Origin of the sequence: Flavobacterium sp. NPDC079362, from assembly GCF_050267765.1 — a bacterium.
Classification (GTDB): domain Bacteria; phylum Bacteroidota; class Bacteroidia; order Flavobacteriales; family Flavobacteriaceae; genus Flavobacterium; species Flavobacterium azizsancarii.
In genome coordinates this window covers 200,947-258,617 of the sequence record NZ_JBNNFM010000004.1, presented here as the reverse complement: position 1 = coordinate 258,617, position 57,671 = coordinate 200,947, and the positions used below count along the sequence as shown (strand labels likewise).

The window sequence follows — 57,671 nt, the reverse complement described above, 5'->3', positions numbered from 1 at the left end:
GGCAGAAAAAAACTTTCTTTTGATATCTATACTTCGGCGCCGGTTGGTACAAAAATCTCGATGCAACTCGAGAATAGTCTGGTAACTACAGCAACTAATTTCCCTTCAGGAAGACATAGCGGTTACAAAGCCACGACAACGGTTCAGAACAAATGGGAAACGATTGAATTTGAATTCGAAAAAGTAATAGATGCCAATACAAGTGCATTGTCAATCAATAATGTAGTATTTCTTTTTGAATCCAATTCAAATACCGGCACTACCTATTATTTTGATAATCTGCTTACAAAAGCCGCTCCTGAAAAAGCAATTATTGCGACAGATGTTCTTCAGAATTATGATGGTATCAATAAAATTATCAAAGGAACAACAACCGGTGTATATTCTGTTGTAGCGAATCCTGGAGCAAATTCGGTAAACTCGTCTGCAAATGTGGCGAAGTATGTTCGTAATGTTACAGAACAATATGATGTACTTTTCTTTAATACACAAGGCAATATCGAAGACGCAGGTTTACTGAAAAATCAGACCAATAAAATCATGATTGATCTTTATACTACAGCGCCAATTGGTACGGTTGTAAGTCTGAATTTAGAGAATAGTGCAACATCGCTTCCGGCTAATTTCCCCACAGGAAGAAATAGTAATTATGTTGCTATCACAACCAAACAGAATCAGTGGGAAACCCTGACTTTCTATTACAATTCAAGTCCTGATGAAGGAACATCTAATCTTGCGGTAAACCAAATGGTGATCTTAGCCAATTCAGGTTCATACACAAACGATACCTATTATTTTGATAATATCAGAATTGGTTCAACTAAATTACCGGATACTTTCACGCCCGGAGTAGTTTACGAAGATTATCAAACCGTTCATAATATCACATTCAGAGATGCCATTGGAACTTATACAGCAAATACGCCAAATCCAAGTGCGAGCGGAATTAATACATCTTCGAACGTTGGAAAATATGTTAGAAAAGCGACAGAGTTGTATGATAATTTTTCATTCAATACAACTTTAAGCAATATTGGAGATTTTAAAAGCGGAACGAAAAAATTCGCTATGGATGTTTACACCTCTGCTCCTGTGGGATCTGTAATTTCATGGCAGGCAGAAAGCAGTGCTTCGGTTCCTTCAAATTATCCAGTGGGGAGACATAGTATTTATCAGGGAGTTGTAAAACAAAGCAATACGTGGCATACGATTACTTTTACTTATGCAAGTGCACCTGATGCTTCAACATTAGATACTGAAGTCAACCGTTTTGTGTTCTTGTTTGAACCGGGAACCAATTCAGGAAACACGTATTATTTTGATAATATCAGAGCGGTAAATTTAGTTTCTACAGAAAATCCTCCTGCTACTTTACCGGCGCCGTGGGTTAGTAATGATTTAGGTGCTGTAACGCCAGCAGGAGCAGCGACTCATGCCAGCGGAACTTTCACTATTAAAGGATCAGGAACAGATATCTGGGAATCAAGCGATCAATTTCAATTTGTGAACCAACCTATTACGGGTGATGCTGAAATTATTGCCAAAGTAAATTCATTAACGAATACAAACACTTATGCTAAAGCCGGAGTAATGTTCCGTGAAACCCTTACGCCAACTTCTAAACATGCGATGACTGATATTACAGCAGCAGCAGGAGTAGAATTTCTATCCAGAGATGCGATTTCAGGAATCACAACGGCTCAGACCGCTACAGGAACAACGCCAAAATGGCTTCGTGTAACAAGAGCAGGAAATGTATTTACGTCTTATTCATCTGATAACGGAACAACCTGGACACCAATTGGTACACCAAGAACAATTGCTATGGCAAGTACTATTTATGTGGGAATGGCGGTAACGTCTCATGCAAACGGAACTTTGGCAACGGGAGTTTTTAGCGATGTTATTGTTCGCAATATTACACCTCCAACGAACAATGTCAATTTAGCTTTAGCAAAACCAACTGTAGCTTCTACAGAGGAGAATGCTACTTTTTCTTCGGCGAAAGCCACAGACGGAGATGCCGGAACAAGATGGGCAAGTGGTTTTGTAAATGCCAGCGAATGGATTTATGTTGATTTAGGAAGTAACTACAATATCAATCGTGTGGTGCTGAAATGGGAAGCTGCTTTTGCAACCCAATACAAAGTACAAATTTCATCTGATTTGAATTTTACCGAAAGCAAAACCGTAAATACACAAACGGCAAGCGACGGAGGAACAGATGATTTGACTCTAAGCGGAACAGGAAGATACATTAGAATTTTATGTACAGCAAAAGCTTTGGCTCCATACGGATATTCTTTATTCGAGATCGAAGCTTACGGATTTGCTTCTACAGCCAAAATGGCTGCGGTTGCTACCGAGGAAACAGAAGCAACAACTACTGCTTTTGCGATGTATCCTAATCCGGCAAACAACTATGTTCAATTGGCAATACCTGAACAATTAGACAATAAAGTCGTAACCATTTATGATGATTCAGGAACATTGAAAATAGAGAAAAAACTGAATTCTGATACTAAAGGAGAATTTATAGATGTGAGTAAACTTAGAAAAGGAATTTACATCCTAAACTTTAAATCAGATCAAAAAAGCTGGTCTAAAAAATTGATTAAGCAATAAACTAAAATTTCCGGTTGGGTGTAATGATCCTTAATAGTTACACCCAACTTTTTATAAAGTAACCCGTTAGGTATAATTCTTTTTAGCAAATAGAAACATAAATTTTGTTTACTAAAAAAAGGTATTTCATTTTATAAAAAAAATGCATCAGTATCTATGCAAAAGAAATGTTTTTCCTTTTTGTATACTTTTTTTGATCCATAGAATCTATGTTTCTATGTGTTTAAATATATTTTCTGAATTATACGCTGCGAGTTATTACTTAATATTTTCTCATTTCTTACTAATGAATTAAAAACAAGTTTATTAACCCAAACAATTTTAAACAATGAGAAACTTTAAATTACAAAAAAGATTTTTTACTGCACTGCTTCTGGCATTGCTCTGCAATTTTATGTATGGGCAGGGACCTATACCATTTACCATTAGCAATACTTCAACATTTAATGATAACGAATTGTATGTCGCCATAGTGGGGATTGATTACAATACTGGAAACCACGTTTGGGTAAATGCCAAAACAAGTCAGGTTTTGCCAATGAGTGCTTCTTATAATACCATTACAGGACCTACAATTGGGGGAAATACCGGACCGGGACAAAACTCAAAATATGCCAATTGTTTTACTAAATTAAGCGAGATTCCAAATAAAACTTTTACGCTGCCGCAAATTGCAGGCTGTAGGGTTTTTATCGCCAAAGGGCAGCAATTGTATTTCTACTTTTTTGGTGCAAGCGGCGCACCTTCTGGATATACATCACCAAATCCGCTTAATGCAACAGATCCGAATCAGGGAATTTTATATGAAATCATCGAATTGACGAACAATCAATACGGTTTTTTTGGAAATCCTTCGAGAGTCGATTCGTATAAATACCCAATGGGATTAGAATTATTTGGTGCTAATGGTTACCAGAAACGTGTGGGTGAATTAAAAAAACACGCAGATATTGTGGCGGCTTTCAAAGCCAATGTTCCAGCGGAATTTCAGGGTTGTGTCAATAACACAACGGGTGAGATTACTGCACCATCAAAAACTCCCGCTTTCGCTGATGGAACCGGTGGAACTTCTATTGGTGCTCAGGCTAATTATCTAAAATCTTATATTGATGCCATTTGGAACAAATATAAAAACGAAGATTTAATATTTTATGCCGGAGATGCAGGTGTTTTCAAAGGAAGGGTTATTGGAGAACAATTGGAAATGGTAGGACAATCAGGTGGTTTTGTTGGTCGTACAGGAAGAGTTCAAAACAGACCTTCGACTCAGGAAGCGCTTGAAGGAAAAGGGGTTCTGGACAGAAGATTGGTCGATGGAGATTTAGATCTTGTAATTCAGGCACAATTAACAGCTGCCATTAACCGTCATGTTGTTAATACGACAACTCCTAATCCGGGACAACAAAACTGGTACGATGCATCGAAATTTTATCAGGTGAACCCAACCAATCATTATTCTAAATTCTGGCATTTACCGGGAATAAGTGTTGATAATCTCGCCTACGGATTTGCTTATGATGATGTGGCAGATCAGTCGCCGTCGCTTCATACAACGCAGCCTACGAAAGTAATTGCGACTTTTGGAGGATATGCAGGTTCAGTACCATCAGTTCCTGCTACGACAGATGTAATTACGGTGTATAAAGATTGTAATTATACCGGATTTTCAGGTGGATTGACTATTGGAGACTATAATCTGGCGCGTTTAAATTCTTTGGGAGTTTTAAATGATGATATTTCTTCACTTAAAGTCACTCAGGGATTTCAGGCGATTTTGTATCAGGATGATAATTTTACAGGAGCTTCAACCGTAATTAATTCTGACAATGCTTGTTTGAATACCACCTGGAATGATAAAGTAACTTCTGTTCGTATAATCGCAAACGGAACGGCTACTTTAGGAAATCAGACTTTTTATCTTCAAAACAGAAACAGTAATCTGTACATGGATGTCTGGAACGCTAATTTATCGAATGGTGCCGCTATTAATCAGGGCGCTCTGAATTCAGGCAATAATCAGAAATTTACCTTCACACATTTAGGCGACGGATTGTATAAAATTATAGCCAATCATAGCGGACAATCTTTAGATGTAAATAATTTTAATAAAGCCAATGGTGCGCGTGTCGAGCAATATCCGTACAATGCAACCACCAACCAACAATTTGTATTGGTTGCTACAGGCGATGGATTTTATAAAATTGTCGCCAGACACAGCGGTAGAATTGTTGAGGTTGCAGGAGCAAGTACAGCTTCCGGAGCTGTTGTACAACAATGGGACAACAACAATCAAACTTGTGGACAATGGAAACTGATTCCGGCTACAAGTTCGCAGACTTCGGTTTTAATTCAGGCAGAAGATTATTCTTCCATGAGCGGTATTCAGGTGGAAGCTACAACAGATACAGGAGGCGGTTCTAACGTAGCCTATACTGATACAGGCGATTGGCTGGCGTATAATAATATCAATTTCCCATCAACAGGTTCTTACTTAATAGAATATCGTGTAGCAAGTGCTGTCGCAGGTGGTAAATTATCATCTGATTTAAACGGAGGAACTATTGTTTTAGGTAGTGTTGATATTCCAAATACCGGAGGATGGCAAAACTGGCAAACAGTATCTCAAACGGTAAACGTAAATGCAGGAACGTACAACTTTGGAATTTACATTCAGAATACGGGAATGAACATCAACTGGATAAAAATCACAAAAGCGGGTGCTGGTTTAACAGCTAAAATGGCTTCAGCTCCTTTAGCGGAAGAAGAAACAATTGGTACGGCTTTAACTATATATCCAAGTCCGGTAGAAAATACACTTTACATCACAACTGATGTATCGGGAGGAAATGTAAGCATTGTAGATTCTCAGACTGGTACTGTATTTTCAGGGAGAAAAGTAAATAATAACAGTTTAGATGTTTCGTATTTGCGACGAGGTGTTTATTTGATAGTTTTTGAAAAAGACGGTCAAAAAACAGTGAAACGTTTTATCAAGAAATAGTTTTAAATGAAATAAAAGACTCAGGATGATAAATTCGAAATTTCAAACTCTAAATTCAAACTATGACTTTACTTGTTGAAGTTACAAATCTGAAGTTTAAAAAAATTGAAATTTATCATCTTGCGTCTTTTCTTTTTCCAATTAAATACAATTTTTATTAACCTTTAAACAAAAACCTATGAAAAACAATTACAAAACAATGCCACTAAAGTGGATGATCATTTTAGTATTGGGAATTTTCAATTTGTCAATGGCCCAGAAGAAAGTGATCGCTTATATTCCCAATTGGGTAGATCTCAATGCATTTTCGAGTAGTGTTCAGTATAGCAAATTAACCCATATAAATATTGCTTTCGAAAATCCTGATGCAAACGGATATCTGTCTTTTAATTCCGGATCTAATACGATTATCAATGCGGCACATGCACAGAACGTAAAAGTTTTTGTTTCTCTTGGTGGAGGATCAGTTTCTGAAGGAGGAGCAATTCGTGACAATTATTTCAATCTGATTAAAAGTGCCAACAGAACGGCTTTTATCCAAAAAATATACGATTACGTAGTTGCCCATAATTTTGATGGTGTCGACATGGATCTTGAAGGACCTGCAATTAATAGTGATTACGGAGCATTTGTGATAGCACTTGCAGCCAAATTACACGCGAATGGAAAACAAATTACAGCAGCACTTTCAGAAGGATATGGTGGTGCAAATGTACCGTCTTCTACTTTTGCTGCTTTCGACTGGATTAATATTATGGCATATGATGCAACAGGTCCCTGGGCTCCCGGAAGTCCGGGACAACATTCCCCATATAGTATGGCCGTAAATCAGTTTAATTACTGGACGGGAAGAGGATTGCCGGCAAGTAAAGCAATCATTGGACTTCCGTTTTACGGATATGGTTTTGGAGCTTCTGCCAATCAGGGAATTTCTTATGCTAATATCGTAGCGCAATATCCGGGAGCAGAAAATCTGGATCAGGTAGGAAACACGATTTATTATAACGGAATTCCAACGATCAAACAAAAAACAACTTTTGCAATTCAGAACGCAGGAGGAGTTATGATTTGGGAATTATCACAAGATGCTGTTGGCGCTAAATCATTACTGACAGCCGTAAACCAGGTAATTACAGGAAGTCAGCCGCCAACAGGTACGGGAACTTTAATACAAGCAGAAAACTATTCTTCGATGAGTGGTATTCAAACTGAACCAACAACAGATACTGGTGGAGGATTAAATGTAGGTTACGCAGATACAGGAGACTGGATGGCATATTCAAATGTCAATTTTCCAACTTCAGGTTCTTATGTAATCGAATATAGAGTGGCAAGTGCCGTAACTGGTGCCAGAATCTCATCAGATCTAAATGCAGGAACGATTCAGTTAGGTACTGTAAATATTCCGAATACGGGAGGTTGGCAAAACTGGCAAACGGTATCTCAAACCGTAAATGTAAATGCGGGAACGTATAATTTTGGAATATTTATACAAAGTTCAGGAGTTAATATCAACTGGTTCCGAATCACAAAATCAGAAACAGCTTTGGCAGCAAAGTCAGCTTCTCCAGAATTATCAGCTGAAGGAATTGCAAATTTGAATGTTTATCCAAATCCAACACAAGAAGCACTTTTCTTTAGTATAGAAGTCTCCGGAGCAAACGTAAACATTATTAATTCTGAAGGAGGCGCCACGGTTTCATCACAAACGGTGAATAATAATAGTGTGGATGTTTCAGGTCTAAAAAGCGGAATTTACTTGGTTTTAGTAGAGAAAGACGGAATTAAAACCGTGAGACGTTTTATTAAAAAATAGTTTGAGTATAATTTAACCGCAAGGTTCGCAAAGTTTTTATACTATATTATGTTCAGAAACAAAAAGTTCGCAAAGCTGGTTGAATATAAAGCTTTGCGAACTTTACTTTTATTACAGCTACTGAATAAAAAAAATTAGCGCACTTTGCGGTTAAATCGACTTCTCGTTTAAATAAACTTACCGATTAAATTTCGCTTATTGCCATAAATATTTATCATTCCGTAACAATACGATAAAGGTTTTTCAGCTTTTAATTCCTAAAATTGCAGATTCTTTGATGTTTAGAAATCCCATTTGCAAAAGCTGAGCCATGACTTTAAAAATTACTTCTCCTTATAAAATTTCTTTAACCCTTCTGTTTTTTATTTTGTTGAATATTACTATTTCCGCACAAAAACAAAGAAATCTCGAAGGAACCCAAGTTGTTTTTTTATCCGATGTTCATTTGCAGGATTTATTCGGAACCTTTTCTGATAATGATTATAAAGGTATTTTGAATCCAAAAACAGGTAAATATGTTTTGATGAGAACGATGGCTTCTCAATTGCATTCGACCCGAATCTTCAATGAGAATTATTTTGCATTTATAGCCGCTTTAGAAGATATCGCCAGACGAAAGATAAAATACGTGGCACTTCCCGGAGATTATACAGATGATGGTCAGCCAATACATGTAAAAGGATTAGAGAAAATCTTAGATCAATATAGAAAAAAATACAATATTGAGTTTTTTATCACGACAGGAAATCACGATCCCGTTGGACCTTTTGCACAGGAATCCGGTAAAGAAGATTTTTTAGGAAAAGACGGAAAAAGTCAGCCTATTTATAGCAAAGACGGTTTATATACGCCTAATTTAACCATCGAACAGCCCGTTGTTGTGACCGCCGATATTGCTAAAATGGGTTATTTGGGAATTACAGACAATTTGAAAAATTTTGGTTTTTATCCAAACAAAAAATACAAATTCTGGGCAACGCCATTTTCTAGGTTTACTGCTGAGAATTATACTTTCGAAAAAGCGTCGAAAGCTGCTTTATTATCCAATAGAGTTTATAGTGTAGCACCTGGATTTGAAGTTCCGGATGTGAGTTATGTTGTTGAACCTGTTGAAGGACTTTGGTTAATGGCAATTGATGGCAATGTTTATATTCCGAAGAAAAATGATGGAGATCCTAAAGATTCTAAAAGTTACGCTGAAGCGAGTACAGGATATAATAATGTACTTTCGAATAAAAAACACCTAATAAAATGGGTAGAAGAAATTTCGGGGCAAGCCAAAATGCAAGGTAAAACGTTGATCGCTTTCAGTCATTTTCCGATGATTGATTTTAATGACGACGCTTCCGCGGAAATAAAAGAATTATTGGGGCCAAATAAATGGCAATTGAACCGCGTTCCGGTCGAAGAAGTAGCACAGGTTTTTGCAGATGCGGGATTAAAGATTCACTTTGGAGGGCACATGCATATTAATGATACAGGAGTTCGTACCACATCAAAAGGAAATACTTTAGTAAATATTCAAACGCCATCTTTGGCAGCCTATATTCCCGCATATAAATTATTGACGATCAAAAAAAATAATCTGGTCGATATTCAGACTATTACAATTGATGAGGTTCCGAGATACGATGAACTTTTTGATTTATACAAAACGGAGTATCAATTCTTAGAAAGTCAGAACACAAAAGACATTTGGAATATTGATATTTTGAAAACTAAAAACTATCACGATTTTACTGATTTTCATTTGAAGGAGCTGGTTCGATTGCGTTTTCTGAAAGATGATTGGCCTGTAAGTTTTAAGAATTTTATCCTGAATGTTTCCGGAGAAGATTTGTTGGTTCTGGCAAATATTCAATCAGATAAAGATTTTGATGTTATCTTGAGAAACAAAGAAAACTTCAAAAAAGAATGGGCGGAAGCAGAAAGTAAGGCCGATCAATTTCTAGCTAAAAATGATCTGAAAAAGCAAGATTTCAATTGGACTGGTTATGATCTTCTGGTCGATTTTTACCGTTTCAGAAGCGCCGATGAATTGGCTTTAGTTGATGTTGGAATCGCAAGAGCCAAACAATATAAAGTGCTATCGCAATTATTTTTTGAGAATCATAAAGATGATGCATCAAAAGAAAAAGTATTGCAAAACCAAATGCGATTGTTTCTGATCATCTTCAATAAATTCATGCACGAAGTTCCGGCGGATCATTTTAGTGTAAATTTGAAAACGGGGGAGATTAAGAGCGAAAAATAGTTTCAGGTTTATTTTGTTTCAGGTTTCAAGTTTAAAATGAGTTTAAGGTAGACGTAGATTTTACCGCAAAGGGCGCTAAGATTTTGCGCAAAGTTCGCAAAGATTTGATTTGGTTCGCTTTGCTTTGAGATCGGAAAGGGATTGTGGTTATGAAGTACGCGGATGATACGGATTTGCTAAATCGAAAACGCTGATTTAAAAGGATTTATCTGTTAAAAACGCAAAGTTCGCAAAGCTATATTAACGATTAGCTTTGCGAACTTTGCGTTTTCTATGCATTAAAATGAGATGAAAAATCTTTGCGCACCTTGCGGTTAAATTTTATTCATTCCAACCTGAAAACTGGGACTGATACTGAAAACTTATTCAACTCCATTCACAGGATTAACTCTCACATAACTGCCATCATCGTATTTTATCTGGTAAGGAGAATTAAAAAGAGTACTTGGTAAATAATAATCTGTTGTAATTACCTGAGCGCCGGATTTTTTAGCAGCTTCAAAATGTGTGTAATCATTGGCGCGAGCTTCTTTAGTATCAGAATCTGCACGGGTTCTTATGATGTATCCTTTTTTAACCAAGTTTGCGATTTCAGGATCTTCAGAGTTGTTGCGGAATAGAGTGGCTGCTTCAGGTTTTCCGGGATCAGCATTGATAAAAACAGCACGTCCTTTTAAGGAAGGATGATTCAGGGCATATAAATCTCTTTTTTCCCCATTATTATCTAAGATAAATAAAAATTTACCTTTTCCTTTTTTCAATGTTGGCCAATTGTTATGTAATACAGCTTCTTCTAAGGTTTTGTATTTTCCACGAACCATATCCGGCGTGATTAGTTTATTCCCTAAACCTTTACGAAGTTCCTTGTCTAAAGCATCAAACAATTGAGGCGTAAATTTCTCAGCTTTTGTACCTAAATAACTATCATCATCTTTTGGTTCCAGCGTAATAAAAACCGGAATGTGATCCGGATTTGCGTCAGACCATTTTTTTAATTCGGCAAGACAACTTTGTAAAGTGTAAGATGAAGTTCTAAAATCAATATCGATCATATGAAAAACTTTAAAACCAGGTTTTTTCATCTCTCCATTTGGATCATAAGGTTCGTCAGATTTTGCAATGTCCAATCCTTTTGGATGTGCATATCTTCCGCCTTTAGTATCTCCCTGAACATCAATTTCAAGATTTCTTAAACCTTTATTCAATTGTTCTGTAAGCGGAATATGGGTGTATTGCAACCCCTTTAGTGAACGCGAAGTATCTTTTGCCTGAATGAGATTGTAGAGATCCGTTTCGATATTCTGGCGGTAACTATTATGGGATCCGATTACTTGCAGTTGATTGATTTTTAGATGGTCATTTTGTATCTGACTGTTGCAATGTATTGTGCCGGCAATAAATAAGGTAAACAGAATTTGTTTCATGATTTTGAGAGTGTAATTTTTATTAATACTGAGGACGCAGCATAAGAAAATTACCTTTTTAGTCACCGTGTGGACGGAAGCATTATAAAATCTGAACACGAATTTTAATACCTAAACCTTGTTTGCGAAATTAATTTCAGGAGCGAATTAGTGACAATTAGTGCAATTCGTGTTATGTTTTATACTTATATCCAAACGGTATTTTAGCGGAAACTAAATTAGGAGTTGTGTTTGATTTTTATGTTATTAAAAAAGCAAGAAATCGCAACCTGATTGTGATCATTGCCCGAAAATAGTAGTATTTCTATATCAAAATAATTCTTTATTTAATTTAAAGATAACCTTCAGACAAAAAAGTTTGGTATAACATTTTATTATTTTACATCACCAAACAGTTCCAAAATAAGCTATGAAAAACCCTGAAATTTTTGAAAAAACGTATATTGATTACTGGAAAAAGCTCAATGCCTTTTCGTATACGATGACTCAGGATAAAGACTTGGCGCAGAACATTGTTCAGGATGTCTTTATTGATTTATGGGAACGAAAAGACGATTTGAATATTAATGCCATCGAACCTTACTTGTTCAGAGCAGTAAAAAACCAGGTCTTCAAACATTACCAAAATAACAGGTTCGATAAGACGATTCTGGAAGATAAATTCGAAGATTATATTATTGATAATATCAGTTCGATTGATCCTGAATTAATGGATGTGCTTTATTCCTTATTAGATCAACTTCCGGAGAAACGAAAAGAAGTTTTACTGATGTACAAATTTCAGGATATGTCAATTGATCAGATTGCAGAGGAACTTGGAATTTCGAAACAAACTGTTAAAAATCAAATTTCTTCGGCCTTAAAACAATTGCGCGAAGGCCTGAAAGACCTTGCCTGGCTTGCTCCATTCATTATTTTGCATCAAAAGTTTTAAGATAACTTTGTGTTAACGGTTTCATAATATTTCCCGATAGTACGATTTTACATTTCTGGTACTTACTTGTAATAAGAAGTATTATGATAAAAAGAATCAAGCATAGTTTAGAATATCTTGTCGATAAAAGCAGTCGAAATAAAACATCTGAAGCAGAAGAAAATTTACTGAATAGTTTTGCTTTAAACGAATATCAAAATTCAGATTGGGATGAAACTTCGATGGGAAATTCGAATCAGGTTTCTCAAAACATATATGAAAATATTCAACTTAGAATAGGGAAGAAGAAAAGCTTCAATCCTTATTTAAAATATATGGCAGCTGCCAGCATTCTTTTTCTTGTTGGTTTAGGAATTTTTTATAAGCCAAACGTTACGGCCGAAAAGCAATTATCATTTAAAACGTCAGATATCCCCAAATCTATCGAATTAAGTGACGGCTCGAAAATTTATCTGGCAGCAAATTCATTATTTCAGTATCCTGAAAAATTTCAAGGCGAAGAAAGAAAAGTTTCACTACTAAAAGGAAATGCATTTTTTGAAGTTGCCAAAGACAAAAAGCATCCTTTTATAATTAGTTCCGGCGAAATCAAAACGAGAGTGGTGGGAACTTCATTTCACATTCAGCTTTCAAAATCAAAATGCGAGGTTATAGTTGTAACCGGAAAAGTCAATGTTTCAGGAAAAGGACAAAGTGTCGATTTAGTTCCAAATGAAGAAGCTTTGTTTACAGCACAAAAACTAAGTAAGCAAATGGCTGATAAATCATTTTTGGTCAATTGGTACAATACAGACGTGACGCTGAATCAAACTACATTAAAGCAGGTTATCACGATTTTACAATATAAATACGGAGTTTCATTTCAGTACAATAATGAACACGTATTAGCAACGCCGTTAACGGTATTCATCAAGAAGGACGCATCATTAGAGAATGTTTTAGAACAAATTAATTACATCACAAACCTAAAATTCAAAGTTTATGGCGAAATAGTAAAAGTAAATTAAAAACAAAAAAAGCAGTTGCTGAGAACAACTGCCATTTATAATTAAGTATCGTAAAAAAACCAATAACTTAAATCATGTATTTTAAACTTACCTATTTAAATCTAAGGAGAATCGTCTTTTTAGTACTAGCGTTACTGGCCGTGCAAAGTGGTTACAGTAAAACTAATTTCCCTGAAGAATCAAATGTAAAAAATAAAATAGAAAAAGCAACACTTGTTTCTATTTTTTCAAAACTGAGCGCCCAAACGGATTATAAATTCAGTTACGGACAGGCTATTATTGCTGATAATGCCACTTACACAGTAAATTACACAAATGAATCTATTGCTTTAATTTTAAGTGATCTTTCTAAAAAAGCTAATTTCAATTATAATATAAACGGCAAATTAGTTTTAATTCAAAAAACAATAGCCCCTAAAACAATTGGTAATAATGCAGTTGAAAGAATCAAGATAAAGGGAAAAATTGTTGACGAAAATAAAGTGCCAATTCCTGGTGCCAACGTTATGGAAACAAGTTCTTCTAATTCAGTTGTTTCTGATTTCGACGGAATATTTGAAATTACGGTTGGCGAAGGAAAAACAATCGAGGTTTCGTATGTAGGTTATAAAACAAAGACAGTTTCAATTCAAAAAGGTTTTATGACCATTCAGTTAGAGCCAAATACGGCGGAACTAAATGAGGTTTTGGTTGTAGGTTATGGTAAGCAATCTAAAAAAGATGTTACTGGAGCTGTTACACAACTTGAAGCAGCAAATTTTAAGCAAGGAGTTACCATTTCGCCTGATAATTTATTACAGGGAAAAGTGGCCGGAGTTCGTGTAGTAAGTACAAGTGGAGAACCGGGAGCAGGAGTAAACGTTACGATTCGTGGAGTTGGATCGATCAGAAGCGGAAGCACACCTTTGTTTGTTGTAGATGGTGTTCCGTTGGCAAATGATGATGTGAGCCCTTCAGGAAGTAATGTTGGTTTTGGATCTTCATCTGCAAAAAATCCTTTGAACTTTTTGAACAGCAGTGATATCGAATCGATTACCGTTCTTAAAGATGCGTCTGCAGCAGCAATTTACGGTGCAAGAGGATCTAACGGAGTTGTTTTGGTAACGACTAAAAAAGGATCTAAAGGCGAGGGAACTTTGACATTTGATACCTATACAGGACTTTCGACTGTAGCTAATAAACTGGATGTTTTAAGTGCAAGTCAATATAGAGGCGCTATTAAAGAACCTGCTTTTGATCATGGCGGAAACACTGATTGGCAGGACGTAATTTACAGAACGGCAGTTACAAAAAACAACGCACTGTCTTTCTCTAAGCAAACAGAGTCAGGAAATTATTATGCTTCTGTGGCTCAAATGGATCAGGAAGGTATTATCCGAAATAGTAATTTCAAACGTATGTCGGGTAGAATTAATGCTGCCGAATCTTTTCTGGATAACAAACGTTTGAAAGTAAAAGTGAATCTTACGGCTAGTGAAACCAAAGATGATGGTGTTCCTACTAGTGATGACGGTGGTTCAAACGGTCAGTTGATTGTACATACTTTAATGGCAAATCCAACACGATCAGTTTATGATGCTAACGGAAAGTTTACCAACTTTAATATGAACGCACATTATAATCCTGCTTATTTATTGAGCATCTATGAGGATCAAACACGTACGTTGAGAGTTTTAGGAAATCTTGAGGCTTCGTTAAGAATTGTTGATGGATTAGAATATAAACTAAACATTGGTATCGATCGTTCTACGGCTGAAAGAAACACAACAATTTATCCAAACGTAACCGATTTAAATCCAAAAGGAAAATACGTTCAGAATAATTTAGATTCTAAGAACTCTTTGATCGAGCACTATTTAACGTATAACCTGGCTTTGGATAAACAGAAATTCGAAGTTTTGGGAGGTTTCTCTTATCAAAAATTTGAAAGATCAGGAACAAGTTTCAGTATTGACGGAATCGCTGCGCAGGGAGCTGGCATTAAGCCATCTATTAATCCTGGTTTTGCTGGAATACAGTCTGGAACTACCGGATATGCTCAGGAAAATGAGTTACAATCTTATTTTGGAAGAATCAACTATACATTCAACAATAAATACCTTCTTACAGCTTCGATGAGAGCAGATGGTTCGACTCGTTTTGGTGATAATAACAAATACGGTTACTTCCCATCAGCTGCGTTAGGATGGAATATTTCCAGAGAAAGTTTCTTAGAAAATGTAGCTGCAATAAACAACTTAAAGTTAAGAGCAAGTTGGGGACAGACTGGAAATCAAGAAGTTCAGAACAAACTTACTAAAGCAAGTTATTCCTTATCAGGTCCGGATGGATATTATTTATATGATGATTTGAATCTTGTAAACGGAGTTTCTGTAACCAGAACAGCAAATCCTGATTTAAAATGGGAAGTAGTTACACAATACAATTTAGGTTTAGATTTTAATTTATGGGGTGATAAGTTGTACGGAACTCTTGATTATTTCAACAAAACAACTACAGATGCGATCTTAAACGTTCCATCAAGTCCTTTGAAACCTACAACGACTGTATGGACGAATATCGATGGAAAAATTGTGAACAAAGGTTTTGAGTTTATGTTAGGCTCAAAGTTAGTAGATACTAAAAACTTTAGCTGGAACATCGATATGAACGGTGCAACATTAAAAAATAAAATCGAAGATTTGCCGGTTTCAGAAATCTTAACAGGAACGATTTCAGGACCTGGACAATCCGGAGTAAATGCTAACATTTACAAAAGCGGGTATGCAGCAGGTTCGTTTTATTTGTTAGAGCATATTGGTTTTGACAGTAAAGGCGGAAATATATTTAAAGATCAAAACGGAGATGGTAAAATCGACAACAGCGACAGAATTATTATCGAAGGAGCATTGCCAACTTTTTACTATGGTTTCAATAGCGATATGAGATACAAGAACTTTACATTCTCATTCTCTATTATTGGTCAAACAGGAGGTTATTTGTTGAATAATACAGGACTTAATGCATTAAACATAAATAACTTGGCATCTGACCGAAATGTAGCTACAGGTTATTATGAGTCTGGAGCAAATGCAGCAAACTCTCCAATTTTATCGACATTATTCTTAGAGAAATCAGATTTTATCAGATTGAATACAGCGCGTATTGGTTATAATTTTGATCTAAAAGGAGTGAACTGGTTAAATGGATTGACTCTTTATATTACAGGCCAAAACTTAATTACAATTACAAACTATACAGGTTACGACCCATTAATCAACAGCCCAAAATCAAGTGGAGGAAACCAATCTATTGGTATTGATTACGCTAGTTACCCAACTTCCAGAACGTTCAGTTTCGGAGCAACTTTAAAATTATAAATAATGAAGACAAAGACATTTTTCAGCATAAAAATCATAACAATATTCTCTTTTATTTTTCTCTTAAACAGCTGTACAGATCTTAATGAAGTTGTGTTGGATGAAAAACTGGGAACTGACGCTACAGATCCTGCCGGTGCCCTTGCTGCGGCTTATGACAGACTTGGAGACGGAACTTTTGTAGATCACGGCGCTATTTTTGCCATGCAGGAATATACTACAGATGAAGCTATTTTACCAACTCGCGGAAGCGACTGGGGAGATGGTGGAAAATGGAGGGACATGCATGAATTTACATGGACTTCAAGTAATGCGATCATAGTGGATAACTGGAATTTATTGACAAACGGAATTACTCGTTCTTTAACTGCAATTAAGTCTGCACAAGAAAGTACTTTTCCTGAAAAGGCATTATTTTTGGCTGAATCAAAAGCGCTTTTAGCTTATTATACATACACGACATTAGATTTGTACGGACAAGCTCCATCCAGAGATCCGTTGAATGTAGATGCGCCTTTGCAAATTTTGAAAGCAGAGACTGAGATCGACAAATTAATTACGGATGTTGAAGCTTTAATACCAAACTTGGCTGATATTGGTACACAAAGAACACACCACGGAAGATTTACCAAACAAGCGGCTTATGCTTTTTTAAGCACAATGTATCTAAATCGTGCTGTTTTTAAAGACCGTTATAATGCTGCATCCAGTTTCAATTTTAATGAACCGGCTGTTACCGGAAGCACAGGAACAGATATGGATCGTGTTATTTATTATACATCACTACTAATCGATTCAGGAAAATATAGTTTAGAAAGTGATTTTTTCAAAAACTTTGCAAGAGACAACGATAATGGTAAAGAACTTATTTTCGCAATTTCTCAAAAAATAGATTATATCCGTAACGGTTCTAACAGTTTTGCTTATGTGTGTATGGAGCGTAACCAGAGAACATCTGCTGCAAACAGAGGGACAAATGCTGCCTGTACAACTCCTGAATTTTACGCAACCTGGGACGGTAATCACGATGATCCAAGATTCGAGCAGCATTATCAATATGCTGATGGTACTTGGTTTATGAATGATGGCACAGATGTAAGTGTTCCTGCAACAGACATTATACCTAAAAGCAGCCCGGCACTGCCTTGGTTCCATTTTAATAGAGGAATTCAGGCCGGACTTCAATACGGACCAATATTATTGCCTTCAGGATCTCTTGAAATGATAGGTAACCGTATCAAAGTTTCTCCATTAGTTATGGAAAAAAGTACGGGTACAAGAATGAATTTTACGCCATCATTGACATTTGCAGATCCAACTAAATCTGTATTTGCTCAAAACGAAATCAATCAGGGAGCTCGTGTTTTTAAATATGAATTTGATCCTGAAGGAGGAAATGGTAACAGTAATGTCGACATTCCGTTGTTCCGTTTAGGAGGAATTTATGCCATGAGAGCTGAGGCCTATTTTAGAAAAGGAAACGGTGGTCTTGCTATGATAGATCTTAATAAACTGCGTACAAGCAGAAAAAGAGAATCATTATTTGGAAGCGCTGCGGGAAAAGCACTTACTTCATTAGACTCACAGCAATTGTATAAAGAATTAGGTTTCGAATTGTACTGGGAATTACAAAGAAGACCACAAAGTATACGTTTTGGAAAATTTGATTTACCAGGAACTGCAAAATCTGCTTCTCAACCCTTTAGAAGAGCATTTCCAATTCCACAAACGGTTATCGATCAAAAGTTTTTCAAACAAAATCAAGGTTACAATTAAAGTTTTGTGTTAGTTTATTTTTTTTTTTACAAAGAGCCTGTTTCGAAAGAGACAGGCTTTTTTTCATGAAGACATCGGAATGCTAGAAATCATTATCGTCAGCTTTACGACTTCTCCCTTTGGTCTAAAAGACAATATTGGGGTTACTTCGCGTTTCAAGAGATTGAAATCCCTTGCTATAAAATCAATCATTCCTCCGGAATTTCACAAAGAGTTCCGGAGGAACGAAACATATTGTAGGGATGGATTTTAATCCATTCTGGAACAATAACGAAGCGACGAAATAAATAGCACAAGACTTCGGTCGAAAAGACAATATTGTGGTTACAATGTAAAACGAAAAAAATATTCTTAGCAATCATAATCGCAAGCTTTGTCATTTCGATCGAAGGGAGAAATCACACAAGAAACTCCGCACAGAATATCGCTATTCCTCGCCAACCTTTGTCGATTATATAATGCGATTTCTCCCTTCGGTCGAAAAGACAATATTGTGGTTACTTCGCGTTTCAAGGGATTGAAATTCCTTGCTACAAAATCAATCATTCCTCCGGAATTTCACAAAGAGTTCCGGAGGAACGAAACATATTGTAGGGATGGATTTTAATCCATTCTGGAACGATTACGAAGCGACGAAATAAATAGCACAAGACTTTGGTCGAAGAGACAATATTGTGGTTACAATGTAAAACGAAAAAAATATTCTTAGCAATCATAATTGCCAGCTTTGTTCTGTTGCATTTTTTGTTTCTTTTTGTATTGAAGATTAGATAGTTATAATGTAAAAATTGGATGAGATATTATAAAATTAGAAAGCCATTCTATAACTAAATTTGAGAGTAATTCTCATATTCTGAAGTGAAAATTATACAGAGTAAAAAGTACACATAACACAATTCAAAAAATAAAATAAAATGATACATCAAATTGATACAACAGACAACATTGTAGCTTTTAGAGCATTAGCAGAAGTAACTAAAGAAGATTTTCTATCTGCCGTTGTTCCGGCTGTAGAACATTTAGTGAAGCAAACCAATGAAATCAACTTTTTGCTGGTGCTCGATACAGACATTAAGAATTTTACCGCTGGCGCATGGTTAGAAGATGCTTTGTTAGGATTAAAACATCTGGGAAAATGGAATAGGGCAGCAATAGTTACAGATTCTGATGAGATAATTACTTTCACAAACGGATTTAGTTATGTAGTTCCTGGAGAATTTAAAGGTTTTAAAAAGCTAGATTTTAATAAAGCCCTCAATTGGGCCGAAGGAAATATACAGGTCAAATAATCCTGTAAGTTTGGCATACGCTTATAGATTGATTTTGATTGAAGTAACTTAATTCAGATGTCGGCTTTAAATTGAGATTGGTTTATATATTACCCCATTTTAATTAAAAAAATCAACATTATGAAAAATTTACTTTTAGCCTTTGCAATGATCCTGTTTGCAGGAACGGCAATGGCGCAGCAAACGTCACAAAAAAAGAGCACTACAAAAATAGTATCAGATCCCACTGCGAATCCTATTCGTATTGATACAGTCAAAAGTAAAGTAGTTGCTAAGAAAAATAGTTCGCATAAAGTGGGAAACGGAAAGAAACAAGAAGCAAATACGACAAAAATAGTATCTGATCCAACCGCTAATCCTGTACGCTTAGATACTGTAAAAAATCCTGGAGCTTCTAAAAAAAGTATAGCACAAAAAGTAGGAACCGGTAAAAAACAACAATCCAATACAACAAAAATAGTATCAGATCCTACAGCAAATCCTGTTCATTTGGATACCGTAAAAAATCCAATTAAAAAATAGTCAGGATATTTTTTTAAGATTCTAAAGGTTGCCGGAAAAAGGCAGCCTTTTTTTTCGTCAGTTTGGGAAATTATTGTCCTATTCAGATCAAAAAAATAGGCCACGAATTCGCGAATCTTTATAGCTGATGATGTAGCATAATTCGTGAATTGGTGGCCAACAAATATTTCTTTTATTCATTAGTATAGAGTTTCAACAAAGATTAGTGATTATATTCAATACCACTACTGTCATTAATTTCTCTTTTTGCTTTTGCAACCTTAGTAAATTGTTTGTAACATGCTGAAGCTAATAATGGTAATGCAAGACCGCCAATAACAGCTGCAGCATTATTTTGTCCAACTTTTTTTAGAACTGCACCTATTAATAATGAGCTTACTCCGGCACATACTAATTGTTTAGCAGAAAGGTTTGGTATTGCGTTGCTTGTTTTTTCAGGCGTTATTCCGTGTAATAATGGATCTATAAAATTTAAATTTTCCATGAGTTTTCAATTTATTTAGTTATACTTTTTATGTAGATAGCTTTTCACCATCAGTTTCGTTTTCAATTTTTTCGATTTCGACTTTTTCTTTTTTAATAGCCTGTCTTAGCAAAGCAAAAAGACTCATATAGACGTTCGCTATAAAAACAAGCGAAAATCCTGCCAGAATGTACCCACGCCAATCATTTAGTAAAAGTTTATAATTACAAAAGATCAAAAAAGCAATTGTGACATAATGGCTAAAACAATATTCGCACGTAAAAAGATAAAAAACCTTTCGGGACAAAAGAGTCCTGTCGTTTTTCGAATGTTTTATGCACCATTCACGAGGTTCCTTAAAAATTTCTTCATGCGTTACAGTCCAGCTAATGCAGGCTATCGGAATAGCCAGAACAAATAACCAGATGATTTGAATTGTGATCTCCATGATAAAAAAGCATTTTCTAAGTCGATTTTAATTTATTCAAATTATAAAAATTAAAATTACTGCAATTCAATCCATTACCATTATATAGTTATACTTTTTTATTATAGAATTCCATATCAAATTCTAATTTACAAAAAATAACCGTTAAGTTCAAATCCTTAACGGTTCTCTAACTAAAATATGTCATAATGTCTAGAAATTTTCCGGATTAGTGCTCGGAAATGGATCGTGAGAAACTTCGTCCAGATCTAAATCGTCATCATCTTCATCTGAATCATCATCATCAAGATCACCATCTTTCTCCAGCGACTCGTCTAAATCTTCCGCATCCTGATCGTTTGTAATTTGATCTTCGCCATTAAGAATTGGTTCTTCGCCGGGATTGTTTTCATTTCGATTATAATCGTTAGTCTGATGATTAACATCATCTATATATTCGTCATGATTTTCATATTTCTTATCCTGATAGTTATTCTCTTTGTCGATAAGAGTATCTAAGTCCTGATTAAAATCACGGTTTTCTCTACCGTAATTTTGGTTACTTTCATTTTCCATAGTTATATACTTTAGAATTAATTACTTTTTTGTAGTCGACGGTTTTTTATCGTCTTTAGGATTGTGTTGCACTTCTCTTTTTGGAGAGGTTTCCTTTTTGTCTATTTTTTTATCCATCGACTTAGCACCTGATGTTTCAGTACTGCTGTTTTTTTGGTCTTTTGCATTCATGATATTTAATTTTTTAATTGTTTGTTATAGTACAAATCTACTTCACAAACGTAAAAAACATATTACATAAAAATAAAATCTAATTATATAGTTAACAGTATTTTATAATGTAATATTTAGACTTAATACTATAATTGTTTCTGATAGAGAAATTCTGTTTTTTACCTGAAACAGGCATTTACTTTTAATAGGTATTATTGTTTAGTTGTTGATTACCAAATATTTAAAAGATGTAAATTTTGTCCATAATCATGTAAATGCTTGGTTGTATAGTAAACTAAATTTGTCTTACTTATTTAGAGCTTGTCCATCTTATAATCACTTAGTAACTACATTAAAGAGAGATTTAAAATAAGCTGTTTTTAAAATTTATTTAAAAAAAAACAAACAACTATTAACATGAAAAATTCAAAAAAACCAAGTCAGGATCATGCGGATGAAAAGCAAAGAGATTTAGAATTTAATAAATCAAATGCCGACAATCAATTCATGACGACAAATCAGGGAGTAAAAATTAATGACAATAATAATTCCCTTAAAGCTGGCGAAAGAGGACCTTCGCTATTAGAAGATTTTATTTTAAGAGAGAAAATAACCCATTTTGACCACGAACGCATTCCGGAAAGAATCGTTCATGCGAGAGGTTCTGCGGCTCATGGATATTTTGAATTGTATGAATCAATGGAAAAATATACTAAAGCAGAATTCCTAAATAATAAAAGTATCAAAACGCCAGTTTTTGTACGTTTTTCTACTGTTGCAGGTTCAAGAGGTTCGACAGATTTAGCGCGTGATGTACGTGGATTTTCTGTTAAATTTTATACGCAGGAAGGAAACTATGATTTAGTAGGGAATAATATGCCGGTGTTTTTTATTCAGGATGCCATGAAATTTCCTGATTTAATACATGCCGTAAAACCGGAACCACATCATGAAATGCCACAAGCAGCATCTGCACACGATACTTTTTGGGATTTTATTTCGCTAATGCCAGAGTCTATGCACATGATTATGTGGGTGATGAGCGACAGAGCGATCCCGAGAAGTTTAAGAATGATGGAAGGTTTTGGAGTTCATACTTTTAGATTTATCAATAAAAATAATGAATCTCATTTTGTGAAATTTCATTGGAAACCTAAATTAGGAACTCATGGAGTAGCTTGGGATGAAGCACAAAAAATATCGGGTAAAAATTCTGATTTTCACAAGCAGGATTTATGGGAAGCAATCGATGGCGGAAATTTTCCTGAGTGGGAATTAGGAGTGCAGATTATTCCGGAAGCTGACGAACATAAATTTGAATTTGATCTTTTGGACCCAACCAAATTAATTCCTGAAGAATTAGTTCCGGTACAAATCATAGGTAAAATGGTGCTGAACAAAAATCCGGATAATTTCTTTGCAGAGACAGAACAGGTTGCCTTTCATCCCGGACATGTTGTTCCCGGAATCGATTTCTCAAATGATCCGTTATTACAAGGGCGATTGTTTTCCTACACAGATACACAATTATCACGATTAGGAAGTCCTAATTTTCATGAAATCCCAATCAACCGTACCATTGCACCAATGCATAATAATCAGCGGGACGGTCATATGCGCCAGGAAATTCCAACCGGACGTGTAAGTTATCATCCAAATTCATTAGGAGGCGGTTGTCCGTTTCAGGCAAAAATAGACGAGGGTGGTTTTAGCAGTTTTAATGAGCGAATCGATGCTCATAAAATCCGCGAAAGAAGCGAAAGTTTCTCTGATCATTTCAGTCAGGCAAAACTTTTTTATAACAGCCAAACGCCAATTGAACAAAATCATATTGGAGATGCTTTGTCTTTTGAATTAGGCAAAGTAGAAACTATTGCAATTAGAACGCGTATGTTAGGATTGTTATCTCAAATTGATAAAAATCTGGCTGCAAAAGTCGGCAAAGCATTAGGATTAAATGTACCGGCAACGCCAGAAAAACCAATTAATCACGGAGTAGGAGCAGATGATGAGGGAAAACAAGAACCTAAAGAAGTAAAACAATCCATTGAGAATTCAGATGCTTTAAGTATGTTGAAAAACCCAACGATATCTAATACAATTGCCACCAGACAAGTTGCTTTTTTATGTGCCGAAGGTGTAAATGCCAATTCGATAAAAACGATGAAAACGGCGTTGAAAGAAGCCGGAGCAAAGGCCGTAATTATTGCACCGCATCTGGGGACAATCGTTTCAGAAGAAGGTTTAGAAATTGCAGTAGATCAAAGTTATCTTATTGCAGCTTCAGTATTATTTGATGCTGTGTTTATTCCTGCCGGAAAAGGAATTCTGACTCTTAAAAACAAGAAAGAAGTAGCTGAGTTTATAAAAGATTCTTACCATCACTGCAAGTTTATTGCTGCCGAGGGTCAGGGAGTTCAGGTACTTCCTCTAAAAGATGATTTGCATAAAGATGCGGGAATTTTAACCAGCGAAAAAACAGGCGATAAGGCTTTGGCAACTTCTTTTATAAAAGCAATGGGAAGACACCGTTTCTGGGAACGTGAAGCAATTATTAAACAACAATAAATTTTGAAATGTATTTTCTAATAAGCAAAAAATGAAAAAATTTATATATCAAAACAGTCTTTCGATTGTGTTTTTGTTACTTTTTATAGGAGCATTTTTAGGTCAGATTTATTTTGGTATCGAAGAATATAATAAAGAGCTTATAGAAAACGGTGGTCATGCGATTACATTGAGTAATTATCTGACCACCGGACATTTCTTTGAAGCTACTTTTGAGAATTGGGAAAGTGAGTTTTTGCAAATGGGTTTGTTAGTTTGGCTAACTATTTTTTTAAGGCAGAAAGGTTCATCAGAATCTAAAGGTTTTGATGGAGAGGAAGAAGTGGATCGCGAACCTTCTCCACAGCGAAAAGATGCGCCATGGCCAGTAAAAAAAGGCGGAATTTTGTTGTCTCTTTATAAAAATTCGCTCACCATAAGTTTATTCCTGCTATTTATCGTTTCTTTTTTTCTTCATTTTTACGGAAGTTTTAAAGATGAAAATACAATGAATGTTTTAAAAGGAGATCCGCAAGTTTCTTTAGCGGACTATTTAGGACAATCTCGTTTTTGGTTCGAATCTTTTCAAAACTGGCAAAGCGAGTTTCTGTCAATTTTTGCAATAATTGTGTTATCAATATTTTTACGACAAAAAGGATCTTCACAATCCAAACCTGTAGATGCGCCACATAGCGAAACAGGAGAATAAAATCAAGTAATTTAATAAATAATAATATGGCTTCTGAAAAGGTAATTGAATGTTGCCAGGCTTTGATAGAAAAAAAACTGACTATAACTTTTGTCGAAAGTGCCTCTGCAGGAAGATTAAGTTATGAGTTTTCGACCGTTATAAATTCAGGTAAAATTTTAATAGGAGGGATGGTTTGTTATCATCATTCTATGAAAGAAGATTTACTGCTGATTCCGCACGGAACCATTAAAAAACATACCGCAGAATCAGCTATGGTTACCAAGTTAATGGCACAGAATTTTCATCGATATGTTCCATCTGAAATATGTGTTGCCTTAACCGGATTAACAACTCCCGGCGGAAGTGAAACAGCAAATAAACCTGTAGGTACGATCTTCGTTCATATTATTTTGCCCAATAAAGAAATAGCGAGACGTTTTAACTTTAAAGGAAAACCGGAAAATATCGTTGAAAAAGCAATTGATGCTACAGCAGAATTGATTCTGGAAGAGATTCAAAAAATTCCATTATAATTAAAAGCCGAAGAGTGTGGTCTCCACGACTTTTAATTTTAGATTATTTTCTACCATAAAGAGAACCATTTCTGATAGACTGTTTATTCAGTTCTCCTTTTTCGAATAAATTTTCTAAAATAGTTATCGCCTCAGCATAAGTTTTATCGAGAATTACAGCATATTCTTTTGGAGTTAAAGTAGGATAAATTTCAAAAAGAGATAACGGATTTTGATCTGTAAATTGATTCTTTTTTGCGTCTGGAAATAAAGCCAATAAGGCGTTTTCATAAAAAGCATAAGGTTTAGAACCATAAACCGTTAACCGATTATTACTCCCATCAGAAAAAAGCAAAGTAGGAAAGCCTCTTACGCCAAGTGTTTTTGCAAAATTCAAATCTTCCTGAAATAGAATCTTCGCATTATTTTCGTAATCAATCTTTAATTTGTTCACATCAAGGCCGGTAAGTTGAGCGGCTTCTGCAATATTTTCCCATTTTGCAATATTTTTCTTTTCCAGATACAGTTTCTCACGAAGAATTCTCATAAATAGGACCGCTTTATCCTTGCTCTGCATTTGCGCTGCTTTCATCGCAATACAAGACGGATAAGAAGAATCAAGAGGATCTTCAATCCACACATTTCCGTCAATTGGCATCTCATAATGCAAACTTGCTTCATCCCAATGATGGGCAACATCTGACGGTTTGCTTATCCCACCACTGTTATAAGACCAATCAGGCAATAAACCACCCATTCGATAATCAATATCAATATATTTACCATATTCTAGTTTTAATTTTCTTAGTTGTGGCTCAATCCCCCAGCATGACGAACAAATAGGATCTGTGTAATAGACTATTTTTACAGATTTATTGTCTGTTTTAATAGAGACACTTTCATTTAATTTTTCATCGCCAGGCATTTCGCATGTTCCGGTGACAGGATCGCATAATAACGGATTAGTTTTGTTTTTGTTCATTTTTGAAGTTATTTGCGATTGACAGCTTAAACCGAAAATCAGAATTAATAATAGTAACAACCTTTTCATAAATAACTGTTTTAAATTTACGCTTAGGTTTTAATTTTTATAATTTTACTGCAAAGTTCGCTCATCTTTAATCATAAGTCAATTAGTCTAAAAAATATGACTACAGAAAATAAATTAGAAAAAGAAAATGAATGTCCTGCAGAGGGACTTCTAAAATTGCTGTCCGGAAAATGGAAACCCCAGATTTTTTTATTGGCAGTAAGCGGACCTTTACGTTTCAACGGACTTTTAAGAGATATTAAAGGGGCTAATAAACAATCTATAGCAGTTGCACTTCGTGAACTTGAGGATTTTGAAATTTTAGATAAAAATATTATCAAACTGAAACCGCTCCACATCGAATATAATTTATCTGAAAAAGGGAAATCGTTGATTCCTGTTTTTAGGCAATTGGAGTTTTTCTCTGAGCAACAAAATATTAAGTGTGAAACTCAAACAGAACATTAAACAATAAAAAATCATGAAAAAACTATTTTTAGTGATGTTATTGCTTTTGCAGATTGCTACAATCTTCGGGCAAAACCAAAATCAAGATCCTTCTTCAAAAAAAATTATTGGAACCTGGTATGTTGATGCAAACCGAAATACAAAATGGATTTTCAGTCAGGATGGAAAAGTTTATAACTATGACAAGGATATTTTTAAGGTAATGTATCGCTATACAATTTCGCACAACTGTGGAAACAGTTCAGATGATACTATTGAATTTATTACTTTAATGGGCAAAGATGGAAATGAATTTTGTTTTAGAATTAATAGTATCAATGAGAATAAAAACGGCATTTTGTCTCTTACTAAAATGGATAATATGGAATCTCTGAAGTTTGTTAACAGCCTAAATAGCGCAAGGATCTGATAGTTCAAAGAAGACTCTGAAATATTAATCTTCCTGTCTTAGCGCCTTAATGGCTAAATTTAAAGGCATTAAACTTTTATTAACAAAAAGTAACTTGTCATTAAATTATATTTGTAAGGCAAAATTAATTTTAGCAATGACGAATATGAAAATCCACGCTTTTAAAATATGTACTTTATTATTCTTTGCTTTTTCGATAGTAGGATACAGTCAAAATGTAAAGTTGCTAAACATTGATCAGCTTAACGAAAGGATAAAAAACGGAAAAGACAGTACTTATGTTGTCAATTTTTGGGCAACGTGGTGTGCACCATGCATTAAGGAATTACCTCATTTTGAAAAACTGGGCGCAGAATATAAATCAGAAAAACTGGCTGTGTTATTAGTCAGTGTTGATTTTAAATCAAAATTAAATTCGGCAGTAATTCCATTTGTGAAGAGAAAAAACATGAAAAGCGAAGTTTTTCTGTTAAACGAAAGCAGTCCTCAGGAATATATTGACCGAATCGACAAAAACTGGTCAGGAAGTATTCCGGCAACACTCTTCATCAAAGGAGATAAAAGAAAATTTGTTGAAACTGAATTTACCTACGAACAATTATTAACTGAATATAAAAAACTATAAATTATGCAAAAGTTCATTACTACAGTCACGGTACTAGTATTTAGTATCTTATTTGCTCAGGCACAAACTGCGACATTAAAAGCAGGGCAAACAGCACCGGATTTCAAATTAAAAAATGTTGATGGTAAAGAAGTATCTTTTGAAAGTTACCCAAAAGCCAAAGGATTTATTGTTGTTTTTACTTGTAACACTTGTCCTTATGCAGTGGCTTACGAACAAAGAATAATTGAGCTAGATAAAAAATTCAAGTCACAAGGATATCCTGTAATTGCGATTAACCCGAATGATCCGGAAGCTTCGAAAGCAGATTCTTTTGATAAAATGCAAAAATTAGCAAAAGATAAAAAATATCCGTTCCCTTACTTATTCGATCAGGGACAAGTAGTAACAGACCAATACGGAGCAAAACATACGCCGCATCTTTATATTGTTTCTAAAACAGCTAAAGGAAATATTGTAGAGTATGTGGGAGCAATCGATAATGATCCTGAAGGAACTAAAACAGAAAAAATAAAATATGCTGAAGATGTGATTGCATCATTAAAAAGCAATCAGAAACCAGCTATTACCGAAACAAAAGAAATTGGTTGTACCGTAAAAAGAAAAGCAAAAGCTTAAGTTGTATTCCTTTTTCAATAGTAAAAAATGCCTCAATATATGAGGCATTTTTTATTATACAATGTTTTGTCATTTCGATCGAAGAGAGAAATCACAGAAGTAACTCGACAAAGATTATCGATTTTCTTTACAGGAATTAATTGTTTTGTCATTTCGATCGAAGAGAGAAATTGTATAAGTAACTCGAGAAAGATTATCGATTTTCTTTACAGAATTTATAATGTGATTTCTCTCTTCGATAATGATTAAGATTATGTTTATGAGCACAGAAAAATTCTCATTCGACTAAATGACAAGATTACGTTTATTCATTACAAACTTTTCAGCTTTTTCATAAAAACAGGAAAAACTTCATTCAGTTCATCAAAAAGCGGGTTTTTACGATGCTTTAATTTCACTTCACTAAATAGTTTTAATCCAAGTGCAAATTGAGTTGCATCATTAGGATCTTCAAAAATATTTTTATCTTTTATTTTTTCTATAATACTGAAAACTTCGTCATGATTGTCAAATTGTATTCCAAGTTCTTTTGCCGGCTCAGTTTCGCCGTTTGCGTATTCTTTTAAACTTAACGTAAGATAATATTTGTTTGATCTTTTTTCCATGTTACTTTAATATTATAATTATTTCAACCATTTTTCTACAATGGTTTTAAAAGTCTCTTTATACTGTTCACCAACAGTTATTTCGGTTTTATTAACGAATATTGAATTTTTACTTATCGAATTTATTTTTTCTAATGCAACAATAAACGAACGGTTGATTCTCATGAACTTTGATGCAGATAATTTTTCTTCCAGCGCTTTTAGAGAGATTAAGGACATTACTGATTTTTGTGAATCTTCGAGATGCACTTTTACATAATCTTTCAGGCTTTCGATATATAAAATATCTTTCAAAGAAATCCTGACCCATTGATATTCTACCTTCAAAAAGATAAATTCATCATCTGCCGTTATAGACTGAAAGTGATTAGATGCTTCTTCAGACATTTGCAGGACTTTATTAGCCGCACGCAAAAACTCTTCGTAACTAAACGGTTTTAGAAGATAATCTACGGCATTTACTTTATAACCTTCAATAGCATAATGATTATAGGCTGTCGTAAAGATAATTTTGGGCAATGGTCCCGGCTGTTCCTGTAAAAGTCGGGCAAGTTCCATACCCGTTAAATTGGGCATATTAATGTCTAAAAAAACAATGTCCGGTTGTTGCTCTCGTATTAAACTCATAGCTTCAACGGCATTATCACAACTGCAGGCTAATTCTAAAAAAGGAGTTTGTTCTATAAAAGTCTCCACAAGCCTCAATGCGAGAGGTTCATCATCTACTGCTATACATTTTAATACAATCATTGTTCTAAAGTTATTTGCAGATTTACTCTGTATTTGCCATTTTGATCAACACCGCAGGTCAAAATGTGTTTATGAGGATAGATTAAATGCAATCTTCGTTTGGTGTTTGTTAATCCAATTCCGCCTTGATCCGTAGTAGAAGTTTTCTCAAAGAAAGTGTTTTCCACTTCAAATTCAAGATTAGTTTCATTTTGTCTCAGTTTAATATGTATTTCACTCTTATCAGTAGCATGTACGCCATGTTTAAAAGCATTTTCGACTAAAGGCAATAACAACATAGGAACAATTGGATAATCGATTATTTTTTCCGGAATGTCTGTCGTTATGGTTAATTTACTATTGGCACGAAGCTTCATCAAAGCTATAAAATCTTTCATAAAATCAGCTTCTTTTAATAAAGTAGTTCTTTCGCCTTCTGTACTATAAAGCAAATATCGCATCATACGGCTCAAGGTGTGTAGTGCACCACGAGAATCTTCGATATTGGTATAAGTAAGTGAATAAATACTGTTAAGCGAATTAAAGAAAAAGTGAGGATTGATCTGCGCCTTTAGCATAGCAAGTTCAGCCATTGTTTTATCCTGTTCCAGTTTTTGCTTGTGTTGAGCTGCTTTTTGCCAATGATGCAACATCGCCCAACTGGTGCTAATACCTAAAACTAAGAGACTAATTGTGAAAACATAGTTGTCAAAATAATCATTTCTATATTTTTTAAAACCTAAAATTTCCGCCAGTTTACTATGCAAATCAGTATTGTAATTGTAGATATAAGCGATAAACTGCATGGCAAAAATGATAAAAAGTGCCCATAACAAAAACGGACTTATGTTATCTCTTATAATTGTTCTTGGAACTATAAGCTGTGCATTAGAATAAAAAATAACAATCATAAAAAACAGCACAATAGATTGCCATAACCAGAAGATTGTTGGCAGCACAATATTCCATGTTAAAGGTATGTAAAACAGTAGGGTAAACCCTAATAATAACCAGGCAAGGATATGTAATCCGGTGAATATGTATGGTTTAAAAAAGGTTGGAGACATTTTATTTTTGGATTTTATGACAATATTACACTATATTTATAAAAGATATAAAAGCAATCGGCAAAAATAGAATCAGAACCTTTAAAAACCATTTTAGAGCCGATGAGTTTATTTGTACGTGCCTAATTGCAATGGATTAACTTCTATCGGTTCTCACGTTATATCTATCGATTATCTCTAGGGCTTCGTCTATTGGTAATTTTTTGTTTGTAATATTTTAGTTCTTTTGTTTCTATATAAATTGATAATTACACATTTTTCACAATGAATAAGCAATCCTTTTTAAGCATTCTCGCAGCATCTGTTATTATCGCATCGTGTGGTAATAAAAATGACAAATCAGCTCAGGCTGGAGGTGCACCACAAGTTAAAGAGTACAAAACTGTGACTTTACAGCCACAATCAGCAACATTATATACAGACTATCCTGCAAGTATTCAGGGACAGGAAAATATAGAAATCCGCCCAAGAGTAGAAGGCTATATTGATAAGATATTTGTTGATGAAGGTGCTGTTGTAAAAGCAGGTCAGCCATTATTTAAAATCAGTGCTCCTGAATATGAACAACAAGTTCGTACTGCAGCGGCAAGTATAAAAAGTGCTCAGGCAGATTTAAGCGCAGCAAAATTAGCTGTAAATAAAGTAAAACCGCTTGTAGAGAAAGGAATTATCAGTAAATATGATCTTGAATCAGCACAGTATACATATGAATCTGCTGTGGCTACGCTTGCACAGGCAAATGCAGCTTTAGTAAATGCTAAAGTTAATTTAGGATATACTACAGTAATAAGTCCAGTTAATGGTGTTGTGGGGTCAATCCCGTTTCGTTTAGGAAGTTTAGTGAGTTCTAACACAGCTGATCCGTTAACAACAGTTTCGAGTATTGGCAACGTTTACGCGTATTTTGCCATGAATGAAAAAGTACTTTTGGAGTTTACCAAAAACACTCCCGGAACGACATTAGCAGAAAAAATCAAAAAATTACCGGAAGTTTTATTAGTACTTTCAGATGGTTCAACTTATCCTGAAAAAGGGCGTATTGAAACCGTAAATGGATTAATTAATACAGAAACAGGTTCGGTTAATATTAGAGCTCGTTTCGCAAATCCAAAAGGAATTATTAGAAGCGGAAGCAGCACAACGATAAGAATTCCGAATGAAGTAAAAGACGGAATATTAATTCCGCAGAGTGCTACATTTGAATTGCAGGATAAAATGTTTGCAGTTACAGTAGGGAAAGACGGTAAAACGAAAAATGTCAATATTACCGTGATGGACAATACAGCCAAAACTTATTATGTAGTAAAAAGTGGTTTAAAAGCAGGAGATCAAATCGTATTAGAAGGAGTAGCTTCTCTAAAAGACGGAAGCGAAATTAAAATTGACAATCAGAATCCAGAAACGGTTTACGCTGACTTAAAATAAGAAAAAAATGTTTAAAATATTCATACAAAGACCTGTACTTTCGACAGTAATATCTGTTATTATTGTCATTTTAGGTATTTTAGGCCTCGTTGAGCTGCCTATTTCTCAGTATCCCGATATTGCTCCGCCTACAGTAAACGTAGCAGCAAGTTATACAGGTGCAAATGCAGATGTTGTACTAAAAAGTATCGTAATTCCGCTTGAAGAACAAATTAATGGTGTAGAAAACATGACTTACATGACTTCTACAGCAACGAATGACGGAAATGCTTCTATTAAAATTTTCTTTAAAGTAGGAACAAATCCAGATTTAGCGGCGGTAAACGTTCAGAACAGAGTTTCCAGAGCAACAAGTTTATTGCCGGTAGAGGTAACTCAGGCTGGTGTAACAGTAACAAAGAGTCAGAGTAGTAACTTATTGATTTTCTCGTTATATAGTGATGATCCGGCTTATGATCAGACCTTTCTTCAAAATTATGCTAAGATCAACCTTGTTCCTCAAATTCAGCGTGTAGTTGGGGTAGGAGATGTAACCGTTTTTGGTGCAAAAGATTATTCTATGAGAATCTGGTTAAAACCAGACATCATGCAACAATACAAACTGATTCCAAGTGATATTTCGGCTGTTTTAGCAGAGCAAAACATAGAAGCTGCACCTGGTAAATTTGGTGAAAATGGAGATCAGGCATTTCAATATGTAATAAAATATAAAGGTCGTTTAACCAGTTCACAGGAATTTGGAGACATTGTTATCAAGTCTGTTGGTAACGGACAAATGTTGCGATTAAAAGATGTTGCTAAAGTTGAGTTAGGATCTTTGAGTTATTCCTCAACAATTAAAACAAACGGTGTAGAATCTGCGGCAATGGCAATTAGCCAGACTCCCGGATCAAATGCACGTGATGTAATCAACAACTCTAAAGCACTTATTGAAGACGCTGCCAAGAACTTCCCAAAAGGAGTAAAATATACTATTCTTGTTGACGTTAATGAAAACTTGGATGCTTCTATCGAAAAAGTAATCCATACTTTGGTCGAAGCCTTTATCCTGGTTTTTATCGTAGTATTTATTTTCCTTCAGGATTTCAGATCAACATTAATTCCGGCTATTGCAGTTCCGGTAGCGATTGTAGGAACGTTCTTCTTCCTGAATTTATTCGGATTTACAATCAACTTATTAACGCTTTTCGCGATGGTTCTTGCCATTGGTATTGTGGTCGATGATGCCATTGTCGTCGTCGAGGCGGTGCATGCTAAACTGGATCACGGTTATAAATCGTCTAAAAAAGCAACCATTGATGCAATGGATGAAATTTCCGGAGCAATTATATCCATCACACTGGTAATGTCTGCCGTATTTATTCCGGTTACTTTCATTACAGGTTCTACCGGGGTTTTCTATAAACAATTTGGTATTACATTAGCCGTGGCGATTATACTTTCGGCGATTAATGCATTGACTTTAAGTCCGGCATTGTGTGCTTTGCTTTTAAAGCCACACGCTGATGATCACAAACATAAAAGTTTTATTCAAAGGTTTTATACATCATTTAACGTTGCATTTGATAATGTTACGGGCAAATACAAACGTTCTGTTCAATTTCTTTCAGTAAAAAAATGGATCGTATTGGCAGCGATTATAATTGCCGGTTCAGCGTTATTTTATATGATGAAAACCACACCGTCAGCTTTCGTTCCTGCGGAAGATCAAGGAGTTGTTTTTGCTAATATTAGTTTACCGCCATCAGCTTCTATGGAACGTTCTGATGTAATAGCGAAGAAAGTAGACAGTATTGCACATACCATTCCCGGAGTAAAAAACACACTACGTATTGTAGGACAAAACTTTACAGCCGGTGCGGGAAGTGCATACAGTATGGTAATTGTAAGACTTGAAACATGGGAAAAACGTGATTTGAGTGTAAATGATGTAATTGGTCAGCTTTTTGCAAAAACTAGCGGTATTCGTGAAGCTAATATATTCTTCATTTCTCCACCAACAATTTCAGGATTTGGACAAAGTGGTGGATTCGAATTTCAGTTGCAGGACAAAGGAGGTCATACGACAGCAGAATTCTTTAAAGTAAATCAGGATTTTTTAGAAAAATTATCAAAACGTCCTGAAATACAATATGCAACAACACCTTTTAATCCGGGTTTCCCTCAATATATGATGGATATTAATTTGGCAAAAGCAAAAGATGCAGGAGTTTCGATTAATACGATTTTATCTACGATGCAGGGGTATTATGGAGGTTTGTATGCTTCGAATTTTAATAAATTTGGAAAACAATATCGTGTTATGATTCAGGCTTCGCCGGAATTCCGTACCAATACAGAAGGACTAAACAAGATTTTTGTTCGAAATGTGGCAGGAAATATGGCACCAATTACTGAGTTTGTAAAAATGACCAGAGTATTTGGACCGGAATCAATTTCAAGGTTTAACCTTTTCTCTTCTATTTCGATTACAGGAGCACCAAATCCTGGTTTTAGTTCAGGAGATGCGATTAAAGCCATTCAGGAAGTTGCTGCACAAGAGCTGCCTACAGGTTATGGTTATGAGTTCTCCGGTTTAACACGTGAGGAATTAGCATCAGGAAGTGAAACTGTCTTTATCTTTATCTTATGTCTTGTCTTTGTTTACTTCTTGTTAAGTGCACAATACGAGAGTTATATTTTACCATTTGCAGTATTATTATCCATTCCGTTTGGTTTGGCAGGAGCTTATTTGTTCTCGATTATATTCAAATTAAACAGTAACATTTATTTACAGATTTCCTTAATCATGTTGATTGGATTGCTGGCGAAGAACGGTATTTTGATTGTCGAATTTGCCTTGGAAAGAAGGCGTAAAGGAATGCCAATCGTACAAGCAGCAGTTGAAGGAGCCGTAGCACGTTTGCGACCAATTTTGATGACTTCTTTCGCCTTTATTTTAGGACTTGTTCCTTTAATGTTTGCATCAGGAGCAGGAGCTGTAGGAAACAAATCAATTGGTACAGGAGCTGTAGGAGGTATGTTAATTGGAACAGTTTTAGGAGTATTTGTTATTCCGGTATTGTTTATCATTTTCCAGACTTTACAGGAAAAAATTAGTGGTCCGGCAAGAGAGGGTTATGACGATGGAGATGATGACGAGGAAGTACAGCTAATCGAAGCTCATAAAGAGTAATAATTTAATTAAGAAAAAATGACTCATAGTACAAATAAATATATTCTAATGGTAGTCGCAGTCACACTTTTAAGTGGCTGTGTTGCCAAAAAGTACGAACGCCCCACAGCTATTTCTACAGATAAGTTGTATCGTGATCAGGTCTCTGCCGATTCGACTACGATTGCAAATATGCCTTGGCAGACTGTTTTTAAAGATCAAAAACTGAATGCTTTAATTCAAAAAGGATTAGATCAGAATCTGAATTTAAAGAATGCAATCGAAAATATTGTTCAGGCACGTGCGACCTTGCGTCAAACGAAACTGGCGTATTACCCAAATCTGGAGTTTGATGCCAATGCAACCCGTAGTAAACAATCTAAAGCAGCATTAAACTTTCCGGCAGGAATTAATATCAATACACTCACAACGACCTATAAATTAGGTTTAAGTACCTCGTGGGAAGCTGATATTTGGGGAAAATTAAGCAGTTCTAAAAGGGCAGCTTTAGCAACGTATCTTTCTACAGATGCAGCCAAACAAGCAGTTCAGACACAATTGATATCAGATATTGCAAATAATTATTTTTTATTACTTTCTTATGACAGGCAATTAGAAATTACAAAAGCAACGTTAGAAAGCCGTATTAAAAATGTTGAAGTTATAAAAGCTTTAAAAGAAGGAGCAATTGTTACAGGAGCGTCTGTTGTACAAAGTGAGGCTAACCAGCATGCAGCAGAAGTTTTGATCCCGGATTTGAAAAGAAGCATTCGTGAAACTGAAAATGCGCTTAATATTTTATTAGGACAAGCTTCAGGGCCAATTGAAAGAGGAACCATAGGAGATCAGGTAATTCCTGAAAAACTTGCAATAGGTTTACCGGCTCAATTGTTAGAAAACCGTCCGGATGTTCGTCAGGCTGAATTTGATTTCAGAACCGCTTTTGAGACTACTAATCTGGCTAAAACTTATTTTTATCCAAGTTTAACACTTACAGCAAGTGGTGGTTTGTCGACTTTGCAATTAAGGAATTTCTTCGATCAGTCTATTTTTTATTCTATAATAGGAGGATTAACTCAGCCTATCTTTAATCAGGGACTTAATAAAGCCAGATTGACAAACGCACAATCAAGACAAGTGCAGGCTTTTAATAATTTCCAACAAAGTCTTTTGGTTGCAGGTCAGGAAGTTTCTAATGCCATGTATGCGTATGAAATGGCGGTAGCCAAAGAAGATTCCAGAGAGAAACAAATCGAAGCTTTAGAGAAAGCCGTTGATTATACACAACAGCTTTTAGAATATAGTTCTTCTACTAATTATACAGATGTATTAACATCAGAACAAAACCTTTTAGCAGCTCAATTGAGCGGTGTAAATGATAATTTACAGAAATTACAAGCTGTAGTTGATTTATACCGAGCTTTAGGGGGAGGATGGAAATAAACAAATTAATTAATTGGTTTAGAGGGCTGTATGAAATTTTTATACAGCCTTTTTTATTTTAACTTTTTATCGGTTGTGAGTTACTATTCGTCGATTGGTTTTGCCCTTTCGTATAATCAATAGGATAAAGGCTAATAAATGGCATTACTTTCGCTTTGTTTCAAATCAAATAACTTAATACTACAAAAATGAAAAAATTAGGAATCGCACTAATACTTTTGATGAGTGTTTTTGCACATGCGCAAGTTTCGATCAATGTAAATATTGGTACACCGCCAAATTGGGGCCCGCAAGGTTATGACAATAGCAGATATTACTATTTACCGGATATTGATGTTTATTATGATGTAAACCAAAGTCAGTTTATTTATGATAATAACGGTAAATGGATTAGAGAGAACAGATTGCCTTCAAGATACAGAAATTATGATCTATATGGAGGTTATAAAGTAGTGGTTAATGATTATAAGGGAGATGCTCCATATACATATCATAAAAAACACAGAAACAATTATCCAAAAGGTTATCAGGGACCTCCTCAAAAAAATAGAGGGAATAAACCGGATAAGAGTAATAAACAAAATAACAGTCAGAAAAATTATAACGGGAATTCAAAAAATAATAATTCAAATCACGGTAAAGGAAATTCTAATAAAGATCAGAATCATTCGCATGATAATCACCATTAATTAAAATATGAATAAACAAAAACGCCTCAAATTACGAGGCGTTTTTGTTTTACAATAATGTACTTTATATTGAGGTCTTTACAATTGCTGAACTGCATTTGTTTAAACCTGTTATCTTGTAATAATCTTATTTTACCAGTTTCCTTTTAGGCCTTCTTTTAAGGCAACATCATATTTATCTAAATCAAAACGATATAAATCCGGAGCTTTATGAGCGCCTCCTTTTCTGGATTCATCCAGTTTAGTTAAAATATCATATCTTAGTATTTTACGATAAAAATTACCTCGATTTAGTTTTTTGCTCAAAATAGCTTCATATAATTTTTGAAGTTCCGGCATCGTAAATTTCTCAGGCAAAAGATTGTACCCAATTGGATGATTGTTTAATTGTTCGCGTAAGGTAAGCAATGCTTTATCGAAAATTGTTCTGTGATCCATCATAAACGGAGGTAAATCTTCGATAGATTTCCACTCACAAGCCGAAGAATACTCATCGACGATCAGATTGACTTTTGAATGTTCTGCTAAAGCGTAGTAACCTATCGAAACAAAACGTTGCTTGTACCATAAATTATCATCATATTTTTCAAACGCACTTTCAGAGCGATTTAAATTTCCAAAAGTATAAAATTGCTGCAGATAGATATTTTCCGTTCCCGTTCTGTCTTTCAGGATACGAATTGCAGCATCATCGACATTTTCTTCTTTTTGAACATAACCACCCGGAAGCCCCCATAGATCCTGATCTTTCATCTTAACGGTTAAAACCTGAAGAGTAGTTTCATGAAAACTAAAAATAACACAATCAATAGAAAGTGTCGGAATGTATGTTTTCCACGATTCTTCAGATTGTTTTTCAAGTATTTTTTTAAATTCCATTGCATTGATTTATTTTCAAATTTACAGTTTTTGTAAACTATAAATCAAATTAAAAAATCTAAACTTCCTTTTTAACAAAAAAAAGGAATAAATCTATAAAGTACTTTTCTGTTGTCGTTCTTAATGATAAACCGTAATTATTGGGAATGACTCATTTTTAGATATTTATAATTGAGATGAACGAAATTTTAAGCTGATTTATTTGTTAATGTAAAAAAAAGTGTTTAATATTGCTTCTATATGAAGCAATGAAATATCACCAGTAAAAGCTTTACTATTTTTTCCAAAACAATTTAATATTTCTAACTATGAAACCAAGCTTTACCAAAACTGCCAGAGTATCACTTTTGACTGCTTTAGTACTTTCAAATTTATCATGGAAAACCATTCCAAACGATGAAAACAACCCACCGCTTTTAACCATTAAGGGATTTACATTTGTTGATTCTAACAGAAATGGGAAATTAGACATTTGGGAAGACACACGCCTTTCTGTTGATCAGCGAATTGATTCAATTATCAAACAAATGACCAATGCCGAAAAGGTAGAACTGCTTATAGGAACAGGAATGCCCGGAATAGAAGTTTTGACAGGTCCTGTTGGAGATTCTAAGCAAGGTTTGGTTCCCGGAGCTGCCGGAGGAACGGCTTCTTTTGAGCGATTTGGAATTCCTGCGACTGTTGTTGCTGATGGACCTGCAGGTTTAAGAATTGAACCGACAAGAGAAAATGATTCAAAAACGTATTATGCAACCGCATTTCCTGTAGGTACAGCTTTGGCATCGACCTGGAATAAAACGCTTTTAGAAGAGGTTGGAAAAGCAATGGGTAATGAGGTAAAAGAATATGGCGTTGACGTTTTATTAGCACCGGCACTGAACATTCAAAGAAATCCTTTGAACGGAAGAAATTTCGAATACTATTCTGAAGATCCTTTGATTTCTGGAAAAACGGCGGCGGCAATAGTAAACGGAATTCAGTTGCAAGGCGTAGGAACTTCGATCAAACACTTTGCAGTTAATAATGAAGAAACCAACCGATTAACAATCAATGCGCACGTTTCTGAAAGAGCTATTCGAGAGATATATTTAAAAGGTTTTGAAATCACGGTAAAAGAATCTCAGCCCTGGACGGTAATGTCCTCCTACAACAAATTGAATGGCACTTATACTTCTGAACGTAAAGATTTGCTAACCCAGGTTTTGAGAAACGAATGGGGCTTTAAAGGAATTGTGATGACGGACTGGTTTGGAGGTTTTGCAGGTTTTGAATCGATACAGAATGGTTCAAGTTCTGATGTAGTACAACAAATGATCGCCGGAAACGATCTTTTGATGCCAGGAATTCCAGTTCAGAAAAAAGCATTATTAGAAGCTTTGAACTCGGGAAAAATATCTCAGGAAGTGGCCAATACAAATGCAAAAAGAATTTTAGAATATATTTTTCGCACACCAACTTTCACAAAATATAAATACAGCGATAAACCGAACTTGACTAAGAATGCCGAGGTAACAAGAAATGCTGCGGCAGAAGGAATGGTTTTGCTTAAAAACACAAATAAAGCATTGCCTTTTGCTGAAAAACAAAAAGAAGTTTCTTTATTTGGTGTTACTTCTTATGCCTGGATTACAGGCGGAACAGGAAGCGGAAGTGTGAATAATAAACATACAGTTTCGCTTTTAGAAGGTTTGAATGCTGCGGGTTATAAATTAGACAAAGAAGTGGTTGATTTATACACACCTCACGCAGAAAAAGAACTTGTTGCTGAAAAAGAGCGAAGAAAAATAAAAGGAATTTTGGCTTTGCCTGAAAGACTTCCTGAAATGAAAATGGACGATGCTTTTATTGCTAAAAAAGCAGCAAGTTCTGAAATCGCTTTTGTGACTTTAGGGAGAAACTCCGGAGAAGGAGGAGACAGAGTTGTGGACAATGATTTTAATCTCGCAAATGAAGAAATTGAAATGCTGGATAAAATTTCAAAAGCTTTTCATGCAAAAGGAAAAAAAGTAGTGGTTATTCTAAATATAGGCGGTGTAATCGAAACAGCTTCATGGAAAGATAAAGTAGATGCTATTTTGTTAGCCTGGCAGCCAGGTCAGGAAGGCGGACACTCTGTTGCAGATGTAGTTTCGGGGAAAATAAATCCATCCGGAAAACTTACTATGACTTTCCCAGTGAAATATTCTGATACACCTTCAGCTAAAAACTTCCCGGGATTTCCTGCTAATAATCCAAAAGAAGTGACGTATGAAGAAGGAGTTTATGTTGGGTATCGTTATTATAATACTTTTAATGTCAAACCATCTTATGAATTTGGCTTTGGAAGTTCGTATACTAATTTTGATTTTTCAGATGTGAAATTGAGTTCACCAACATTCAATGATAAATTAACGGTTTCAGTTACTGTAAAAAATACAGGAAAAACAGCCGGAAAAGAAGTAGTACAAATTTATCTTGCTGCACCATCAAAGTCTATTGATAAACCAAAAGAAGAATTGAAAGCTTTTGGTAAAACCAAAGAATTAAAACCGGGAGAAAGCGAAACACTAAAATTGACTTTATCTGCAAAAGATCTTGCTTCATTTTTAGAAAATAAAAGTGCCTGGATTGCAGAAGCCGGAACGTATAAAGTTTTGGTTGGAGCTTCGTCATTAGATATCAAAAAGACAGCAGAATTTTCAGTAGCAAAAGAAATTACGGTCGAAAAAGTAAAGAAAGCTTTTGAGTTAGATTCAAAGTTTACAGAACTTAAACCGTAAGTTTTAGTTAATCGTTGTTTGTAAAAAAGCCTTCCGGAACTCATGTTTTTGGAAGGCTTTTTTTTTTGTATTTTATATTGTTTTTTTTAATTATAGAAACATTTTTAAATTATTGTATGGAATATAAAACATCCTTATTACTAATCGATTATTGTTTATATTAGCTAAATGTCCAGAAATTAAATCAAAAAAAGGAAATATGAAATTATTTACAAGTGCATTTATTTTATTTATTGCTGCCATTACCAATATCAATGCGCAATTTGTAGGTAGTTATTCTCTTAAAGATGGAGGAGTAGATATTCAGAGTTCCAGTTTATTTGTTTTACCGGACCATACCTTTATTGTATTTTATGCCGGCGGAACTCCGCTACAAGGAAATTGGACGGAAGAGTCAAAGGATAAGATCAAATTAGAAATTAATACGGAGAACAAATCAATTTTTAGTGTGTATGCAATTAAGGGTAATCCGACCAATAAAAATGTTCAATTTAGTCCTTCAGGTCAAATAAATCTTTATGTTTCTGTTTCAAAAAATAAATTAAAACAACCCGTTTACCAGCCTTTGTTTGATGAAAAGTGGGGTTGTTTAGATCGGGATTTCGAAACAAATATTGCGGACAAAAAGGCTGAATTAAAGTTAGTTTCTCCGGAAAAAGCAATTGATTTTTCAGATAATATAAAATATCCGGTTGCGTCAAATGTCTACACTTTTCAATTATCAGACAAGTTTTCGAACTATAGAATCTTTATTGATCCAAATGTAAAAGCCCCATTTAAAATTGAAATTATAAAACAAAACGAAAAATATATCATTCAGGACACAAAGGGAGGGAAACCAATTGTAACGGATCGGGATGATATTGCAGAGGAGATGATTACAAAAATAAAGGCTGCCTTGATGCCCTGGCAAATTAATGATCTTATGAGAAAAGGGGTAGAAGTTGAGATGCTAAATCCTGTAAAAGTCGAAAAAACAGAATTTAATAAACCAACAGAAAAACCTTTGTTTATTGCAAAGTGTGAACAATAAACGATCTAAAACCGATGCTGTAAATAGGTTAGGAGAGGCTTTTATTCTTTTAATAAATTTGTTGAAGATTTTTTCATACCTTAAACTAACGATTTTAAAATATCCAAAAACACCTTTACCGCTTTCTTTTCGTATACTTCTTTTATAGAAATTAGCATAGCAGTTCGTGTCATATTCTTACCCTCAATTGGAATACATACTATCTCTTTTTCATTTTTAATCGTAGTCTGGGTAAGAATCGTGTACCATTTACCGCTTTTCACGAGTTCTAATAAAGTAGGAATGTCATTGATTTCGATAGCGACTTTTGGATGCAGATTGTTTTTATTAAAAGCATCATTAATAAATTGAGTTGTGCTATACCCTTTGGCGGGAAGCGCAAGAGAGAGTTTGCTAATTTCTTTTAAAGATATCGATTTCCTGCTTTTTAAATCTGAATTTGTTGAAGTTACGAGCGTCATTGGAGACGTAAAAAGAGTTTGATACTTAAAATGATTTTCGGTAAGAATCTCTTCAAAAGTAAGAATGATATCCAATTCAAAATGGTTTAATTTTTCTATTAATTCCTTAGAAGTTCCAAAAACAATTTCGAATTCGATTTTAGGATATTGATCATTGAATTTAACGAGGGTTTGAGTCACGATATCCCGTAATGCATAGGTAACGCCAATCGCAATTTTTCCGGTATTCAGGTTGTTCAGGTCTTTTAATAACTGAAGACCTTCATTTGCTTTACTCGTGCTTTGCAAGGCATAAACAGAGAATAATTCTCCGGCTTCTGTTAATGTAATTCGTTTTCCTATTCGGTTAAAAAGTGGAATTTGTAATTCGTCTTCAAGTTGTTTAATTTGTTGCGATAAAGTACTTTGGCTAATATTTAAACTATTAGCCGCTTCAGTAAAGTTGAGCAATTCTTTTGCTTTTAGAAAATATCTAAGTTGTCTGAGTTCCATTTTTGTAAATCGGTTTTATCGATTGATGCTATCGAAAAATAAGGTTTTACAAATATAGAAATTCTTTAGACCTTTGTAACAAATAATGATTGTAGTAAAATGAAAATAATACCATTACAAGAAGGGAATTACGTTGTAAACAAGGATAAGGAGTTTAAACTTATTAATGAGTTCCCGTCAGATTCAGGACTTAAAATGGCAATTCAGCCTTTTTTGGTTGTTACTGAAAATGATTATATCCTTTTAGATCTGGGGTTAGGAGTGAATAAAAACGGAAAACCTTTGATTCATCATTTACTGGAAAGTCATAACATTCTGCCCGAACAAATTACAAAAGTCCTGATTTCGCATTTCCATAAAGATCATATCGAAGGAATTGGTTATTTTGACGGAGAAACTTTTATTCAAAATTTTCCAGATGCAACCATTTATCTGCAAAAAAGAGAGCTTGAATTTGCTCTCGAACAACAACATCCCTCTTATAATTTAAGTATATTAAATCAAATAAAACAATTTTCTAATGTTGAAATGCTGCAATACGATAAAGGGCAAATAACGGACGAAATTTTCTATAAAGTTTCTGCCGGACATTCACCATTTCATCAGGTTTTCTGGATTAGGGAAAACAATGAGATTACTTTTTACGGCGCTGATGATTTGCCACAAGAAACTTATTTAAAACTTCATGTTGCTTACAAAACAGATTACAATGGTAAACGTGCTATGGAATCGAGAAAAAAATGGGAACAGGAAGCCAAAGAACAGCATTGGAAAGTGCTTTTGTATCATGATATGAAAGTGCCGGTGTTGGAGTTTTAGTTTTGTAGAGTATAGAGTATAGAGTATAGAGTATAGAGTATAGAGTATAGAGTATAGAGTATAGAGTATAGAGTATAGAGTATAGAGTATAGAATAAAGAGTATAGAATAAAGAATAAAGAATAAAGAGTATAGAGTATAGAAGAAAGAGGATAAATTTAGAGTGGATTGAAGAATAAATAAACGCGTTTATTGCACATCGCTATGTGAATTAATATAAAGTGAAACGCCTTTTTTAAGAAAAGGAAATCTATGTTTCTATGTGTTTAAAAAAAAACTCCACTAATCAAACATTTGTATGATTTTGAAGAAGATTATTACAAACGTATTCAGATACAATTTCAATTTAAAAAGGGGGAAATTGTTACGGGATACATTTATGCTTTAAGCCAGCAAACTGCAAATAGAAGTAAAATTGACAAAGGTTTGAATCAGATGTTTTTGATTCAAACCTTTTTTATAAAATTATTTCAAAGCTTTTACTTTATGTCCGTAGATTCCAAATGATAGAATGATAACAAAACACAACAAGGGAATAATATATCCGGATTGAATATCATCATGTTTCATATCGATTAGAGTTCCCATTCCGTATGGCAGGATTGCTCCGCCAACAATCGACATTACTAACCATGAAGAACCTGTTTCTGTATTTGATTTTAAGCCCACAATACCCAAAGAGAATATCGTTGGAAACATAATCGACATAAAGAATCCGATTCCGCCAAGCGCATAAATTACATATATTCCTGTTCCGCAAATGGCTACCATACACAATAAAATACTGCAAACGCAATAGATCGAAAGCAAGACATAATCTTTAACGAATTTTAGAAAGAATGTCCCAATAAAACGTCCTGCCATAAACAGAAAACCATAAATACCAAGGTAATATCCCGCTGTTTTTTCGTCTAATCCTGCGCCTTGCTGCGCAATTCTAATAAAGAAACTTGTGATACAAACTTGTGCTCCAACATAGAAAAACTGAGCTACAACTGCCCAGCTTAAATGACGAAATTTTAATACAGAGAAGAATCCCGGTTTTACTTCAACCTCTGCATGTTGTGCTTTCATCGAAGGCAAATGCATGAAATAGAATAAGATTGCCACCAAAACAAGTACAGTTCCCAAAATAATATAAGGTAACTTTACAGATGAAGCTTCTTCTAATAAATAAGCAGCCTTTGTTGCATCTGGCATTGCAGCCATTTGTTCCGGTGTATGATTGGTTCCCGAAAGAATAAATAAAGAACCCACAATTGGTGCGACCATCGCAGCCAAACCATTAAAAGAAGCTGCTAAGTTCAATCGTTTTGATGAGGATTCCGGAGGTCCTAAAATCGCAGCATACGGATTTGCGCTGGTTTCCAGAATAGTTAGCCCGCAGCCAATTACAAATAAAGCAAACAAAAACAATTCGTAAGTTCTGGTGTTTGCTGCAGGAACAAATAGAAAAGCGCCTGCCGCGAAAACCAATAAGCCGGTAATAATACTGTTTTTGTAACCAAAGCGTTTGATTAACATTCCGGCAGGAATTGCCATAATAAAATAGGCGAAAAATACTGCCGTATCAATCAAAGTCGATTGACGATTGTTTAATTCACAAGCCTTTTTTAAGTGCGGAATTAAAATAGAATCCAGATTGTGAGCCATTCCCCAAAGGAAAAATAAACTTGTAATTAATATAAAAGGCAAAAGGTATTTTGTTGCTGTTCCTTTTTCTGTAGCGACTTCGTGTTGGTCGCCAGTTTGGTTGGTTATTTGCATAGTTTTTTTTAGTTAATAGGTTCAAAGAGGCAAGAGACAGAGGTCCAAAGGTTTTCGTTTTATATTCAAAGTATAGAAACCTTTCTACCTCATAAAATATTTTTTTTCACCAATAATAGGTGATCACAAACGAGAACGACTTCACCTTTTTGATTGAGAATTTCTACGTGTTCAGTTACAGTTCCCATATCCGGTTTTTTGGCTTCGCCTTTTTCTGAGATCGTGATTTCAGAATGGATGGTATCGCCAATGTGCACAGGTTTTACAAATCGCATTCTGTCATATCCTTTAGAAAAAGCTTCCGGATTAATTTCAGATGCGGTCAGGCCAATGCCAATGCTAAAAACCATAGTTCCGTGCGCGATACGTTGACCAAAAGGTTGTGTTTTGCACCATTCCTCATCCATATGATGCGGGAAAAAGTCGCCTGTATGACCCGCGTGAACCACAAAATCGGTTTCGGTAATCGTTCTGCTAAAAGTGACGCGTTTATCGCCAATGTGATAATCTTCGAAAAATGTTGATTTGAAATACATATATTTTTTGTTTGAAAGTTTCAAAGTGATAAAGTCAAAAGTCAATCACTTTTGATTTTATGACTTTCGATTAATTTATAATTCGCTAAGAGCAACCCCTCCATTTTTGTTACTGATATAACAGGCTTCAACGACCTTCATCGTGTCGAGAACATCCTGAACACTGGTTAAAAGTTTAGTATCAGAACCTTCTTTAAAACGCATTAGGTTGGACATTGTTCCTATGAAAGCTTCGGGAAACCACGAACCCTCGAGTTCGATTTTTTTCCATTCGTATTGCCCTTTTTCGTTTGCTAAAGCATATTCAAATTCATCAGGCAAACCATCGGGATAATTCATTAATAATCCCATTTTAGCTTTTATCGCACCTTTTGTTCCTTCCCATTTGATGTAGCTTTCCTCATGTTTAGGGCCAAAATGATGATCGTGATTTGTATTAATCACAACATGTTTGTCTTCTCCATAATCTAAAATGATGGTAGAACGAGAAGAGGATAGTTTTTTTAGCGGATGTTTGGCCGTTTTTGCCATGACACTCTTCGGATTTCCCAAAAACGATCTGATGCAATCGATATAGTGAACACTATGAAAAAGAATTTCTAATCTGGGATGTTCCTTAATCAGCGGAAACAACTCCCAAGGTGTGTTTACAGTAACTTTAAATTCAAAATCATACAAGTCGCCAATAATTCCTTCGTTGATTAAATGTCTTGCAGTGCTTACGAATGACGCAAAACGCAATTGAAAATTAATTGCCGCGACCAGATTTTTTCGTTCGCAAACCGCAACAATTTCACGTGCCTGAGCGAGATCATTTCCCATAGGTTTCTGAATCAAAACTGCAGCGCCATCAGGTAATTGTTCTAATATTTCGATGTATTGATCAGGCAGGACTGTAATGTCATAAACAGCATTTGATGGCGCGTTTTTAACTGCATCAGCTACATTTTCAAAAACATGGCTAATCTTAAATTGTTTCGCCAGATCATGCGCTTTAGAAATCGTTCTGTTGGTAATACCAAAAACAGTAAAACCGGCCATTTCATAAGCAGGTAAATGCGCATCTTTAACGATTCCGCTTGCTCCGATGATGATAATCGGTTGGTTCGTTTCAGGTAATTTTGGTTGATATGGAATATTCATAATTTTTAATTTAAAGGTTCTAAGCTGCTAAGGGACTGAGTTGCTAAGATTTTAGCATCCTTGTTAAACTTTGTCAAAGTTGTAGCAACGTATTCAATGCGTTAATTTTTCAATCATATGCTGAGTTTCTTCTAATAGTTTTTCTGAGGAAATATCACTTTCAATCGCTTTCACAACCATTTGATCTATTAACCCGGTTACTTTAGGCCAAATAGGGGTTTGAGGTAAAGTCAAAGCATTTTCATGTAACATCTCAAGCTTATGATAAAACGGAATGATATTGTTGATTTCAGGGTCATTCCATGTTGATTTTCTACAGCCAATTCCGCCTTCTGTAGTCAATAGTTTATCACTTTCCGGTGAAGTAGCAAATCTCAAAAAGTCGTAAGCCAGTTTTTGATGTTTACTTCCGGAACCAATGGTATACAACCAATACACATTCAAAGAAGCCGTTTTATGGTTAAGGTCAGAAGGTAATTCCGTAATATCAACTTTGCCTTTTACTTTCGATTCATCGATCACTTCACACATCGAAGCAAATCCAAACCAGTTGATGGCCATTGCGGCTTGCCCTTCGGCGAAAGCCATTCCTGCTTCAACCGAGCCAAATTCTTTCGACTTGGGATGAACGGCATTTTTATTGTTTACAATTTTTCGATAAAAATCTAAAGCTTCAATTGCCACCGGATTATTGATGTTAATTTGATTTTGATCGTTTAATAAAGATTCGCCACGAGTCCACAACTGCAGGCAGAAATCAAAAACCATATTGTGACCGTCTGGATAATTGGCAAAAATACAGCCGTACAGATTTTGTTCGGGACGGTTAAAAAACGTGGCTATTTCTACAAATTGTTGCCATGTTTTGGGTGGATTTAATTCATAACCCAATTGCTTTTTGAAGTTTTCTTTCTCAATATTATTTTCGAATAGATCTTTTCTAAAAATCAAACATTCAGGACCGTCATGAAATGGTAAACCGTAAATTCCGTTATTAACTTGCTGTAAATTCAATAAAGATTGCGACCAGCCTTCAGGATAATCCTGAGGTGGGTTGTGATTGATAGAGGAAGTTAAATCCAGAACCGCTTTTTCATTGGCAGCATCAAAAATCCAATCAGTATTCAGGTGCGCAATATCCCATTTTCCGTTTTTCAGACCTTGATTTGTAATGGTTTCTTCATAAAGATCATGCAATTCCAGTGGAATCATTTCAGCTTCAATCTGAACATTATTTTTGATGCAAAACAAATCCCATAGTTTTTGCAGCGTACTTTCGAAAGGATCAAATTTGCGGACAGCGATTCTTATTTTCTCCATTATATTGCTATAAATTCTTTAATAATTTGTTCGTTATCCTGTCCTAATTTTGGAGAACCTTTGCCTGAAACTAAATACTCTCCGTCAATTTTAATAGGACATCTTGTCGTTTCATACGAATAACCGTCGAGCATTGTTACTTTTTGCGTAAAGTCTAAAACCTTAAATCCTTCTTCTGCAAAAAGCTCCTGATAATTTAAAACTCCGGCACACCAAATATCTGCTGGTTCTAAAATATTCAACCAAAAATTAGTATCCTGAGTTTGTAAATGTGTTGCGAGAATATTTTTTATTTCATCTCTTAAAGTGAATTTATTTTCAGGAAATGCCAAAAGCGCATCGCATTTTAAAAGTGAAGCGAGAACCGGAATAGATCCCATTGCCAATGCCAGAAAGCCATTATTGGTTTTGTAAATTCCATAAGGTGCGCCTAAATAAGCGTGAGCATTATTCGTTTTAGTTCGAACAGGTAATTCACCGCCATCATTAAAATAAGTAGTAATCGTTTCAAACTGAAAATCAAAAGCCGATTCTAACATGCTGACCTGAACCGAAGCGCCAATAGTATGAGTTGCTTTTCTATACAAAGCCGCCAAAATTCCCTGAGCCAAATGTGCACCTGCCAACATATCGACAATCGATAAACCCATTGGTACGGGACCATCATCCTGATTGCCGCTTAGCCACGTTAAAGCCGTTAAGGATTGTAATAGCAAATCCTGTCCTGGTAAATCTTTTAAATCCGGATGATCGCCAAAACCTGAAATTGAGGCATAAACAACATTCGGATTTATCGCTTTAACATCGTCATAACTTAAACCAATGCGTTCCATAACTCCGGGTCTGAAATTATGCATCACGACATCGGCTTTAGCCAATAGTTTTTTTAATTTTTCAAGTTCCTCAGGTTCTTTGAAATCAATGGTAAACGACTCTTTGTTCCTGTTAATGGTATGAAAAACAGAAGATTCACCGTTCATGATCAAGTCTGATGTGTATAAGGTTCTGCAAATATCGCCTGTTCCCGGTTTTTCAATTTTTATCACGCGTGCACCCAGATCAGCCAACCGCAAACTTGCAGAAGGACCAGATAGAAACTGGCTAAAATCTACTATTAAATAATCTTCTAATGGTTTCATGCGTTGTGTAAAAATTGTTCGTGTATTTTTAAATTGTCTTCTCCAACTTTTGGAGCTGCTTTTGAGCTTACTAAAATTTTTCCGTCAAGCTGAATTGGACTTCTTGTTGTGACCATAGTTTCTCCATCTGAATTTTTTACGGTTTGTTTCAATTTCAATTCCTTTACAAAAGGCTGACTGTCGAGTTCTTCATAATTGAATACTTTTCCGCACCAGATTCCTTCTTTTTGAAGTACTTTCAGCCAATAATCAGCTGTTTGAGTGGCTAATTTTTCACTTAATAAAGTTCTGATTTCATCCCTATGTGTAAACCAATGTGGTTTGTCTGCGTACTTATTTAAGTCTAATCCTAACGCATTTCCAATAAAAAGCAAATCGCCCATGGCCAAAGAAAGAAAACCGTCCTGAGTTTGATAGACACCATAAGGAGCACTGAGAAATGCATGTGCACTTCCTTTGATATCGCCTCTTTCCGGTAATTGTCCGCCATCATTCATGAAAGAAGTAATGGCTTCAAACTGTACATCCAAAACCGATTCTAACAAACTTACTTCGACCAAAACCCCTTTTCCGGTTTTGGCTCTTTTAAGTAATGCTGCCAAAATTCCCTGTACAAAATGATTACCGCACATCAAATCTGCTACAGCCAAACCAAACGGAACAGGTTCCTGACTTTTTCGACCGCTTAACCAACTCAATCCGGATAAGGATTGCAATAATAAATCTTGTCCCGGTTTTTTTGCCCACGGACCAATATTCCCATAACCCGTTATAGTTCCGTAAATTATTTTTGGGTTGATTGCTAATGTTTCAGTAAAGTCCAATCCAATTTTCTCCATCACGCCAGGTCTGAAATTATGTGTCATAATATCAGCCTGGGCGATCAGTTTTTTGATTAAAGTTAAATCTTCAGGGTTTTTAAGATCTGCTGCAAAAGATTCTTTATTTCGGTTAATGGTATGAAATAACAAACTGCTATCATCAACAAAAAGATCTTTGATACTTAATTGTCTGCACGCTTCGCCTTTTACAGGACGTTCGATTTTGATGACTCTTGCACCTAAATCGGCCAATTTTAATCCCGCTGAAGGCCCTGCCAAAAACTGGCAGAATTCCAATACAACTAATCCTTCAAGTGGTCTCATGTTGTTTGCAGGTTTAAAGATTTTGTATAAAGCGAATTCATGACTTCTAAAACCAATTCTTCATCTCCGCCATTCATCAGATAATCACGAACGACATCGCCTGCATGATCTTGAAAATACATATGTCCGGAATATCTTGGGCGTAAAAAAGCACGTTCTAAAGCAGGTAAAGTATTCTTGAAATAATCATGCGTTACAGCATTAATTCGGTCACTTTTCCAGGCTTGTAAATGTCCCGGTTGTCCGCCATAATCAGCAAATATATTTTGTTGAACGTACGACGATCCGGTAAATTCAGCATAGGCAATTGCTTCCGGAATATGTTTGCTAAAAGAAGAAACGGCTAAACCGGTTCCGCCCAGCGAACTAATCATCGGGTTATTATTCAAACGAACCAAATCATAAAAATGAAGTAAATTTTTGCTGTAACCCGTTCTCGAATAATTCGAATATCCGTAAGCAAAAGGGCAGTACGCAATCTCATCAGAATTGACCATAGCTTCGTAAACCTGAATTGGATTTCTGTTAAAATTCGCCGGATCGATTAATTGTGCTAATTCACGAAACATCTGCAAAGCCTTTTTTCCTATTTCTACTGAGATTACTTTTTCATCAGACTGAAACGGAGCTTCACCCAAACTACAGCAATACATATAAAAACTCATTAAAACATCAACCGGAATTCCTGCGAAAGCGACCAATCCTTTTTTTGCCAAAGCCAATACATCATCATAAGTCTGTGGTACTTTTAGACCTTGTTTTTCAAGAATATCCAGACGGGCAGCTGCAACCGGAGTCGCTGCATCAATAGGTAAAGCCCATAATTTATGGCCAAAAACATAACTTCCGTAAGAACGTCCGACGGTATTAAGTTCCTGATCTTTTATATAGTCAGCAGAAAGGTGATCGGAGAGAGGTAGGATAGCGTTTGTGTGCGCTCCAAAACCTGTCCAGGGATGATCGATAACCAATAAGTCGAATCTTTTTGCCAAATCTTCAATCGAAGCATCAGCAAATTCTTGTAGACTTCTTTTCTCCCACGTAATTTCAATATTCGGATGTAGTTCTGTAAAACGTTGTGCTGTAGCAACCATTGGTAATAAACCTCTCGTGTGATTCCAGGTTATCCCTTTTAGTATCGTCATTTTGTTATAATTTAATGGTGATGATTTTGATTGAAGAATAATAAATGTAAAAAATACAATTACAAAAATAGAAATAAGATTGAATTGCGCAATGAATGATGCATTTATTAACAGTCGTTTTTTGCAGTATGTGAATCTGTTGCCTTATTTTTTTACAAATCAGATAAAAAATGTTATAATATCTTAGACTATGATCATTTTTTGAGGAATTAAAGAAAATATTTATCAGATTATTGAGATTAAAAATTACATTTGTAATTGTGTTTTTTACATTTATTAATTTTAGAACACTATATCGATATAAATAAGGACTTAATACGAATAAAACATGTTTTCATTACAAAATAAAAAAGCTGTAGTAACAGGAGGAGGTAGCGGAATTGGCAGAGCCATAGCAACCCTTTTTGCTAAACAAGGAGCAGAAGTACATATCATAGATCTCACGATCGAAAGTGCTCAGGAAGCAGTTGATGACATCAGGAATTTAGGTGGTAATATTTTTTCGCATGCTTGTAATGTGGCGAGTCAAAAAGAAGTTCTGGCAACATTTGAAGCCATTGGCAATATTCATATTCTGATCAATAATGCCGGAATTGCTCATGTTGGTAAAGTTGACACAACATCAGAAGCTGATTTTGATCGTGTGATGGAGGTCAATGTAAAAGGAGTTTACAATTGTTTGTTCGCAGCTATTCCACAATTCAGGCTTTCAAAGGGCGGAGTTATTATCAATATGGCATCAATTGCCGCGTGGGTGGGTATTCCGGATCGATTTGCTTATTCTACCGCTAAAGGCGCTGTTATGGCCATGACTTTATCTGTTGCAAAAGATTATATCAAAGATAATATTCGTTGCAATTCTATTTCGCCTGCAAGGGTTCATACGCCATTTGTAGATGGTTTTATCTCGAAAAACTACGCTGGAAAAGAAGCCGAAATGTTCGAAAAATTATCGCAATCACAGCCTATTGGACGTATGGGAAAACCGGACGAAATTGCCGCTTTGGCTTTGTATTTATGCAGTGACGAAGCAGGATTTATAACAGGAAGCGATTACCCAATCGACGGAGGATTTATTAAATTAAATAACTAGGTAAGGTGCTAAGGTTCTGAGATGCTAAGTTGCTAAGGTTTTTATTTTTAGTAGATTAGTTCATAAATAACCAGACAGCAAGTTAACAACTTTAAAATAAATAATTAACAAAGCAGCTAGATGCTAAGTCTCTAAGACTCTAAAAAAAACTCAGAAACTTAACGACTTTGTGCCTTAGCGGCTAAAAAAAAAAAATATGAAATTAATACGTTTTGGAGAAATCGGAAAAGAAAAACCTGGAGTTTTAATTGGTGAAAAAAGATATGATGTTTCGTCGATTGTTTCAGACTTTAACGAAAGTTTTTTTGAAGAAAACGGTTTAGAAAAATTACAAAAAGCATTAGACAGCAATCCAACTTTACCAGAAGTGGATGCGAATGTACGTTTAGGATCTCCGGTGGCAAGACCATCAAAAATAATATGTATTGGTTTAAATTATGTAGATCACTGCGTAGAAACCGGCGCACCAATTCCAACAGAACCTATCATCTTTTTTAAATCAACCACTTCTTTATGCGGTCCTGATGATGATGTTATTATTCCTAAAAATAGTGTAAAAACAGATTGGGAAGTAGAGTTAGCATTTGTTGTAGGTAAAAAAGCAAGTTATGTCGAAGAAGCTGATGCTCTTGACTATGTTGCCGGATATGCTGTGTTGAATGATTATAGCGAAAGAGAATATCAGATTGAGCGTGGCGGACAATGGGCTAAAGGAAAAGGCTGTGATACATTTGCGCCTCTTGGACCCTTTTTGGCAACAAAAAACGAAGTAAAAGATGTCGATAATTTGTCGATGTGGCTGAGCGTAAACGGTAAAAAGTTTCAGGATAGTAACACGTTAAATCTGGTTTTCAAAATCCCTTATTTATTACATTATTTAAGCCAGTTTATGACCTTGCTTCCCGGCGATATCATCAGTACAGGAACGCCTCCGGGAGTTGGATTAGGAATTAAACCGGATCCTGTTTACCTTAAACCGGGTGATGTTGTCGAGCTTGGAATCGAAGGATTGGGAAGTAGTAAACAAACTGCTGTGGCATACAAAAAGTAATCTAAAAACAAAATTGAAGATGAAATTTATTGTATGTGAGAAACCACAGGAATTCAAATTAAAAGAGAAAGAAATACCCGAACCAAAAGAAGGCGAAGTATTATTAAAAATAAAAAGAATAGGGATTTGCGGAACTGATATTCATGCTTTTGGCGGAACCCAGCCTTATTTTGAATATCCAAGAATTTTAGGTCATGAACTGGCTGCAGAATACATTAAAGGAAATGCCAAAGGTTTTGAACCAGGTGATAAAGTTACTTTTATCCCATATTTCAATTGTGGGAAATGTGTGGCTTGCAGAAATGGCTTAACCAATTGTTGTGTCAACATTAAAGTATTTGGAGTACATATTGATGGCGGAATGGCCGAATATGTGACAATTCCGGAGCAGTATTTATTGCACGGTCAGGGATTAGATTACGATCAGTTGGCTTTGGTTGAACCCTTGGCAATTGCGGCACACGGAGTTCGAAGAGCGGCCGTAGGACCCAATGATACTGTTTTGGTAATGGGCGCGGGACCAATTGGAATTGGATTGATTCAGTTTGCTAAAATTGCAGGAGCAAAAGTGATCGTAATGGATATCAACGAATACCGATTGGGTTTTTGTAAAAATGAACTAAATGCCGATGCAACGATAAATCCGTTAAACGAAAATGTTACTGCAAAACTGGCCGAAATTACCAATGGCGATATGGCCAATGTGGTTATTGATGCCACAGGAAACAGGAATGTCATGAATGATGCTTTCAATTACATTTCGCATGGTGGAAGATTTGTTTTGGTTGGACTTCAAAAAGGCGAATTAACGTTCAGTCATCCTGATTTTCATAAAAGAGAATCGACTTTGATGAGCAGCAGAAATGCAACGATTCAGGATTTTGAATATGTAATGGAATATCTTAAAAATGGCAAAATAGATCCTAAAAAGTACATTACTCATAGAACCAGTTTTAGTGATATGATTGAAAATTTTGGACAATTAATTGACACGAAAAATAATGTCATTAAAGCATTAATAGAAATAGATTAATTCTTTACGGATATTATTTAAACACATAGAGATATAGATTTTAAAATTATTAGTTAAGATATTTTTTAGAAAATCGAGCTTTTTTCACCTGGCGAAATCTATGAGATTTATTTGAAGGAAACGACTTTTCTAGACTATGAAAGCTGTGTTTCTATGTGTTTTAAAATTTATAACTACTGATAAACCTCAAATAACCGCAAAAAATGGATTTAAATTTAAAAGGTAAAATTGTTGTCGTGTCCGGTTCGGCGGGCAAAGAAGGAAGTATAGGAGAAACGATTATCAAGAGATTGGCAGATGAAGGTGCAATTCCGGTACTTGTTGATAGAAATGACAGAGGTTTTGGTTATGCCGAAGAACTTCAAAAAAGAAATATAGATTCATTATTCGTCAAAACAGATGTTACCGATCCTGTTGAAATGGAAAATGCTGTTAAAAAAATCGTTGCAAAATACGGTAGAATTGATGTTGTTATCAATAACGTGGGCGTGAATGACGGAGCTGGTTTAGATTCGAGTTATGATGATTTCATGAATTCGTTGAAACTGAATGTGGTGAGTTATTTTTTATTGACAAAATATGCGCTTCCATACCTAAAAGAATCGAGAGGAAATATCTTAAATATTGGTTCAAAAGTAGCTTTAACAGGACAGGGCGGAACTTCTGGTTACGCTGCTGCCAAAGGTGGAGTTTTAGGATTAACCAGAGAATGGGCAGTCGATTTGATCGAATTTGGAATTCGTTCGAATGCCATTATTATAGCAGAAAGTTTTACGCCGGCTTATGATGATTGGTTGAAAACACTTCCGGATGGCGAAACTGTTTTGAATAAAATCAACAAAAGTATTCCGTTTGAAAGCCGAATGACCAAGACAGAAGAAATTGCAGATACAGCACTTTTTATCATTTCAGATCGTTCGTCGCATACTACAGGACAATTTGTTTTTGTTGATGGTGGCTACGTTCATTTAGATCGTGCACTAATTAGCGATGTAAATTAGTATAAGATGGGAAACCGAATTGATTCACATCAGCATTTTTGGAAATTTGATCCCGTAAGAGACAGCTGGATTGACGATTCGATGCAAAAGATCCAAAGAGATTTTTTGCCTGAAGATCTTTTGCCTTTATTGCAACAAAATCAATTTTCAGGTTGCGTAGCCGTTCATGCCAGTCAGTCTGAAGAGGAAACTGAGTTTCTTTTAGATTTAGCTTCAAAAAATGATTTTATAAAAGGAATCGTGGGTTGGGTTGATTTAAGAGCTTCAAATATCGAAGAACGACTAAATTATTTTTCTTCTTTTAAAAACATAAAAGGATTTCGTCATGTTGTTCAGGGCGAAGCCGATGATTTTATGTTTAGAGAAGATTTTCGTAACGGAATTTCAGCTTTAAAAATGTTCAATTATACCTACGATATTTTAATTTTTCATCGTCAATTATCCGCTGCAATAAATTTGGTAAAACATTTTCCCGATCAGCCTTTTGTAATCGATCATATCGCAAAACCGGATATAAAATCAGGTGATATTGCATCATGGAAGAAAGGAATTGAGGAAATTGTAAAATACGAAAATGTAAGCTGTAAAATCTCAGGAATGGTCACAGAAGCTCATTGGAACTCCTGGAAACCATCTGATCTAAAACCGTATCTAGATGTTATTTTCGAAAATTTCACTGCCAATAAATTAATGTTCGGATCAGATTGGCCAGTTTTGAATGTCGCCTCCGATTATTCTGAAGTAGTACAAACCTTAGAAGATTATATGTCACAACTTTCTACAGAAGATCAGAATAAGATTTGGTTTGAGAATGCGAGTTCTTTTTATAAGTTATAAATAACCGCACAATATTTCATCCTGATTTTACACAAAGAAACGCGACAGGTTTTTAAAACCTGTCAGGTTTGATGTTGTATATCATAATCTTGTCACCTTTGCGAAAGAGAAATCTCCGCAGGAAACTCCACAAAGGATTATAAAATACGTTGTCGATTCACGAGCGTGATCCTTCGTTCCTCAGGATGAAAAGATTGCGAATAAAATGGCAGTAAATGACCATAAAGTTTGTCATTTCGAAGAATGAGAAATCACACAAGAAATTCCGCAAAGATCTAGATCGATTGTCGTGGTACGTACGAAGATTTTTATTTCGAAATCAAAAAGAAATTCAATAAAAAAGCAGGCTTTCCATCGGAAAGCCTGCTTTTTTATTACTCT

General features: G+C 35.2%; 47 protein-coding genes (1 of these 47 running past the window's edge). 29 read left to right on the top strand and 18 right to left on the bottom strand.

The window, feature by feature from the left end; genetic code table 11:
* From ACQKCJ_RS06465 to ACQKCJ_RS06450, 4 genes are all read left to right on the top strand, one after another.
* Nucleotides 1-2,625 carry the 3' portion of a family 16 glycosylhydrolase gene (locus tag ACQKCJ_RS06465; protein ID WP_427401654.1) on the top strand. The gene continues 1,338 nt to the left of window position 1, outside the view, so 2,625 of the gene's 3,963 nt are visible here — the last part of the coding sequence; its start codon lies beyond the left edge, outside the window; it ends in the stop codon at nt 2,623-2,625.
* Nucleotides 2,626-2,953: 328 nt separating this feature from the next.
* Nucleotides 2,954-5,626, top strand: coding sequence for a beta-1,3-glucanase family protein (locus ACQKCJ_RS06460; protein ID WP_427401653.1), 2,673 nt, complete (start codon nt 2,954-2,956; stop codon nt 5,624-5,626).
* 178 nt (nt 5,627-5,804) lie between these two features.
* Complete coding sequence (locus tag ACQKCJ_RS06455; RefSeq protein ID WP_427401652.1) at nt 5,805-7,442, top strand: glycosyl hydrolase family 18 protein; 1,638 nt, start codon at nt 5,805-5,807, stop codon at nt 7,440-7,442.
* Nucleotides 7,443-7,752: 310 nt separating this feature from the next.
* The gene (locus tag ACQKCJ_RS06450; protein WP_427401651.1) at nt 7,753-9,696 is read left to right on the top strand and encodes a metallophosphoesterase; all 1,944 of its coding nucleotides are present in this window, start codon (nt 7,753-7,755) and stop codon (nt 9,694-9,696) included.
* 362 nt (nt 9,697-10,058) lie between these two features.
* On the opposite strand, the gene ACQKCJ_RS06445 is transcribed toward ACQKCJ_RS06450, so the two are convergent.
* Nucleotides 10,059-11,120: a phosphatidylinositol-specific phospholipase C1-like protein gene (locus tag ACQKCJ_RS06445; protein ID WP_427401650.1), complete on the bottom strand. Its 1,062-nt coding sequence runs from the start codon at nt 11,118-11,120 to the stop codon at nt 10,059-10,061.
* A 409-nt stretch (nt 11,121-11,529) separates the two neighbouring features.
* On the opposite strand from ACQKCJ_RS06445, the gene ACQKCJ_RS06440 reads away from it, so the two are divergent.
* The 6 genes from ACQKCJ_RS06440 (at nt 11,530) to ACQKCJ_RS06415 (ending at nt 20,007) form a co-directional block, all read left to right on the top strand.
* Complete coding sequence (locus ACQKCJ_RS06440) at nt 11,530-12,054, top strand: RNA polymerase sigma-70 factor (protein ID WP_427401649.1); 525 nt, start codon at nt 11,530-11,532, stop codon at nt 12,052-12,054.
* 83 nt (nt 12,055-12,137) lie between these two features.
* Nucleotides 12,138-13,061, top strand: a complete 924-nt coding sequence (locus tag ACQKCJ_RS06435; RefSeq protein ID WP_427401648.1) for a FecR family protein — start codon at nt 12,138-12,140, stop codon at nt 13,059-13,061.
* A gap of 74 nt (nt 13,062-13,135) precedes the next feature.
* Nucleotides 13,136-16,420, top strand: a complete 3,285-nt coding sequence (locus tag ACQKCJ_RS06430) for a SusC/RagA family TonB-linked outer membrane protein (protein WP_427401647.1) — start codon at nt 13,136-13,138, stop codon at nt 16,418-16,420.
* 3 nt (nt 16,421-16,423) lie between these two features.
* Nucleotides 16,424-18,196, top strand: coding sequence for a RagB/SusD family nutrient uptake outer membrane protein (locus ACQKCJ_RS06425; RefSeq protein WP_427401646.1), 1,773 nt, complete (start codon nt 16,424-16,426; stop codon nt 18,194-18,196).
* Between the two features lie 914 nt (nt 18,197-19,110).
* A complete protein-coding gene (locus tag ACQKCJ_RS06420; protein WP_271335959.1) occupies nt 19,111-19,485 on the top strand; it encodes an STAS/SEC14 domain-containing protein in 375 nt (124 codons plus the stop codon).
* Nucleotides 19,486-19,605: 120 nt separating this feature from the next.
* The gene (locus ACQKCJ_RS06415; RefSeq protein WP_427401645.1) at nt 19,606-20,007 is read left to right on the top strand and encodes a hypothetical protein; all 402 of its coding nucleotides are present in this window, start codon (nt 19,606-19,608) and stop codon (nt 20,005-20,007) included.
* Between the two features lie 202 nt (nt 20,008-20,209).
* Here the strand turns inward: ACQKCJ_RS06415 and ACQKCJ_RS06410 are convergent, their stop codons facing one another.
* From ACQKCJ_RS06410 to ACQKCJ_RS06395, 4 genes are all read right to left on the bottom strand, one after another.
* A complete protein-coding gene (locus ACQKCJ_RS06410; protein WP_271335961.1) occupies nt 20,210-20,491 on the bottom strand; it encodes a PrgI family protein in 282 nt (93 codons plus the stop codon).
* A 28-nt stretch (nt 20,492-20,519) separates the two neighbouring features.
* Entirely contained in the window at nt 20,520-20,918 is a 399-nt protein-coding gene (locus ACQKCJ_RS06405) for a hypothetical protein (protein WP_271335962.1), read from the bottom strand.
* A gap of 192 nt (nt 20,919-21,110) precedes the next feature.
* Nucleotides 21,111-21,473 carry a hypothetical protein gene (locus ACQKCJ_RS06400; protein ID WP_427401644.1) on the bottom strand — a complete coding sequence of 121 codons (363 nt, stop codon included), beginning with the start codon at nt 21,471-21,473 and terminating at the stop codon, nt 21,111-21,113.
* A 21-nt stretch (nt 21,474-21,494) separates the two neighbouring features.
* The gene (locus ACQKCJ_RS06395; RefSeq protein ID WP_271335964.1) at nt 21,495-21,644 is read right to left on the bottom strand and encodes a hypothetical protein; all 150 of its coding nucleotides are present in this window, start codon (nt 21,642-21,644) and stop codon (nt 21,495-21,497) included.
* 399 nt (nt 21,645-22,043) lie between these two features.
* Here ACQKCJ_RS06395 and ACQKCJ_RS06390 point away from each other — a divergent pair, with 399 nt between their 5' ends.
* Genes ACQKCJ_RS06390 through ACQKCJ_RS06380 form a run of 3 tightly spaced genes read left to right on the top strand, consistent with a single transcriptional unit; the run spans nt 22,044 to nt 25,397 of the window.
* A complete protein-coding gene (locus ACQKCJ_RS06390; protein ID WP_427401643.1) occupies nt 22,044-24,194 on the top strand; it encodes a catalase in 2,151 nt (716 codons plus the stop codon).
* Nucleotides 24,195-24,225: 31 nt separating this feature from the next.
* A complete protein-coding gene (locus ACQKCJ_RS06385; protein WP_271335966.1) occupies nt 24,226-24,882 on the top strand; it encodes a DUF6766 family protein in 657 nt (218 codons plus the stop codon).
* Between the two features lie 26 nt (nt 24,883-24,908).
* Nucleotides 24,909-25,397 (top strand): CinA family protein, encoded by a 489-nt coding sequence (locus ACQKCJ_RS06380; protein ID WP_427401642.1) that lies wholly within the window; start codon nt 24,909-24,911, stop codon nt 25,395-25,397.
* Between the two features lie 43 nt (nt 25,398-25,440).
* Here the strand turns inward: ACQKCJ_RS06380 and ACQKCJ_RS06375 are convergent, their stop codons facing one another.
* On the bottom strand, nt 25,441-26,358 hold the full coding sequence (locus tag ACQKCJ_RS06375; protein WP_427401641.1) for a DsbA family protein: 918 nt from the start codon (nt 26,356-26,358) through the stop codon (nt 25,441-25,443).
* A 165-nt stretch (nt 26,359-26,523) separates the two neighbouring features.
* On the opposite strand from ACQKCJ_RS06375, the gene ACQKCJ_RS06370 reads away from it, so the two are divergent.
* From ACQKCJ_RS06370 to ACQKCJ_RS06355, 4 genes are all read left to right on the top strand, one after another.
* The gene (locus ACQKCJ_RS06370) at nt 26,524-26,874 is read left to right on the top strand and encodes a winged helix-turn-helix transcriptional regulator (protein ID WP_271334116.1); all 351 of its coding nucleotides are present in this window, start codon (nt 26,524-26,526) and stop codon (nt 26,872-26,874) included.
* A 13-nt stretch (nt 26,875-26,887) separates the two neighbouring features.
* Nucleotides 26,888-27,283 carry a hypothetical protein gene (locus ACQKCJ_RS06365; RefSeq protein WP_427401640.1) on the top strand — a complete coding sequence of 132 codons (396 nt, stop codon included), beginning with the start codon at nt 26,888-26,890 and terminating at the stop codon, nt 27,281-27,283.
* Nucleotides 27,284-27,419: 136 nt separating this feature from the next.
* Nucleotides 27,420-27,908 (top strand): TlpA family protein disulfide reductase, encoded by a 489-nt coding sequence (locus ACQKCJ_RS06360; RefSeq protein ID WP_427401639.1) that lies wholly within the window; start codon nt 27,420-27,422, stop codon nt 27,906-27,908.
* Nucleotides 27,909-27,911: 3 nt separating this feature from the next.
* The gene (locus tag ACQKCJ_RS06355; protein ID WP_271334121.1) at nt 27,912-28,526 is read left to right on the top strand and encodes a thioredoxin family protein; all 615 of its coding nucleotides are present in this window, start codon (nt 27,912-27,914) and stop codon (nt 28,524-28,526) included.
* A 311-nt stretch (nt 28,527-28,837) separates the two neighbouring features.
* Here ACQKCJ_RS06355 and ACQKCJ_RS06350 read toward each other — a convergent pair whose 3' ends face one another.
* The 3 genes from ACQKCJ_RS06350 to ACQKCJ_RS06340 are packed head-to-tail and all read right to left on the bottom strand — an operon-like array spanning nt 28,838 to nt 30,927.
* A complete protein-coding gene (locus ACQKCJ_RS06350) occupies nt 28,838-29,131 on the bottom strand; it encodes a DUF3861 domain-containing protein (protein WP_271334122.1) in 294 nt (97 codons plus the stop codon).
* A gap of 18 nt (nt 29,132-29,149) precedes the next feature.
* Complete coding sequence (locus tag ACQKCJ_RS06345; protein WP_427401638.1) at nt 29,150-29,881, bottom strand: LytR/AlgR family response regulator transcription factor; 732 nt, start codon at nt 29,879-29,881, stop codon at nt 29,150-29,152.
* The gene (locus tag ACQKCJ_RS06340) at nt 29,878-30,927 is read right to left on the bottom strand and encodes a sensor histidine kinase (protein ID WP_271334124.1); all 1,050 of its coding nucleotides are present in this window, start codon (nt 30,925-30,927) and stop codon (nt 29,878-29,880) included. The genes ACQKCJ_RS06345 and ACQKCJ_RS06340 overlap by 4 nt, the downstream gene beginning before the upstream one ends.
* A gap of 264 nt (nt 30,928-31,191) precedes the next feature.
* Here ACQKCJ_RS06340 and ACQKCJ_RS06335 point away from each other — a divergent pair, with 264 nt between their 5' ends.
* From ACQKCJ_RS06335 to ACQKCJ_RS06320, 4 genes are all read left to right on the top strand, one after another.
* Nucleotides 31,192-32,352, top strand: coding sequence for an efflux RND transporter periplasmic adaptor subunit (locus ACQKCJ_RS06335; protein WP_271334125.1), 1,161 nt, complete (start codon nt 31,192-31,194; stop codon nt 32,350-32,352).
* Between the two features lie 7 nt (nt 32,353-32,359).
* The gene (locus ACQKCJ_RS06330) at nt 32,360-35,527 is read left to right on the top strand and encodes an efflux RND transporter permease subunit (RefSeq protein ID WP_427401637.1); all 3,168 of its coding nucleotides are present in this window, start codon (nt 32,360-32,362) and stop codon (nt 35,525-35,527) included.
* A gap of 18 nt (nt 35,528-35,545) precedes the next feature.
* Nucleotides 35,546-36,949, top strand: coding sequence for an efflux transporter outer membrane subunit (locus ACQKCJ_RS06325; protein ID WP_427401636.1), 1,404 nt, complete (start codon nt 35,546-35,548; stop codon nt 36,947-36,949).
* 188 nt (nt 36,950-37,137) lie between these two features.
* Nucleotides 37,138-37,638, top strand: a complete 501-nt coding sequence (locus tag ACQKCJ_RS06320) for a hypothetical protein (RefSeq protein WP_271334128.1) — start codon at nt 37,138-37,140, stop codon at nt 37,636-37,638.
* Between the two features lie 132 nt (nt 37,639-37,770).
* Here the strand turns inward: ACQKCJ_RS06320 and ACQKCJ_RS06315 are convergent, their stop codons facing one another.
* On the bottom strand, nt 37,771-38,517 hold the full coding sequence (locus tag ACQKCJ_RS06315; RefSeq protein WP_271334129.1) for an NUDIX hydrolase: 747 nt from the start codon (nt 38,515-38,517) through the stop codon (nt 37,771-37,773).
* Nucleotides 38,518-38,825: 308 nt separating this feature from the next.
* Between ACQKCJ_RS06315 and ACQKCJ_RS06310 the strand changes: the two genes are divergently transcribed.
* Nucleotides 38,826-41,276 carry a glycoside hydrolase family 3 C-terminal domain-containing protein gene (locus ACQKCJ_RS06310; protein ID WP_427401635.1) on the top strand — a complete coding sequence of 817 codons (2,451 nt, stop codon included), beginning with the start codon at nt 38,826-38,828 and terminating at the stop codon, nt 41,274-41,276.
* Nucleotides 41,277-41,475: 199 nt separating this feature from the next.
* On the top strand, nt 41,476-42,309 hold the full coding sequence (locus ACQKCJ_RS06305; RefSeq protein ID WP_427401634.1) for a hypothetical protein: 834 nt from the start codon (nt 41,476-41,478) through the stop codon (nt 42,307-42,309).
* An 80-nt stretch (nt 42,310-42,389) separates the two neighbouring features.
* Here the strand turns inward: ACQKCJ_RS06305 and ACQKCJ_RS06300 are convergent, their stop codons facing one another.
* Nucleotides 42,390-43,262 carry a LysR substrate-binding domain-containing protein gene (locus tag ACQKCJ_RS06300; RefSeq protein ID WP_271334132.1) on the bottom strand — a complete coding sequence of 291 codons (873 nt, stop codon included), beginning with the start codon at nt 43,260-43,262 and terminating at the stop codon, nt 42,390-42,392.
* A gap of 99 nt (nt 43,263-43,361) precedes the next feature.
* Here ACQKCJ_RS06300 and ACQKCJ_RS06295 point away from each other — a divergent pair, with 99 nt between their 5' ends.
* The gene (locus ACQKCJ_RS06295; RefSeq protein ID WP_427401633.1) at nt 43,362-44,081 is read left to right on the top strand and encodes an MBL fold metallo-hydrolase; all 720 of its coding nucleotides are present in this window, start codon (nt 43,362-43,364) and stop codon (nt 44,079-44,081) included.
* A 464-nt stretch (nt 44,082-44,545) separates the two neighbouring features.
* Here the strand turns inward: ACQKCJ_RS06295 and fucP are convergent, their stop codons facing one another.
* From fucP to ACQKCJ_RS06260, 7 genes are all read right to left on the bottom strand, one after another.
* Nucleotides 44,546-45,847, bottom strand: coding sequence for an L-fucose:H+ symporter permease (gene fucP / locus ACQKCJ_RS06290; protein WP_427401632.1), 1,302 nt, complete (start codon nt 45,845-45,847; stop codon nt 44,546-44,548).
* Between the two features lie 89 nt (nt 45,848-45,936).
* Nucleotides 45,937-46,383, bottom strand: a complete 447-nt coding sequence (locus tag ACQKCJ_RS06285; protein ID WP_427401631.1) for a MaoC/PaaZ C-terminal domain-containing protein — start codon at nt 46,381-46,383, stop codon at nt 45,937-45,939.
* A gap of 75 nt (nt 46,384-46,458) precedes the next feature.
* Complete coding sequence (locus ACQKCJ_RS06280) at nt 46,459-47,526, bottom strand: Gfo/Idh/MocA family protein (RefSeq protein WP_271334136.1); 1,068 nt, start codon at nt 47,524-47,526, stop codon at nt 46,459-46,461.
* Between the two features lie 93 nt (nt 47,527-47,619).
* Nucleotides 47,620-48,846 carry an extracellular solute-binding protein gene (locus ACQKCJ_RS06275; protein ID WP_427401630.1) on the bottom strand — a complete coding sequence of 409 codons (1,227 nt, stop codon included), beginning with the start codon at nt 48,844-48,846 and terminating at the stop codon, nt 47,620-47,622.
* Entirely contained in the window at nt 48,846-49,985 is a 1,140-nt protein-coding gene (locus ACQKCJ_RS06270) for a CaiB/BaiF CoA transferase family protein (protein ID WP_427401629.1), read from the bottom strand. The genes ACQKCJ_RS06275 and ACQKCJ_RS06270 overlap by 1 nt, the downstream gene beginning before the upstream one ends.
* Nucleotides 49,982-51,130, bottom strand: a complete 1,149-nt coding sequence (locus ACQKCJ_RS06265) for a CaiB/BaiF CoA transferase family protein (RefSeq protein WP_271334139.1) — start codon at nt 51,128-51,130, stop codon at nt 49,982-49,984. The genes ACQKCJ_RS06270 and ACQKCJ_RS06265 overlap by 4 nt, the downstream gene beginning before the upstream one ends.
* The gene (locus ACQKCJ_RS06260; protein WP_427401628.1) at nt 51,127-52,275 is read right to left on the bottom strand and encodes an ABC transporter substrate-binding protein; all 1,149 of its coding nucleotides are present in this window, start codon (nt 52,273-52,275) and stop codon (nt 51,127-51,129) included. Before ACQKCJ_RS06260 ends, ACQKCJ_RS06265 begins: the two co-directional genes overlap by 4 nt.
* Before the next feature lie 328 nt (nt 52,276-52,603).
* On the opposite strand from ACQKCJ_RS06260, the gene ACQKCJ_RS06255 reads away from it, so the two are divergent.
* The 5 genes from ACQKCJ_RS06255 to ACQKCJ_RS06235 all read left to right on the top strand — a co-directional run bounded on the left by ACQKCJ_RS06255 (nt 52,604) and on the right by ACQKCJ_RS06235 (nt 57,290).
* Entirely contained in the window at nt 52,604-53,368 is a 765-nt protein-coding gene (locus ACQKCJ_RS06255; protein WP_271334141.1) for an SDR family NAD(P)-dependent oxidoreductase, read from the top strand.
* 196 nt (nt 53,369-53,564) lie between these two features.
* Nucleotides 53,565-54,419: a fumarylacetoacetate hydrolase family protein gene (locus tag ACQKCJ_RS06250; protein ID WP_427401627.1), complete on the top strand. Its 855-nt coding sequence runs from the start codon at nt 53,565-53,567 to the stop codon at nt 54,417-54,419.
* Nucleotides 54,420-54,438: 19 nt separating this feature from the next.
* Nucleotides 54,439-55,452, top strand: coding sequence for a zinc-binding alcohol dehydrogenase family protein (locus ACQKCJ_RS06245; RefSeq protein ID WP_427401626.1), 1,014 nt, complete (start codon nt 54,439-54,441; stop codon nt 55,450-55,452).
* Between the two features lie 203 nt (nt 55,453-55,655).
* The gene (locus ACQKCJ_RS06240) at nt 55,656-56,453 is read left to right on the top strand and encodes an SDR family oxidoreductase (protein ID WP_271334144.1); all 798 of its coding nucleotides are present in this window, start codon (nt 55,656-55,658) and stop codon (nt 56,451-56,453) included.
* Between the two features lie 6 nt (nt 56,454-56,459).
* Complete coding sequence (locus tag ACQKCJ_RS06235; protein ID WP_271334145.1) at nt 56,460-57,290, top strand: amidohydrolase family protein; 831 nt, start codon at nt 56,460-56,462, stop codon at nt 57,288-57,290.
* Nucleotides 57,291-57,671: the final 381 nt, after the last annotated feature.

Bases quoted from the DNA above. Each gene is read 5' to 3' on its own strand.
- ACQKCJ_RS06395 (WP_271335964.1), bottom strand. From the start codon at position 21,644: ATGAATGCAAAAGACCAAAAAAACAGCAGTACTGAAACATCAGGTGCT.
- ACQKCJ_RS06280 (WP_271334136.1), bottom strand. From the start codon at position 47,526: ATGAATATTCCATATCAACCAAAATTACCTGAAACGAACCAACCGATT.
- ACQKCJ_RS06370 (WP_271334116.1), top strand. From the start codon at position 26,524: ATGACTACAGAAAATAAATTAGAAAAAGAAAATGAATGTCCTGCAGAG.
- ACQKCJ_RS06415 (WP_427401645.1), top strand. From the start codon at position 19,606: ATGAAAAATTTACTTTTAGCCTTTGCAATGATCCTGTTTGCAGGAACG.
- ACQKCJ_RS06270 (WP_427401629.1), bottom strand. From the start codon at position 49,985: ATGAAACCATTAGAAGATTATTTAATAGTAGATTTTAGCCAGTTTCTA.
- fucP (WP_427401632.1), bottom strand. From the start codon at position 45,847: ATGCAAATAACCAACCAAACTGGCGACCAACACGAAGTCGCTACAGAA.
- ACQKCJ_RS06410 (WP_271335961.1), bottom strand. From the start codon at position 20,491: ATGGAAAATTTAAATTTTATAGATCCATTATTACACGGAATAACGCCT.
- ACQKCJ_RS06380 (WP_427401642.1), top strand. From the start codon at position 24,909: ATGGCTTCTGAAAAGGTAATTGAATGTTGCCAGGCTTTGATAGAAAAA.
- ACQKCJ_RS06255 (WP_271334141.1), top strand. From the start codon at position 52,604: ATGTTTTCATTACAAAATAAAAAAGCTGTAGTAACAGGAGGAGGTAGC.
- ACQKCJ_RS06295 (WP_427401633.1), top strand. From the start codon at position 43,362: ATGAAAATAATACCATTACAAGAAGGGAATTACGTTGTAAACAAGGAT.
- ACQKCJ_RS06450 (WP_427401651.1), top strand. From the start codon at position 7,753: ATGACTTTAAAAATTACTTCTCCTTATAAAATTTCTTTAACCCTTCTG.
- ACQKCJ_RS06330 (WP_427401637.1), top strand. From the start codon at position 32,360: ATGTTTAAAATATTCATACAAAGACCTGTACTTTCGACAGTAATATCT.
- ACQKCJ_RS06390 (WP_427401643.1), top strand. From the start codon at position 22,044: ATGAAAAATTCAAAAAAACCAAGTCAGGATCATGCGGATGAAAAGCAA.
- ACQKCJ_RS06235 (WP_271334145.1), top strand. From the start codon at position 56,460: ATGGGAAACCGAATTGATTCACATCAGCATTTTTGGAAATTTGATCCC.
- ACQKCJ_RS06310 (WP_427401635.1), top strand. From the start codon at position 38,826: ATGAAACCAAGCTTTACCAAAACTGCCAGAGTATCACTTTTGACTGCT.
- ACQKCJ_RS06275 (WP_427401630.1), bottom strand. From the start codon at position 48,846: ATGGAGAAAATAAGAATCGCTGTCCGCAAATTTGATCCTTTCGAAAGT.
- ACQKCJ_RS06435 (WP_427401648.1), top strand. From the start codon at position 12,138: ATGATAAAAAGAATCAAGCATAGTTTAGAATATCTTGTCGATAAAAGC.
- ACQKCJ_RS06425 (WP_427401646.1), top strand. From the start codon at position 16,424: ATGAAGACAAAGACATTTTTCAGCATAAAAATCATAACAATATTCTCT.
- ACQKCJ_RS06320 (WP_271334128.1), top strand. From the start codon at position 37,138: ATGAAAAAATTAGGAATCGCACTAATACTTTTGATGAGTGTTTTTGCA.
- ACQKCJ_RS06460 (WP_427401653.1), top strand. From the start codon at position 2,954: ATGAGAAACTTTAAATTACAAAAAAGATTTTTTACTGCACTGCTTCTG.
- ACQKCJ_RS06400 (WP_427401644.1), bottom strand. From the start codon at position 21,473: ATGGAAAATGAAAGTAACCAAAATTACGGTAGAGAAAACCGTGATTTT.
- ACQKCJ_RS06265 (WP_271334139.1), bottom strand. From the start codon at position 51,130: ATGAGACCACTTGAAGGATTAGTTGTATTGGAATTCTGCCAGTTTTTG.
- ACQKCJ_RS06455 (WP_427401652.1), top strand. From the start codon at position 5,805: ATGAAAAACAATTACAAAACAATGCCACTAAAGTGGATGATCATTTTA.
- ACQKCJ_RS06335 (WP_271334125.1), top strand. From the start codon at position 31,192: ATGAATAAGCAATCCTTTTTAAGCATTCTCGCAGCATCTGTTATTATC.
- ACQKCJ_RS06360 (WP_427401639.1), top strand. From the start codon at position 27,420: ATGACGAATATGAAAATCCACGCTTTTAAAATATGTACTTTATTATTC.
- ACQKCJ_RS06350 (WP_271334122.1), bottom strand. From the start codon at position 29,131: ATGGAAAAAAGATCAAACAAATATTATCTTACGTTAAGTTTAAAAGAA.
- ACQKCJ_RS06260 (WP_427401628.1), bottom strand. From the start codon at position 52,275: ATGACGATACTAAAAGGGATAACCTGGAATCACACGAGAGGTTTATTA.
- ACQKCJ_RS06445 (WP_427401650.1), bottom strand. From the start codon at position 11,120: ATGAAACAAATTCTGTTTACCTTATTTATTGCCGGCACAATACATTGC.
- ACQKCJ_RS06245 (WP_427401626.1), top strand. From the start codon at position 54,439: ATGAAATTTATTGTATGTGAGAAACCACAGGAATTCAAATTAAAAGAG.
- ACQKCJ_RS06300 (WP_271334132.1), bottom strand. From the start codon at position 43,262: ATGGAACTCAGACAACTTAGATATTTTCTAAAAGCAAAAGAATTGCTC.
- ACQKCJ_RS06345 (WP_427401638.1), bottom strand. From the start codon at position 29,881: ATGATTGTATTAAAATGTATAGCAGTAGATGATGAACCTCTCGCATTG.
- ACQKCJ_RS06285 (WP_427401631.1), bottom strand. From the start codon at position 46,383: ATGTATTTCAAATCAACATTTTTCGAAGATTATCACATTGGCGATAAA.
- ACQKCJ_RS06340 (WP_271334124.1), bottom strand. From the start codon at position 30,927: ATGTCTCCAACCTTTTTTAAACCATACATATTCACCGGATTACATATC.
- ACQKCJ_RS06305 (WP_427401634.1), top strand. From the start codon at position 41,476: ATGAAATTATTTACAAGTGCATTTATTTTATTTATTGCTGCCATTACC.
- ACQKCJ_RS06440 (WP_427401649.1), top strand. From the start codon at position 11,530: ATGAAAAACCCTGAAATTTTTGAAAAAACGTATATTGATTACTGGAAA.
- ACQKCJ_RS06430 (WP_427401647.1), top strand. From the start codon at position 13,136: ATGTATTTTAAACTTACCTATTTAAATCTAAGGAGAATCGTCTTTTTA.
- ACQKCJ_RS06240 (WP_271334144.1), top strand. From the start codon at position 55,656: ATGGATTTAAATTTAAAAGGTAAAATTGTTGTCGTGTCCGGTTCGGCG.
- ACQKCJ_RS06385 (WP_271335966.1), top strand. From the start codon at position 24,226: ATGAAAAAATTTATATATCAAAACAGTCTTTCGATTGTGTTTTTGTTA.
- ACQKCJ_RS06405 (WP_271335962.1), bottom strand. From the start codon at position 20,918: ATGGAGATCACAATTCAAATCATCTGGTTATTTGTTCTGGCTATTCCG.
- ACQKCJ_RS06375 (WP_427401641.1), bottom strand. From the start codon at position 26,358: ATGAACAAAAACAAAACTAATCCGTTATTATGCGATCCTGTCACCGGA.
- ACQKCJ_RS06365 (WP_427401640.1), top strand. From the start codon at position 26,888: ATGAAAAAACTATTTTTAGTGATGTTATTGCTTTTGCAGATTGCTACA.
- ACQKCJ_RS06250 (WP_427401627.1), top strand. From the start codon at position 53,565: ATGAAATTAATACGTTTTGGAGAAATCGGAAAAGAAAAACCTGGAGTT.
- ACQKCJ_RS06315 (WP_271334129.1), bottom strand. From the start codon at position 38,517: ATGGAATTTAAAAAAATACTTGAAAAACAATCTGAAGAATCGTGGAAA.
- ACQKCJ_RS06355 (WP_271334121.1), top strand. From the start codon at position 27,912: ATGCAAAAGTTCATTACTACAGTCACGGTACTAGTATTTAGTATCTTA.
- ACQKCJ_RS06325 (WP_427401636.1), top strand. From the start codon at position 35,546: ATGACTCATAGTACAAATAAATATATTCTAATGGTAGTCGCAGTCACA.
- ACQKCJ_RS06420 (WP_271335959.1), top strand. From the start codon at position 19,111: ATGATACATCAAATTGATACAACAGACAACATTGTAGCTTTTAGAGCA.